The sequence below is a fragment of the Streptomyces sp. NRRL F-525 genome (genome assembly GCF_000716605.1).
GTDB lineage: Bacteria > Actinomycetota > Actinomycetes > Streptomycetales > Streptomycetaceae > Streptomyces.
The window spans coordinates 113847-171517 of record NZ_JNXE01000006.1 but is presented as its reverse complement, the minus strand read 5'-3'; the positions used below and the strand labels follow the sequence as shown (position 1 = coordinate 171517).

Sequence of the window (57671 nt, the reverse complement as noted above, 5' to 3'; positions counted from 1 at the left end):
AGACCCTCGATCTCCAGACGGCACTGCGCGCCAAGGGGATCGACAGCACCCGCTACGTCCTCACCGGCGCCGGCCACGGCGACCTGTCCTTCACCGGCGACACCTCGGCCGGCCTGCCCTGGTCCACGCAGGAGACGATGGGGCACATCGTCGACTTCTTGGGACAGCAGCTCAAGTAGCCCTGGATCAGCGGGCGTTGCCGATGACACCACGGGCCGCGAGCCGGAAGTCCCTGACCGCCTGATACAGGACGCTCTCCCGTTCAGCGGCGCGGGCCACGTCCTCGGCCTTGCGGGTGGTGTCTCCGGCGCGGGCGTCGTCGGCCAGTCGCCGCATGACTTCGGAGAGGCCGCTGGATGCATCCGTGACCCGCTCGACGGCTGTCACGAGGGAAGCCGGCCCTTCAAGGATGACTACCTCCGCGGCACGGTGGACCTCGCGGGCGAGGACGATGAATCGACGTATCTCCTCATCGACTACGGGGAGTTCGGGCTCGTCCGAGCGCAGTGCGTCGAGTACGGCGTCCATGGCGATGTCGCGGTCGTGGAGTGCGCCGAGGTAACCGGCGTACGCGTCACGGCGATGCTGTCGGCGCCACTGATCGTGCTGCGCGCGTGTCTGTGCCCGGCCGCTCACGACCGCGGCGCCGAGAGTCGCGACCGAGCCGACGGCGGCCCCGAGCAGCGCGGCGAGTCCTGCGTCCATCGGCCCAGTCTGCCGTTGCCGGATCCCCGGCCGAAATCCGTCACGGTTCGTCACGCGGTGTGCGGCCGGGTGGACATGTCTGACACAGTGTCCCTTCATCCACACATCAGGGGCGTACCGTGTCCAACTCCGTATTTACGCCACCGAGTCAGCCGTCCCGCACCGCCGGAACACCGCCGAAGAGGAAGCGCGACTGGAGGTTCGTCGGTGGAGTCACCGCGGGCGTTCTCCTCATCGGCGTCCTCGGCTCCGCCTGCCACGCCACCACCACCGCCGGCAGTACCAGTGGCGCGAGCGGCAACGCCAAGACCGGCGGCAAGACGAAGACCGTCCCGCACTTCGTCGGCATGGGCCTCCAGTCCGCCCAGAACGCCGCCCAGAAGCAGGGCTTCTACAGCCTCAAGTCCCATGACTCGCTGGGCCGTAACCGTCACCAGATCCTCGACCGGGACTGGAAGGTCTGCTCCCAGAACGTGAAGGCCGGTACGACGACGTCCACGGACACCCAACTCGACTTCGGTGCGGTGAAGTTGGACGAGACCTGTCCGTCGAAGGACCAGTCCGCACCCACGGCGGCCGGCAAAACGATGCCGGACTTCAAGGGAAAGTCGGTGAACACCGCCCGCGCCGCACTCGACTCCAGCGCGTCGATCACGGTCAAGGACGCCTCCGGCAAAGGCCGTTACGTCCTCGTGGAGTCGAACTGGCAGGTGTGCTCGCAGAAGCCGCCCACCGGTACCAAGCTGAGCGGACAGCCGGTGGAGTTCTCCGCGGTGAAGTTCGGGGAGTCCTGCCCGTAGCGGCGCCACGGTGAGCGGGGCCGCCGATGACGGGCTGCTAGGTACTCGCCAGCTCGGAGGGCGCCGCGGCCTCCGCCCTCGCTTCCTCCTCCTCGGATTTCACCGCGCGCAACAGCACGATCGGCGTGGCGATTTTCCAGATGAAGTAGACCGCAGTGGGAAGCACATTCGCGAGCAGTCCGTTCCAGGCGAACGGGCCGGACTTGGTGAGGAAGACGAAGGCGCCGGGGATGAGCAGAACTCCGAGCACCAGGTTGAGATAGCCGAACCAGCGCGGGAAAACCGGCTTGGCGCGGTTGTCGACGAGCGCCGCATATCCGATCGACCAGACCTGGAGGACGAATATGCAGGCGTTGCCCACCAGCATGAGCCAGTAGATGTCCGACATCGCGTAGAGCACGTCGGGCGAGTGGCTCTCCGGCCGGTAGGCCGCCGCGGCGAGTATCGCGATCGGGAAGAAGAAGCCGATCGGGGCCACGACACCGGTGAGCAGCTGGACCATGGACAGCAGACCCCAGCCGCCTTCGATCCGGCGCATCTGCATGCTGGTCACGACGACGAACGGGTACTCGAACGGCACGACCAGGACCATGATCGCGGCGCAGGCGAGAATGCCCGTCTGATGGTCGGTGAGGAATCGGACGACGCCTTGGGCGTTCTCCGTCGGGTCCATCGGCGTGATCAGATGGCCGACGGAGAAAGCAACGGCGAACCCCAGCAACAGCACGAATCCGCACCAGGCGGAGATGCGTTCCAATCTGAAGTGCAGGTCTTGTCGCATCGACGGATCTCCTTTGATCTCGCGGCTCATTTTGTTTCCCTGCTACCAGCCGACGAGCCTGTCCAGCAGCGCCGTCGCGCTCGACAGATAGTCGCCGTAGCCACCGCGGAAAAAGAGCAGTGGGGTCTTCATCGACTCGACGCGCAGGGTGCGGACGCGTCCGACGACCAGCTGGTGATCTCCGAGTTCGACGACCTTCTCCACCGTGCAGTCCACCCACGCGACGATTCCGTCCAGGACGGGATTGCCGAGCGGGGATTCCTGCCATGCGGCGCCTTCGAAGCGATTCGGGCCGCCGGCCAGCTGCCGGGAGAGGCGTTCCTGGTTGCCCGCGAGCGCGTTGGCGCAGAATCGCCCGGCCGTCCGGATCGTCCGCAGGGTGTTGGAGGAACCGTCCACCAGGAAGGACACCAGGGGCGGTTCCAGGGACACCGACATGAAGGTTCCGACGATCATTCCCCGGGGTTGCCGGTCGGCGTCCGTCGTGGTGATGGCGACCACGCTCGTGGGGAAGTGCCCCAGTACGTCACGGAAGTTGCGCCCCTCGACCGCGTCCGTCACGGCCCCTCCTCGTTCTCGCACAGTCGACTTCGACGAGCCGTCAGATCAGGACGCGCATCGCCTCGGGCAGTTCAAGTCCCATCTGGGCAAGGGCGTTGGCGTGGTACGCCGACCCGGGGACGTGGATCATGTGCTGGAGGCCCACGTGCGCGTCCCGCCAGTACCGCTGGATCGGATTGCCGCGGCGGATCGCGTTGCCGCCCGACCGTACGAAGATCTCGTCCAGCGCGGCGACGGCACGCCACGCGCAACGGACCTGGTTGCGCCGGATGTTGGAGCGGTCCTCGATGGACACGGGCTTTCCGGCCTCGACCTGGTCGTACAACCGGCTGATGCCGTCGATGAGTTGGACCCGGGAGGCGGCGATCTCGGCGGCGGCCTCACCGGCGGCGTACAACACATAGGGGTCGTCGCGTACTTGGACCCCGGTCACGGCGACCCGCTCGCGCTGCTGGGACAGATGGAGGGCGAGCGCGCCCTCGCAGATGCCGATGACGGCGGCCGTGATCCCGAGGGGGAACATGGAGCTGAAGGGCAACTTGTAGAGGGTGTCGGTGAGTCCGACCGCTTCGGCGGCGCTGCCCTCCTGGACGGCCTCCTGCCTGATGGTGCGGTAGGCGGGGATGAACGCCTTGTCGACGACGACGTCCTTGCTGCCGGTGCCCGCCAGGCCGATCACGTCCCAGGTGCCGTCGATGATCTCGTAGTCCGAGCGCGGCAGGACGACATGGAGCACGGAGATCGGGCCGGCCGGTTTGCCCTTGCCGTCGCCGACGAGTGCGCCCAGGAAGTCCCAGTCGCAGTGGTCGCTTCCGGAGGAGAAGGGCCAGCGTCCGCTGAGGACGTACCCGCCGTCCACGGGGTCCGCGATGCCGTTCGGCATGTAGGGCGAGGCGATCCAGGTGTCCGGGTTCTCGTCCCACACCTCGTGGGCGAGCCGGGGGTCCAACTGGGCCAGTTCCCAAGGGTGTACGCCGACGACACCGCACACCCAGCCCGCGGCCCCGTCGTGCGCCGCCACCGCCATCACCGCTTCCGCGAAGTCCCGGGGGTGGGCGCTGTGGCCGCCGAACTCCTTGGGCTGGAGGAGCCGGATCACCCCTGCCGAGCGGAGCAGTTCGACGGTCCGGTCGCTCAACTTGCCGAGTTTCTCGTTCTGTTCGGCGAGCGCGGCCAGTTCGGACCCGAGTTCCCCGACACGGTTGACCACTTCATGCGTCACGCCGCACACCTCCTGCTGAGTGATTCCGGGCAAGTGCCGCACACGCGCGGCGGGATGATCCCCAGTGTCATTTCCGGGGCGGCCGGCCGCTGAGCGCTTTCCGCTGACCGGGACCTTTGGGGATCAGCGGGTGACGCGAGGCCGCAGGGCCGCGGTGGAGCGCCCCTTGAGGGCGGACAGCCACACGCCGGCCCCGTAGGCGAGGTCGTCGAGGCGACGCGCGACGCCGTAGCGGACCGCGTCGAGGCGGGCCCGGTCGCGCCGGTACTCGAGGGCGATGTCGGCCAGCGCGGCCACCGCCGCGGCCCGGCGCACCCGGCGGGACGCCACACAGCCGACGACCGTGAGCGGCCACCAGTGCCGGTTGAGGAGAGCCGAGGTCTGGGCCAGGGCGGCCAGGGCGCCGTTGGCCGTGAGCCGCGCGGCCAGCCGGTGGGGGTACCGGGTGCCGTCGAGCTTGCGGCCGATTCTCACAGTCACGCCCACGAGGACGGCCCCGGCGACGGGCGCCGACCAACGGCGTTGGGCGAGCAGGGCGGTGACGAAGGCCGCGCTCCAGGGGGCGAACACGGCCGGGGCGATGAACCTCGGGTGCCGTTCGGCGAGGGGTTGCGCCCCCGTGCCGTAGACGGCCTTGCGGAGCAGCCAGTCGCCGAGCCGTGCCCGGTGCTCGTGCGCGGCTTCGGCCGCCGGTTCGTAGCGCACCCGTCGGCCCTGTTCCAGCAGCCGCCAGCACAGGTCGACGTCCTCGCCGACCCGCATCAGCTCGTCGAAGCCGTCCGCCAAAGCATCCACGCGCGCTACGACACATGCCGTGGAGGCCCACGAGACAGGGCTCCCGGGGCGCACTCCGGCCGGGTGGGCGCCCAGGTCCAGGGAGGAGCGGGCGTTCTCGTACCGCTCGATCCAGCTCGGGGCCGCCGAGGGCAGCCCGGTGATGCGGGGTACGGCCATCGCGACGGCGGGGTCGGCGAAGTGCCGTAGGAGGGTGGGGACGGTGTCGGGGGCCAGCACGATGTCGGAGTCGACGAAGACCACGAAGGGGGTGGTGACGAGCCTGAGTCCGGCGTTGCGGGCGCCGGCCGGACCGACGTTCGTGGTCAGGGGGACGAGCGAGGCTCCGTGTTCGGCGACTACGGCGGCGACGGCCTCGGGGTGTCGGGACGCGTCGTCGACCACGATCACGCGATGGTCCTCGCCAACACTGCTGAGCAGACGGGAGAGTTGACGCGGACGGTCACGGACCGGCACGACCACGGTGTACCGGGGATCGGCGGGCGAGGGCAGTGAGCCGACGACGGGATTGGCCATGCCGAGGTCGAGCAACCGGTCCGCGAGAAGCGCGCCAGCCGCGTCCCGCACACACAACGTCCGCCCGGCGAACAGCCGTTGGGCGCGCGCGGTCAGCCGGATCAGCCGGGTCGGGAAGCCGCCGACCAGGGCTCGGCCGCCGTCCACGATCCGGGTGTGCCTGTCGAGTTCGACCTGGAAGCCGACGGGCAGCGTCATGGCCGTACGGCCTCGTCGGTCAACTCTTGTATCCCTGGCCGGTGTTCGGGATCGACAAGGCGACACCGCTCGTCCACGGTCCACGCGGTGATCCGGCCGACGACGGCCGACACCATCGCGTTCGTCATCCCGTGCCCCTCCCTCGCCGAGGCGCCGGTCGGGTCACCGAGGACGCCGGAGGGGGAGACCGCGCGGACGCCGTGAGCCATCAACTCCGGGAGCAGGACTGCCAAGGGTCGTGTGTCACCGACGGCCGCCGCCTCCAACCGCACCCGTTCCGGGGCGAGATGGAGCATCACCGAGGTCTCGGTGCGGCCGGCGTGCGCGTCGGCTCCGGGAACGGAGCAGTCGGTCCAGGCCACGTCGTGGCCTTCGGTGCGCAGGAGGCGGACGGCGGTGTCGAGGGTGGCGGTGTTGCCGCCGTGGCCGTTGACGAGAACGATCCGTCCGGCCCACAGCGACAGCGAGCGCACCGCTTCCACGAGGACCGTGCGCAGTGCTTCGTGGCCGATCGAGACGGTTCCGGGGAAGCCCGCGTGCTCGCCGCTGGCGCCATAGGGCAGGACGGGTGCAACGAGCGCCGTGTGCAAGGCGGTTGCGGCTCGCCGTGCGACCGCGTGCGCGATGACGCTGTCCGTGTCGAGCGGCAGATGCGGGCCGTGCTGTTCGGTGGACCCGATGGGCAGCAGGACCAGCGCGTCGGACGGCACGTCCGGCCAGGCGGTGTGGGCGAGTTCGGTCGCCGGGTCCTCCCGCACCGTGGTCAGGCGGCCGGGGCGTCGCGGCCCAGGACGAGGGGGAAGCCCGGCGGAATGACCAGGTCGTCGGGCGTCAACTCGTGGACGGAGGAGTGCCCGAGGCCCAGGACCGCCGAGTCGAGGCCGCCGCGCAGGATGTCCAGGACGTTCTCGACGCCGGCCTGCCCGTTCGCCGCCAGGCCCCACAGATAGGCGCGGCCGATCAGCACGGCGCGAGCGCCCAGGGCGAGTGCCTTGGCCACGTCGCCGCCCCGGCGGACGCCGCCGTCGAGAAGGACCTCGATCTGGGAGCCGACCGCGTCGGCTATGGCGGGGAGTACCCGGACGGTCGCGGGGGTGGTGTCGAGGTTGTTGCCGCCGTGGTTGGAGACGGACAGCGCGGACACCCCGGCGTCGACGGCCCGCTTGGCGTCGTCGACGCGGGTGACTCCCTTGAGCAGGAAGGGCCCGCCCCACTCCTTGCGGAGCCACGACACGTCCTCCCAGGTCGGAGGTGTGGTCTGCATCCACTCGCCGTACGCGCCGAAGAAGGTGGGGGCCTCGCCGCCCGGGGGCCGCAGGTTGGGGACCGAAAGGTCGGGCAGGCTACGGGACTTGGCGAACCGGAGCAGCCAACCGGGGTGCGGCAGCACGTCGGGCGCGAACCGCAGCATCGTCCTCAGGTCCAGCTTGTCGGGGATGGCGGGGCTCCCCCAGTCCCGCCCGTGGGAGAAGGACCAGTCGAGGGTGACGATGAGCGCCTTGGCACCGGCCGCCCTGGCCCGGTCCATCCGCTGCGTCATGGTCGCGCGGGTGCCGCTCCAGTACAGCTGGTAGAAGAAGTCCGGCTGCGCGTCGGCCACTTCCTCAACCGCCTTGCTGGCGAAGGAACTCAGGCCCATGACGACGCCCCGGCTCTTGGCGGCCCGGGCCACGGCAACCTCGCCCTCGGGGTGCACGGCCTGCACACCGGTCGGCGAGATGAGGACCGGGAAGGAGGACGGCACCCCGAGCACCGTCGTCGAGAGATCGCGTTCCGCGTGGTGGCCAACAACCCTGGGCGCGAAGCCCAGTTCAGCGAAGGCCGCCGTATTGGCGTCGATCGTACGGCCGCGCTCCGAGCCCGCGACGAGCGCGCCGTAGACCGTGCTCGGCAGTCGCCTCTTGGCCCGGCACTGGGCTTCGGCGACCGTCTCGAACCAGGGGTTCCTGCCCATGTGTCGCGTCCCTTCGTCGGTGCTGTCGCGTTACGGCCGGCTGAGGCGCAGGCCCGCCAAGGGGTCCTCGGCGCAGTCGCTGACCGGGGGCCGTTCCAGGTCCCGGCGTCGGGTGAGGACGAGGTCCACGGGGCGTCGGCGGGAGTGGTCGGCGGACGGCTTGGGGAGCTCCGCCCCGGCCTTGGGGCGCCGGGCCAACTGCTCCTCGCCGTAGCCCTGTACGCACTCGGGGTCGGGGCCGTCCAGCGGCAGTCCGGTGAAGAACTTGGCGGCCATGCAGCCGCCCTTGCAGGTGTCGTAGAACGCGCAGGAGGCGCAGGCTCCGCCGTGCTGCGGGGTGCGCAGGCGCGTGAACAGCTCCGAGCCGCGCCACACTTCGGTGAAGCCGCCGGGTGCGCGGACGGTGCCGGCGAGGAACTCGTCGTGGATGGCGAACGGGCAGGCGTAGACGTCGCCGACCGGGTCGATCAGGCAGACGACGCGTCCGGCGCCGCACAGGTTGAGGCCGGGCAGCGGTTCGCCGTAGGCGGCGAGGTGGAAGAAGGAGTCGCCGGTCAGGACGTTGTCACCGTGGGCCAACAGCCAGTCGTACAGCTCGCGTTGCTGTGCCGCGGTCGGGTGGAGGTCGTCCCAGACGTCGGCTCCGCGGCCGGATGGGCGCAGCCGGGTCAGGCGAAGTTGGGCGCCGTAGTTGTCGGCGAGGGCCTTGAACGCGTCGAGTTGGGGGATGTTGTGGCGGGTGCAGACCACGGAGAGCTTGAAGTTGCGCATGTCGGCGGCGGCTAGGTTCTCCATCGCCCGCAGCGCCGTCGCGTACGAACCGGCCCCGCGTACCGCGTCGTTGACGTCGGCGGTCGCGCCGTCGAGGGAGATCTGGACGTCCACGTAGTCGTTGGCGGCGAGCCGGCGGGCCGCTTCGGGCGTGATGCGGACGCCGTTGGTGGAGAACTTCACGCCGACGTGGTGGGCGGTGGCGTAGTCGAGGAGTTCCCAGAAGTCGGAGCGGACGGTGGGCTCTCCGCCGCCGATGTTGACGTAGAAGACCTGCATGGCCTCCAACTCGTCGATGACCGCCTTGGCTTCGGCGGTGCTCAGCTCGCGCGGGTCGCGGCGGCCGGAGCTGGAGAGGCAGTGGGTGCAGGCGAGGTTGCAGGCGTAGGTCAGTTCCCAGGTGAGGCAGATCGGCGCGTCGAGTCCGGTCTCGAAGAGGTCGACCAGCCGTGCGGTGCCGGCGGTGGCGGTCATGGGGTCCTTCCGACGAGCATCGACGACTCGGTGAGCGCGGCCAACGCCCGGCTGTAGCGCGGCAGTTCGGCCTCCTCGACACCGGCCGCGAGGCAGGCGGCGCGGGCCGTGGGGGCGTCCGCGAGGGACTCGACGACGGCGAGGAGTCTGCGGTCCTTGAGGAACGTCAGCCTGCGGGTCCCGAAATGGTAGAGGAGCGCCCCGAACGGTTCGGGCCGCACCGAGACCTGAGGGTGCAGGCCGAGGGCGAGGTCGAGGGTCTGCGCGGTCATGCGGGCGGCCTAGTAGACGCCGCACATGCCGTCGATGGAGATCTCCTCGATGAGGTCGTCGGCCTCGATCAACTGCTGTTCCGTGACGGGCTCTTCGGCCGTGTTCTCGTTGGCCGGGACGGTCGGTACGGACCGGAGTTCGTTCATGCGACTCTCCCTGGGCATCCGGCTGGGCATCCGGGCGACTGCGCGGTCGACAGTAATGGCACCCGGTGCCGAAAGTGAAGAGGGGGTCAGCATGATTCTTTCGACCGGTCGGTCTACGCCTGTTCCGGGGTCCGCTTGAGCCGCCCGGACGTCATCGTCGTCGGTGCGGGCGGCAGCGGCGCCCCGCTGGCCGCACGGCTCAGCGAGGACTCCGACCGCCGGGTACTGCTGTTGGAAGCGGGTCCCGTTCCGCGTCAACGGGCGTTTTTCACAAGGGAGTTGCTGGACGCGCGACTCGTCCCGGGCGCGCAGCCAGGCCATCCCGCCGTCCAGCCGTACCCGGTCCATCTCACCCCGCAGCACCCGTACACCGTCATGCGGGGGCGCTACCTCGGCGGGTCGACCACGGTCAACGGCGGCTACTTCGTACGGGCGCGGCGCGCGGACTTCGAGCGCTGGTCGACCGCGGGAGGCGCCGCCTGGTCGTACGACCGGGTGCTTCCGCTGCTGCGTTCACTGGAGACCGATCTCGACCATGGCGAGAACGACGTGCACGGGGGTGGGGGCCCGGTGCGGATCCGGCGGGTGGGTCTACGACACCCTGCCGCCGCGGCATTCCGGTCGGCCGCACGGGAGTTGGGATATCCCGAGGAGTCCGACAAGAACGCCCAGGGCGTGCCGGGGTTCGGGCCCGTGCCGTCCAACTCCGTGGACGGGGTACGCGTCAACACCGGCGTCAGCTATCTGCTGGACGCTCTCGATCGCCCCAACCTCACGGTGGAGGGCGGGAGTTCGGTCCGCAGAGTCCTCGTCGAGCGCGGCCGGGCGACTGGCGTGGTGGTCGAGCGTGAAGGGTGTCGTACGACTCTGGAGTGCGGCGAAGTCGTGCTGTGCGCCGGGGCGTTCGGCTCCGCCCACCTGCTGCATCTCTCCGGCATCGGACCCTGCGACGAGTTGAGGCGCGCGGGCCTTCCGGTGGTCGTGAACTCCCCTGCCGTAGGAGCCCGGTTCGGCGACCACCCGCAACTGGTGCTGGAGTGGCAGCCCCGGCGGCCGATGCCCGAACCCGCGAGTTCCTGGCTGGGCGGTGTTCTCCACCTGTCGTCCTCGGACGGGGACCATGCGGGCAACCTGGAGATCCTGCAGTCGCTCGTCCCCATGGCGGGCCTGGTCGGCGGAACGGTGTCCGTGCCCGGCGCACCGCTCGCGTTCCTGGCGTCGGTCCTGACGCCCCGGCGCGGCGGACGGCTGCGGACGTGTTCCGCCGACGCGGTCACTCCTCCTCGTATCGACTACGGCTATCTGGAGACCGCCGAGGACCGGCGGCGCCTGCGTGAAGTCGCCCGTGCCACGGCGGAGTTGGTCGCCACCGACGCGTTCGAGGAGGTCTCCCGCGGGCTCGTGGAACCGGGACCGGCGGTGCTGGCGGACGACCGGCTGCTCGACCGGTGGATCGGGGCGCGGCTCGGTACCTCGCACCACACCTGCGGCACGGTGCCGATGGGTCCCGCCGACGATCCCGGGGCGGCCGTCGACCACTACGGGCGTGTGCACGGTGTCGTCGGGCTGCGCGTCGCGGACACGTCGATCCTGCCGACTCCGCCGTTGCGCGGTCCCGCGGCCACCGCCGTTCTCATCGGCGAACTCGTCGCGGACGCCATGCGACGTGGCCTGAAGTGAAGCGGCCCGGTTCGCGTCAGGGCAGGGCAGGGCCGTCGAAGCCGGCCGCGACTTGTCGTAGGCCAAGGTCCAACAGGCCGCCCAGGCTTGCCTGTTCGTCCGTCAGCCAGTGTTCGTAGGCGGCGATGCACGCGGCCAGGACGGTGTGGCCGATCAGCCGGGGCAGCAGGTCCGAAGCCGCTCGTCCGGTGCGCCGTGCGGCGAACTCCGTGACGAGGGTCCGCCAGGATGCGTAGCGCACGGTCGAGTCGGCCTGGAGTGTGGGGACCCGCAGGATGAGCGCCATGCGCTGCCGGTGCCAGGGCACCGCCGCCGGGTCGAAGCGGTTGAACTCGACGACCGCGCCGCGCAGCGCGTCCATCATCGGGGCGGCCGGGTCGGTTGCCGCCAGCAGGCGCTCCAGCTTGACCAGTTCGGTCTCGAAGTCGCCCCACACCAGGTCGTTCTTGGAGGCGTAGTAGCGGAAGAAGGTGCGGCGGCCGATGCCGGCCGCGGCGGCGATGTCGTCGACGGTCGTACGGTCGAAGCCCTGTCGTGCGAACAGTTCGAAGCCCACCCGCTCGAGCGCGGCCCGTGAGGTCGCGGGCGGTCGGCCCGTTCTGGTCTGTCGCTGTCCGTTCTCACCGTCCACAGCGCACATCATGCACATGCGTCCATCAGGATGCCCGCCGCCGCTCTCATCCGGCGCTCGCGCAGATCCAGGACGGGGCTCGGGTTCGACAGGCCGTGGGAGGCCAGCAGGTTCATCAGGGTCCAGACCGTGTCGGGGCGGTCCGTCAGGGGGAGTTCACGGCCGTCCGCGGCGATGACCTTGGCAGCGGTGATGCCCGCGAGGAGGCTGGTGCGGGCCCAGTCGACGTCGTAGGAGACGCCGTTCGGGCTGACGACGAGGACGACCTCCTTGGTGCGGTGCAGGACCGTCAGGTAGTCCATCGGTACCGTCAGGCGCCGGGCGGCGTCGAACGGGGGTGTGCCGTCCGCCGGTTGGATGCGCAGGACCGTGTCGAGGACCGGGCCGTGGTCCTGGAAGGTGGTCCTCGCGCGCATCTCCAGGAAGCGGGCGCGCACCAGGACACCACCCCGGCGCGACCATCGTCGGCCGACCGAGCCGAACGCGGCCTTCTCGCCCGGGAGTTGGTTCGCCAGCCAGCGGGTTTCCTCGCCCGGCTCGCTCACCGGCGCCTGCTCCTCGGGGCAGGCGGCCAGGGCGGCGTAGCGCGCCGCCGTGTGCGGGTCCAGGCGCCGGAGGTCGATCGTGTCGCCGTTCATCGCGACGCTTCCGGCCTCCCGGGAGATGCCCATCTGCTGAAGCTGGCGTTCAACTCGCCGTGTCACGTCGGTCGTTCGGCCTTCGAGGTCGGTCACCCGGCAGGTCCTCGTGCCCGCGAGCAGGGCGCTGCGCGGCCAGTCGGGGATGACGGTCCGACGGGCCCCCGGAGCGGCCGGCCCGTCGACGAGGACGACCAGGCGGCCCGCCGTGATCGCCGAAAGACACAGGGACGGCACCCGCCGCTCCCCCGTCGCCTCGAACTCCTCGGCGTCGTACACCCGCAGCCTCAGCCTGATCAATGGTGTGAACTCGTCGGGCGTGTAGTTGCCGTAATGGGTCGTGAAGGTCGACTCACCGTCGGGGTGGTAGCGGACCAGTGATGCCTCCAGTACGTCCGCCCGCACCAACCGCGCCCGCACCGGGCCCTGCTGGGAGCTGGGCGCCCACATCACGAAGGTGTCGTCCCCGTACGGGGTACGGACGCCCTCGACGCCGTGCCTGCGCGTGATCCGGGCGAACTCCTGGCGCGTGGTCGTGATCGCCAGGACCGGGATCATGACCGTGCCGACCAGCCCGAAGGCGACCAACAACGCCGGCCAGTCCCAGCCGGGGTACTCGCTCCAGGCGGAGTACCCGACGAGGAGGAAGAACGGGGCCGCCGAACAGCAGACCGCGATGAACACCAGATTGCCCACGAACACACCTGTATAGCTGCGCATTGCCTCACCTCCACGCGCGCATCCGCTCGCAGCTCGACCGTGTTGCCCCAGAACGCCAGGCGCAGGGGAAGGAAGACCTCCGGCACTTCGACGAACGGTGGTCGTTTCACGGGGTCGCGCCGTCGCCCGCGTAGAGGTAGGCGCCGGGGTGGGCCGGGTCGGCCACCAGGAGCACCTGGTCGCCGGTGCGGGGGATGCGCAGCTTCGAGACGACGGTCCGCAGGGCGATCCGGTCGGTCCTCCCGGTCGGCTGCACGACCAGGTCGACGACCGGGTCGTGGTTGACCAGTTGGCCGGTGTCGCCGATCGACACGACGACGGCGGTGATGGTCGGCACGCCCGCGGCGAGCAACTGCTGTACCGCGAGGCCCGAGTTGTAGGCGCCGATGGACTGCTGGACCCTGGCGTAGTCCTCGTTGCCGAGGAACGCGCGAGTCGTACGGCCGTAGAATCCCTTGCCGCTGGCCACCTGGCCCGCGATCTCGGCGGCCCGCTCCTCGCGGCTCTTGCGACGCCCGAAAATTCCCATGACGACTGCTCCTTCTGGTCGGGGCGGATGCCCGTGGTTCCCGCTGTCCCGGTGGACGCTAGGTCGCTCGGGGCGCCTACCGATCCCAGGTTCGCCCGCCCGATCTCGGACGACGTACCCTCCTGACATGCCGCTTCCCAGCCAGCCGACCGGCGCGCGCCGACCGCGCGCCATGGTCATCGACGGTGCGTGGCGCGCCCTCGGGCCGGGACTGGAATCGCTGAGCGGGCCCGGTGGCGCCCCGCTGACCCGGACGGTCAAGCTGATCGTCCTGCCGTTGATCGTCAGGCCGGCCCTGCACCCCGACCTCGCGGCGGACTTCCTCACACCGGAACCGGCCGCGCGTCTCGACGCGCTGATACGGGAGTCCGGTGGACGCCTTGTCGCTACGGCCCAGTGGTTCACCTTGCTCAAACGGACCCGGCGCGCGCTGGGCGTCGTGGCGGGCAACCCCCAGGATCTGTACTTCCAGCGGTGCTTCGAACTGGCCGCCGAACATGGCGAACCGGGCGCCGACGCGGGGGCGTTGGCCAGGGACGTCGTCGAGGACGTCGCGGACGCGGACGGCGGCCGTACGGTCGACGCGCTGAAGCGGTATCTGGCGGACGCCGCCCAACACGCCCGGCTGGAAAAGGAGTTGGGTGTCGCGTGGGAGGAGCGTCAGCTGACTCCGGCGGCCGATACGGCCGTTGCGGTCGCGTTGGCGGGTGAGGTTCTGGAGGCCTGCGGTGGGGTGGAGGGGCCGAGGAAATCGTCGTCATACATGTCCATGGTCGACGCGCGACTCGGTGAGCTGCTCGGCCGGGCCCTGTGGGTGCACGCGAGTGGGATGTGGGGACGGGACGATCTACCGGCCCATCTCGGCCTGACGGAAAGGGAGTTGCCGCCACGGCCGCGGGTCGGCCGGGGTGCCTCGACGGCCACGCTGCCCGCGCCGCTGGACCGCACGCTCTTCGAGCGGCTCTTCGTCGTGCTCCAGTCGTCCGCACGGCGCGACGAGTTGCCCACGGTGCCGAAACTCGTCGGGCGGGAGGTCGGCCGCAGTTGCGCTCCGCTCGGACTGTACGACGAGACCCTGCGCGTCGCCGCCCTGCTGGGCGGTCAACTCGCCGTCGGTCTGGACCCGTTGGGCATCGACGAATCCGGGCCGGGGCGAACAGCCGCACACCGGGCCGTCAACAGCCGTTGGCGCAGGGAGGCTTCGGTCCTTCGCGCCCGCCGGATGACCGTGTCCCCGCGCCCCGATCCGGACGGCGGGGTGCTGGAAGCCCTCGCCCAGGATCTCCGTACGCCCTGGACCGCCTACATGCGGCGGCTCTGGGTGCGGTTGCACGGGCGGGACGTCCGCGACGCGCCGCTGGCGGATGCCGCGTCCGCCTGGGCGGTCCTCGACGGGGTCGCCCGCTCGGTGATGATGGACCACCGCGCCCGAGTCCGGTCCGCGCTGCGGACGTTGACGGCATCGGCACCACCACCCGCTGCCGTGGCCGAGGCGGCCGAGTCGAGGAGTGCGTGATGGCGCGGGGCTCCGTCGACGTCCATGTCGCGCGCGGCGATGACGGCACGATCCGCATAGTCACCGCCAGCCCTGTCGGCGACCCCGACTTCACCCGTGCGGTTCTCGACGCCGCCGGAGCGGTACTGACCTGGTCCGTCCTCGGGAGCCCGGGACTGCCCATGGCGGAAATCCATGACACGACGCGTGCGCAGCAGTGGCTGTGGGCGGTCTACGGCGAGCGCGTCGCCGGTGCCGTGCACGCCTGCGCGACAGGCGAGTTGGCCGATGCGCGGGTGCCCACGGACCCGACTCCGCTCGCGGGGAGCGCCGCCAGGCTCGGCTTCGGGCACTGGGCGGCGCGGTGGTGGCCGGCGTCACACCTGGACGGGATTCCCGCGCTCCAACCGGACGTGCTCGGGCTGGAGTTGGCCGCGCTCACGCACGAGTGCCAGCAGTTGTTCGACGACGATGACGATCAACCCGACGACTGCGTGGCCGAGTTGATCGGCGATCACCAAGTCGGCCTCGACCCGCTGCTCCAGTGGTGGCACGCCACACCGCCGTCGACGGAGACGGCACGCCAACTGGAGAGCGTTCTGCGATCGGTCGACGACGCGGCGGACGGCGCCGGGTTGGACGGGTCGTCTCTTCGCCGACTTCGGTCGGCCCTGACTCAGCCCCGTCGCCCGGACGGCACTCCAGTGGATCCCGCCACGCTGTTCGTACGACGCGACGACTACGCCCTTGCCGCGGGCGAACCGCTCGTCACGGGCGGCCGGTTGATCGCGCGCGGCTCGGGCACCAACGACTGGCGCCGCTACCCGCCCGGCTTCGTCGACGCCTCCGAGGCCGCGGTGTCCTGGACCGCCCGCGCACTCGGCGCCCGACGGCAGATCGAGGTCGAGGTCGTCGCGCACATCGCGGTGCCCGTCGCCGCCGTACCCCTGGCAGCCGAGGTCCAGGTGAACGACGGTCCCCGGAATCGGGTGCCCCTCTCGAGGCGCGTCGACGCGTGGACCGGCCGGGTGGACCTTGACCTCCCTGCCGGAGACACGGAGCCGCGCATCCAACTGGGCGTCCTGCTAGCCGGGTTCGACCCAGGGCCGGGCCCCGAAGGCGGCGCCGACCGGGACGCGGTCCGCGCTCTGGTCCGGCGACGCCTCGCGGCGGCGGCACAGCCCGACACACACAGCTCGCCCTCACGCGAAGCCACTTACGGGCCGTTCCTCGCCGAGATCGCCGCCGCCACCACCGATGAGGACTACTGACGGATGCCGGACGAGGACGAGAGCGCGGTGGGCGACGGAGTGGACCCCACCACGGACCACGGGGTGACGCGACTCTACGGAGAGCCGTTCGACAGCGGCTTCGCCCAGGCCGAGCGCCTTCACCTGGCCGCCGATCTCGCCGGCGCGGTCGCCGTCTACGAGGAGTTGCTCACCCTGGCCGAGTCCGTCGAGGACTCCCCCGACGTGCGGTTCCTGCGGGCGCATCTGCTGGCCGACATGACGAGTGTCCATCTCGCCGCGACGGATCTGGCCGAGGCGGAGGACACCAACAAGCGGTCCCGTGCCCTGCTCGACGACATCGCCTCGGCGCCGATGGGACCGCGCGGCCGTCAGTTGTGGCTGGAGGTGCTGCTACGGACACTGATCGCCGGAGCCGACCTCCTGCGCAGGACCGGACGCCTGGACGAGGCGCTGGCCTGCCTCGACGAAGCGGCGGTCAGGCTGCCCGAGTTCGACGACCCCGACGGACTGCGCACCTCCGAACTCGGCCTGAACCGCGTGCACTTGCTGATGGACCGAGGCGAGTGGGGAGCGGCCGAGGACCAGGCTTCGGCGCTGCTCGCGACCACACCGGCGACCGCGGTGGAGACCGTCCCGCGGCTCCTGGTCGCCCTCGGACTGATCTGCTCCTCCACCGGGCGCTTCGACCCGGCCGAGGACTACTTCGCCCGCGCGGAGGACCACTTCCGGGCGATCGGCGACACCGGTGGGCAGCGGACGCTCCTCGCGCACCGGGCGTACGCGGCGATGCACCGGGGTGAACTCGACCTCGCGGAGCGGCTGTTCGCGGAGGCGTCCGCGTTCTTCGAGCGGCAGCGGTGGTTCGGTGATCTGGCTGTCTGTGAGCAGGCCCGTGCCTTTCTCGCCGGTCGGCGCGGCGACGCCCTCGGCGCGGAGGAGCTGCTGGCGGCAAGCCTGGCCCGGTTCGAGCGGCTCGGCGCCTCGATCGCCGCCGCCGACACGATGCTGCTGGGCGCCCAACACGCCTACGACCGGGGCGACATCGACGAGATGAAGCGGCTGGCCCAGAGCGCCCGGGACGTGTACCAGGAGCGGGAGATCTACGAGCGGTGCGCCCAGGTCGACCTCATGCTCGCCCGCACCCTTGAGGACAACCTCAACCGGACCGATCACCGCGATCACGAGCGGGAGTCCATCGACACCGCGCTCTCCTTCGCGCTGCCCGCCGCGCTGGCCCTGGAGGCGGCGCGCTACGACTTCGCGACCGCCCACGCCCGCAGTCAGTGGCTCGAACTCGCGGACGAAGCCATGCAGTTGGTGTTCCGGCTCGCGACCCGCCGACAGGACCAGGGCCTGCTCTTCGAACTGGCTGAACACCGTTGCGCGGGCACCTCGTTGGCCCTGGACCGCACTCCGCCCGCCGCCGAGCCGGTCGAGGACCCAGCGTCGGTCTTCCCGAGCGCGGCCATGAAGTCGTACGCGCACCACGAGCACACCGAGGGCGCGATGACGCTCGGCGGTGTCGCGGCGGAGGCCGCAGCCTCGGTCGGTCTGCGGGTCGCGCCGCCGCCGAAGGTGCGGATGTCGGCACAGTCGGGCCCGGGCCGTGTCGCGCTCCAGGAGTACATCGCGGCGGCCGAGTTCCGCTATCACCGGCGGATCGCGCACGAGGAAGCGGTGCCGTTCTGGATCACCGACGACCTGACGAGCCGCCCGGTGGTCCAGGTCCGACTGGCCGACGCCGGCGACCTGTTCATGACCTGGACGTGGGCGGGCGGGGCCCGGGGGTTCGGTACCGGTCAGGGGCCCTGTGCCGAAGTCGACCGGGCGGTGAGGGAGTTGACCGACGCACTGCCGGGAGCGGGCGACGGGGCCGAGGGCATGCGGCGGGCGTTCGACGAGGGCGCGCTGGCCGAGCACGGCCGTGAGCGCCGACTCGCGCGAACGCTGGCCGAGGCACTATGGCCGGAGCAACTGACCGCGCAGATACGCCAGGTGGCGGAACGGGCGGGCCGCCCCCTCGTACGGATCCAGCCCTCACCCCGGGTCGCCCAGGTCCCCTGGGAGCTGCTCGCCGTCGACGACGGGACGGACGTACGACTGCTCGACCTGGCGGACGTCGTGACCACCGCACCGGCGTCGTTGCGGCCGGCCAAACCAACCCTCGCAACAGCACAGAACACCGGACCGGTCGTCCTCGTCCTGGACCCCCGTGTCCCCGGCTTCCGCGCCGACTCCCCGCTCGGCTCGGTGCTGGGACCGCCTGGCTCCGACCCGGAGTTGTCGGCGCTGGTCCAGGCCCGCCTCGACGCGGGCGCCGTCGTACCGTCCGTCGCGACCGCCGCGGAGGCCTTCCGCCGCACCGACCTGGACCGGGACTGGCTGAGCGGTGTGCTCCGCAAGGGCGCCCGCAGGCTGATGTACGTCGGGCATGTCAGCGGTGCGCCGGTCGAGGGCGGGCAGAGCGAGGACGGCACCCTGCACCTGTGCTGCGACGCGGGCGCCCCTGGCCTGGCCGAGCCGCTCCGCACCCACCGGCCGCTCTCCGCCAAGGACTTGCTGCTGGGCTCGCTCCCGTTGCGCGCGGACGGCGAACCGGGCTCGCGGATCTGGCCCGCGCCACCCCGTGTCGCCCTCATCGGCTGCGAGAGTGGGGGCGATCTGCGGTTCGCCGAGTCGTTCGGCCTGGCGACGGCGATGCTGCACAACGGCGCCGAGCTCGTCACCGCGACCCGCTGGGTCCTGCCGACCAGTTTCGCCTTCCACCGGCTGGCTCAACTGCCGCAGTCCGTACGGCCGTTGTCGGAGGCGATCGTCGCCGTGGACACGGCGCACGAGGACGAGGACCCCGTGCGGAGCCTCGGCGGCTGGCAGCGCGAGCAGCTCGACCGCTGGCGCGCGGACGGCCGTATCGAGCACTCGCCCCTGTTGTGGGCGGCCATGACCTGCATCGTGGTGTGACGGGTCAGAGCCGCACGATGATCAGGGCCGTGTCGTCGGTGGCGCCTCCGTGCGGGAGCAGTTCGAGGAGGACTGCGTCCGCGAGGGCTTCGGGGTCGGTGTTCCGGTGGTGGACCAGGGAGTCGGCGAGGCGGGCCAGGCCCTTGTCGATGTCCTCGCGGCGGCGTTCGATCAGGCCGTCGGTGTAGAGGACCAGGGTGGAGCCGCGGGAGAACGTGGTGGTGGCCTGCGGTCGGGGCATCGGGTCGGGACGGGCGTCGAGGGGCGGGTCGGTGGCCCGGTCCAGGAATTCCACGCGGCCGTCGGGGTGGACCAGGGCGGGCGGTGGGTGTCCGGCGCTGCTGTAGGTGATGGTGTGCCGGTCGAAGTCGACGAAGGTCGTGACCACCGTGGCGGACTCGGCGCCGTCGACCACGTTGGCGTAGCGGCCCAGGACGTCGAGGGCCTCGGCGGGGCCGTCCGCGACCCGGGAGGTGGCGCTCAGGGCGCTGCGCAGCTGGCCCATGACACCGGCGGCGGCCAGGCCGTGGCCGACGATGTCCCCGACGGAGACGCCGATGCGGTTGCCGCCGACCAGGTCGACGACGTCGTACCAGTCGCCGCAGACGTTGAGGGAGCCGACGGCGGGGCGGTAGCGCACGGCGATCTGATGGCCGGCGCCCTGGCGGCGGGTGGGCAGCATCGCCTCCTGCAGGGCCAGGGCGACCTCGCGTTCGCGGGCGTGGGCGCCGCGCAGGCGTTCGTTGACCTCCTGGAGTTCGCGGGCGCGGGTGTACAGCTCGGCCTCCAGGACACGGGTGCGGCCGCTGCCCGAGCCGCCGCGGGCCCGGATCAGTTCGGTGACCTCCTCGACCCGGTGGACGAGGAGGACGACCTTGCCGTCCGGGTCGAGCACGGGGGCGTTGACCGGGCTCCAGTAGCGCTGGTCCCACTGGCCGGGGCACTGCGTCGACTCGACGTCGTAGCGCTGGAGGGCCATGGTGTCGCGTTCGCCGGTGGCTATGACGCGGCGCAGTGAGGTCTCCAGGTTGCGCATGCCGGTGGCGGCCGGGTCGTTCGGGTTGTCGGGGAAGACGTCGAAGAGGAAGCGGCCGACGACCTGCTCGCGGGTGCGGCCGGACATGCGCAGGAACTCCTCGTTGGCGTCCGCGTACACCAGGTCGGGTGTCAGCAGGGCCACCATGCCGGGCAGCCCCTGGAACACCGCCGCGTAGTCGATCTTCGCGTCCGTCATGGCCCTGCCACCAATCGCCGCTATCACACCATTTTCCCACGTTATAAGCAGACCGATATAAGCAGACCGGATGTGACTCAGGGGGCACTTTGCGTTCACCCGGTCACTCAGTGCCACTGGGTGGGTAGGGTGCCCCGGTGACAACGCCCTCCTCCCCCACCCGGCTGATCGTGGTGCGCGGCAACAGCGCCTCCGGCAAGAGTTCGGTGGCCACCGGTCTGCGTGAGCGGTACGGCCGCGGTATCGCCCTGGTCCGCCAGGACGTCCTCCGGCGCGAGGTGCTGCGCGAGCGCGACATCCCTGGCGGCGCGAACATCGGCCTGATCGACCTGACCGTCCGGCACGCGCTGGCGCACGGCTTCCACACCGTGCTGGAAGGCATCCTCTACGTCCCCCACTACGGCGAGATGCTGGCCGGTCTGCTCGCCGACCACCCGGGGCGCACGCACTGCTACTACCTCGACGTGCCGTTCGAGGAGACCCTGGCCCGGCACGCCACGAAGCCCATCGCGGACGAGGTCACCGAGGAGCAACTCCGGGAGTGGTACCAGCCGTTGGACCTGCTGCCCGGTGGTGTCGAGACGGTGATCCCGGCCGCGAGCCCGCTGGAGGAGACGGTCGACCGGGTGCTGCACGAGTCCGGGCTCTGCGCCTCGCCGTGCGCGCACGTCCGTCCGGCTCCCGCTCCTACGCTGTCACCGTGATCGAGGACGAGAGCGCGGGCGCCGCTGCGGCGCGGCTCACCGGGTGCGCGGTGGCCGGTGAGCGTCCAATGTCTGATGCGGTCACCGAAGTCAGGCTCGACAACGGTCAGTTGGTGGTGGTCAAGGGTGATGAGGCACCGGGCGCGGTGCGGGCCGAGGAGGCGGGGCTGCGGTGGCTGGCGGACGCCGGGACGGTTCGTGTTCCGGCGGTGCGCGGGTGGGACGAGCGCTGGCTGGTCACCGATCTCGTCCGCACCGGCCCGCCGAGTGCGCGGGCCGCCGTCCGGTTCGGCCGTGACCTGGCCGCCCTGCATGCTGCCGGCGCACCCGCGTTCGGCGCACCGCCGCCCGGCGGCCCGACGGACGCGTACATCGGGCTCGCGCCCATGCGGAACGTGCCCGCCGCCGACTGGCCCAACTGGTATGCCGGGCAACGGGTGTTGCCCTATCTGCGGCGCGCGGTGGACGCGGGTTCCCTGCGACCCGCCGAGGCGACGGTCGTGGAGCAAGTCTGCGAACGACTGCCTGAACTCGCCGGTCCCACCGAGCCGCCCGCGCGGCTGCACGGCGACCTCTGGAAAGGGAACGTGCTCTGGGGCGCCGACGGACACGTCTGGCTCATCGACCCGGCCGCACACGGCGGCCACCGGGAGACCGACCTGGCGATGCTGCGCCTCTTCGGCTGCCCGCACCTGCCCGAAGTCCTCGACGGCTACGAGGAGTTGGCACCACTCGCCCCCGGCTGGACCGATCGCATCGGGCTGCACCAACTGTTTCCGCTGCTGGTACACGTGGTGCTGTTCGGACGCGGCTATGCCGAGCAGGCGCTGTCGGTGGCACGGGCGGCCCTGTCCGGGTGACACCGGGCGAGGGCGCCCGCGCCGGGGGGCCAGGTCAAACGTACGGCCCGCACCTCTCCCGAGCGGACCATCGCAGGCGCGCGGACGGCCCGGGCCGGATGGCACCAGCCAGGGTCGTCCACTGGGACGGACCAGTCAGGCGCTGCCGACGGAGGTCGCGCTGTCCGACCGCAGCTACTCCCAGCGGAATACCGCGCGAGCGGTCCCAGCCGGAAGTCACCAGGCGGGGCCGCCTGCGAAGACGGGCCAGGTCAGACACCGCCCGTACACATCGCACTGCTCGACCGCAGCCACGCCACGCAGACCCTCTCAGCCACGCGGACGACCCCGGCCGGATGACACCAGCCAGGGCCGCTCGTCACGAAGGGCCGGTCAGACGTGTGGGCGGCGGCCGCGCTCCTGGTGGGGGAACTTCTGGTCCGCGCCCGGGAGGGTGGGCTTCGGGAGTGTCGCCACTTCCTCCTTCGCCTTCTCCAACTGCTCCGCAGTGTCGTCGGGCAGGCGGGGCGAGCGCGGGCGGGCGTCGCGGAAGCGGAACGCGGAGGTGAAGTCGCCGAAGGTCTCGCGGCGCCAGTCGGTGACGTTCGGCTCCTCGACGCCGGTGAAGCGCTCCAGGAACTGCAGTGCCGAGGTGTGGTCGAAGGCCTCCGAGGCGACCCAACCACCCACGGTCCAGGGCGAGATGATGATGGCGGGGACGCGGAAGCCGCCGCCGATCGGCAGACCCTGGATGAACTCGTTCGCCGTACCCGCGGGCGGGGTCGGCGGGACGACGTGGTCGAACAGGCCGTCGTTCTCGTCGTAGTTGAGGATGAACGCGGTCTTGCGCCACACCTTCGGGTTGGACGCGATCGCCTCGATCTTCGACGCGACATAGTCCGCGCCGGCGGCCGGGAGGTAGTCCGGGTGCTCCGACTGGTAGCTCGTGGGGCAGATCCACGACACCGTCGGCAGCCGGTCGTTGCGCGCGTCGTCCTCGAACGTCCCGTGCGGCTGCGGACGTACACCCCGCTCGTACAGGTCGGAGCCGGGCTGGGCGTTCTTGAAGGACGCGAACTGCTCCAGCATGTTGGTGCCGTAGTCGTCCTCCTCCTGGTACACCTTCCAGCTGACGCCGGCGTTCTGGAGGCGCTCCGCGTACGTCGTCCAACGGTACGGAGTCGGGGCGACGTTGCTGATGATCGGGCCGCCCTGCGTGCCGCCGGGGTCGATCGAACCGGTCATCCACATCAGCCGGTTGGGCCAGGTGGGCCCGAACACCGAGCAGAAGTAGTTGTCGCAGATGGTGAACGTCTCGGCGAGCGCGAACTGGAACGGGATGTCCTCGCGCGTGTAATAGCCCATCACGTAGGGGCCGTTGACGCCGTCGGCGGCGCGGTGGGCCGGCAGCCACTGGTCCATCTTGCCGTTGTTCCAGGCCTGGTGCTGGACCGACCAGGCGTGACTGGTGGACGGGATGGCCTGCGCGCTGGAGGTGTGGGTGTCGAGGTGGAACGGGAGGAGGTAGCCCTTCGGGTTCACCGCGTCCGGCTGGTAGAAGACGCTGCGCCCGGTGTCGAGTTTGCGTGCGTGCGGATCGGCGAATCCGCGAACGCCGGACAGGGTGCCGAAGTAGTGGTCGAACGACCGGTTCTCCTGCATCAGCATGACGACGTGTTCGATGTCGCGCAGCGAGCCGTTCTTCGGCGGTTCCGCGGCGACGGCTTTCTGGACGCTCGGCGGGAGGAGGGAGAGCGCCGCGGCGCCGCCCACCGCGCCCGCGGCGGAACCCAGGAGTCTGCGGCGTGTCAACTCGGCCATGATTGCCCCTTCTTGAAGAGCTTCGAGGGATCTCGTGGACCAGACCTCGGATCACTCTCCGCCCCTTTCGGTATGGGGTGTCAGGGGCGTGCGGTGAATTTGCGGCCAACGTGCGGAAAGGGGTTGGCCAAGCCGTGACCGGCAACATCGGGGCGTTGCTTGGGTGTTGCCAAACCTTGGGGGACGGGTGGCTCCCGCATGAGTCGGCGGGACCGAGGGCTCCGGTGGCCGATTCGTTTCCCGATTGCGAAGTTCGCCGTGCGGCGCGCCCGGCCCGCGCACGGACAGCCGTACGGAAAGACGGACACGCGTACGGAAAGATCGGGTGGATCGGCGAGAAGCACCCGGAACCAGCCCGCAGTGGCCCGCAGCGGGGCCGACCGGTTAAGCCGGATTTCTCGGACGGAGTCGGGCGGCGATCGCGGCCACGTCGTCCTCGGCCTCCTGGACGTGGAGACGCAGCACGATGTCGTCGAGGAGGCGGGAGACACCCTGGCCGGGGTGCAGCCGGAGCCGGGCCAGACGGGCGAGGGAGACGTCGATGTCCTCGCCGCGGCGCTCGACCAGCCCGTCGGTGAACATGACCAGGGTGTCCTCGGGGGTGAGGGTGAGCGTGGTCATCTCGTAGTCGGCGAGGCCCGTACCGAGGGGTGGGCCGACGGGGACCGGGATCAGTTCGCCGGCGCCGTCGCGGTGGAAGACGGCGGGCGAGAGATGGCCCGCGCTGGAGAAGGCGGCCGTGCCGCGGTCCGGGTCGAGGAGGGCGAGCAGGCAGGTCGCGGGGCGGCGGTTGTGCTCCTCGGACATGGCGGTGTCCATCTGGCGCAGGATGCGGTGGGGCGGGAGGTCGGTCGAGGCGACGTAGCGCAGCATCGACCGGTACGCGTTCATGTCGACGGCGGCGTCCAGGCCGTGCCCCATGACGTCGCCGATGACGAGGAGGGTACGGCCGTAGTGCAGTCGTACGGCCTCGAACCAGTCGCCGCCGACGAGGGTGCCGCTGCCGGCGGGCAGGTAGCGGGTGGCCATCTCGACGTTGGGGTGGGGGCGGCTGGGTTCGGTGAGCAGGACCTGTTGCAGGTTCAGGGCGGTGGTGCGCAGGCGGTGGTGTTCGACGGCGTGGTGCAGATGGGCCGCGGTGAGCCGGGCCGCGTAGTGCACGGCGGCGGCCTCGGCGTCGGTGAACGTCCGCCCGGCACGGACCGCGAGGAGGGCGCCGTAGGCCTTGCCCCAGGCGGTCAACGGCACCGAGAGAGCCGCGAGTACACCGTGGTCGTTCGTGGTGAAGGACGTGGTGATGGGGTGGCCGGCGTCCAGGGCGCGGACCATGACGTCCTCGCGCGGCGCGGTGCGCAGGCTGTCCAGCAGTTCCTTGCGGCCCTCGGCCGCCATCGGGTGCAGCATGCCGTGCGGTGCGGGCCGGGCCTCGTCCTGCGCGAACAGGTCCACGGCGGCGGCGTCGCACAGCCCGCCGACGAGGAACCTCGCGCACTCCGCCGCCGTCCTGCGCTCGTCCAGCGTCGACCCGATCGCGGACACGGCCCGCTCCGCGAGCGCGAACCGATCCGTCGAGCCCGCCTCTGACCCACCAACCGCGTCGCCGTCCACCACGACCCCTTTCTGCCGCCCCCATCCCAACACCCGCGCGGGCGTTCGGGCGGTAGCGACCCGTGGTGCGGTGGGATCGGGTCGGAGTGGGGGCTGGTCGCCGAGAGGCGAAACTCCGTGGCCGCAGCGCCCGTAGCGCCGATACCGTCCGATCCGATCCCTTGGTCCCCTGCACAGAGAGCTTCTCCGATGACGAACCGCCGGCCGACGACCACCCTCTGGCGCCCCACCGGCCCCAAGGAGCTGGGCCTGGTCCGGGAGCTCGACTGGCGTGCCTGGCCGCCCCGGCTGCCGGAGCAGCCGATCTTCTACCCGGTTCTCAACGAGGACTACGCGATCCGGATCGCGAGGGACTGGAACGTCAAGCACGATGGCGCCGGTTTCGTCACGCGCTTCGACGTGGACTCGGAGTTCCTGGCCCGGTATCCCGTCCAGCAGGCGGGCGGCCGGACGATCCTGGAGCTGTGGGTGCCGGCCGAGGAGCTGGATGAGTTCAACGCGCACATCGTCGGCGGGATCCGGGTGGTGCGCGAGTTCCGCTGAGCCCTGGAGGCAATGGCGCACCCGGCACTGCGAAAGTGTTTCGTAACCGAGGAATTTCCCGTGCTTGTCCTGGGTGTGAATTCCGTGTCAGTGTCCCGGCCAGCAGGCAGGCGACCCGCGGTGGGGCATCCGAAAGCCTTTCGGGCCGGTTTCCGTTTTCGATCTGCCTGGCCGACCTACGGCATGCCGAAAGAAGAGAGGCACACCATGCGGGGAATCCCGGTCACCGGACATCTCGGAAGCCCGAGAATTCGACGCGCCGTCGCGGCCGCGGTCACCCTGGCCGCCGCCGCGAGCCTGGCCGCCTGCGGGTCCTCGGGACCGTCCAGCACCTCGTCGGCGAAGGGCCTGACGATGTGGGCGCTGAACGACCAGACGATCCTCAAGCAGTCGGTCGACGCCTACAACAAGGACCACCCCGACGCGAAGATCACCCTGCGGCTGTTCGCCAACGACGACTACAAGCAGAAGCTGCGCGTGGCCTTCGGCGCGAACCAGGCCCCGGACCTCTTCTTCAACTGGGGCGGCGGCGCCCTGAACGACTACGTCAAGGCCGGCAAGGTCGACGTCCTGAACGCGTCGGACGTGAACGCGGACCGGTACACCGACAGCGTGATGCAGAGCGCGACCTTCGACGGCAAGGTCTACGGCGTCCCCGTCAACGGCCTCGCCCCGGTCGTCCTCTACTACAACAAGAAGGTGCTGTCCGACGCGGGCGTCCAGCCCCCGAAGACATACGACGACCTGCTCGCGGCGGTGAAGAAGCTCAAGGGCAAGAGCGTGACCCCGCTGTCCCTCGCGGCCAACTCCAAGTGGCCGACCCTGATGTACCTGGAGTACCTGCTGGACCGCACCGGCGGCTCCCGCGTGTTCTCGAAGATCGCCTCCGGTGACGCCGCCGCCTGGAAGGACGCCTCGGTCACCAAGGCCAACGAGAAGCTCCAGGAGCTGTCGAAGGCCGGCGCCTTCGGCGACAACGCGTCCTCCGTCAGCTACGACCAGGGCGCCTCGACCGCGCTGCTCTACACGGGCAAGGCCGCGATGGAGGTGATGGGCACCTGGGAGTACGCCAACATAGCCAAGGCCGCGCCCGACTTCCTGAAGAAGGGCGACCTGGGCTACACCGCGTTCCCGGCGCTGACCGGCGGCGCGGGCAGCGCGGCGAACATCGTCGGCAACCCGTCGAACTTCCTCTCGCTGAACAAGTCGTCCAAGAACAAGTCGGACGCGCTGACGTACCTGAAGAACTACGTCCTCAACGGCTCGCAGGTCGACGCCTATCTCGCCTCCGGCAGCGTCCCGCCGGTCAAGGGCCTGGACGCGAAGCTCGCCGCGGTGACGTCGTCGTCCGACAAGGAATGGCTCACGTTCGTCTACGACCTGGTGAACAAGGCCCCGAGCTTCCAGCTCTCGTGGGACCAGGCGCTGCCGTCCGACCAGTCCGACCCGCTGCTGACCAACACCGACAAGTCGTTCCTGCGGCAGATCTCGCCCGCGGAGTTCGGAGCGAACATGAGCAAGGCGGGGTCGTGACCATCACCACCACCCCCGTACGCCGGAAAGGAGGGAGCGGCCTCCTCATGGCCGCCCCGGCCCTGCTCCTCTTCGGTCTGTTCGGTCTCGTGCCCCTGGTCGGCGTGGCGGCGCTCAGCGTCGCCCGCTGGGACGGGCTCGGCTCCATCAGCTGGGCGGGCGTCACCAACTGGACGTCCGTCCTGACCGACAGCGCCACCTGGCAGTCGCTGTGGCTCACCGTCAAGGTGATGGTGGTCAGCTGGCTGGTACAGACGCCGATCGCCCTGGCCCTCGGCCTGTTCCAGGCCCCCAAGGGGAGGCTGCGCGCGCTGTTCGCCATCCTCTTCTTCCTGCCGCTGCTGCTGTCCGCCGTGGCGATCGGCCTGACCTGGCAGGCGCTGCTGGACCCGTCCTTCGGCATCGGCGCCACGCCCGGCCTGCACTGGCTGGCGAAGCCGCTGCTCGGCTCGCCCCAACTCGCCCTGTACACCGTCATCTTCGTGATCGCCTGGCAGTTCGTGCCGTTCCACGCCCTGCTCTACCAAGCGGGGATACGGCAGATCCCGACCGCCCTGTACGAGGCCGCCGCGCTCGACGGCGCCGGGCCCGTGACCCGCTTCCTGCACATCACGCTGCCGCAGCTGAAGTACACGCTGGTCACGTCGAGCACGCTGATGCTGGTCGGCTCGCTGACCTACTTCGACCTGATCTTCGTCCTGTCCGGCGGCACCGGCGGCCCCGGCACCGCGACCCGCGTCCTTCCCCTCTCCATGTACATCACCGGTTTCCAGGCCCACGACATGGGCCGGGCCAGCGCGGTGGCCACCCTGCTCGTGGTCTTCGGCCTCGGCCTGTCGCTGCTGACCACCCGCCTGTCCGGCTTCACCCGGATGGACAGCCAGCAGGAGGGCATGTGAGCACCACCGTGACCAAGTCCCGCCCCGTCGCCACCGAACGGCCGGTGCCGCCGACGCCACCAAGGCCCGTCCGGCGCAACCCCCTACCGGGATTCCTCCGCCGCACCCTCACCAGTGGCGCCGCGCTCTTCTGGACGGCGATCGTCGTCGTCCCCATCTACTGGCTCGTCGTCACCAGCCTCCGCAGCCAGTCCGACTTCACCTCCGACAGCCCCCTCGCCCTGCCCAGCCACCCGACCCTGGACAGCTACCGCACCGTCCTGGACGGCGACTTCACCACCTACCTCCTCAACAGCGTGATCGTCACCGCCGGCACGGTCGTCATCGCCGTCGCCGTCGCCCTGATGGCCGCGTTCTCGATCGTCCGCAACGCCGGCACCCGCTTCTCCCGCGTGTCGTTTCGCCTGTTCCTGCTGGGCCTGGCGATCCCGCTCCAAGCGGTGATCATCCCGGTCTACCTGCTGATCATCCGCATGCATCTCTACGACAGCCTGCTCGCGATCGTGCTGCCCTCGGCGGCGTTCGCGCTGCCGATCACCGTGATGATCCTGGTCAGTTTCCTGCGGGACGTGCCCCGTTCGCTGTTCGAGGCGATGATCGTCGACGGCGCAGGCGACTGGCGCATGCTCTGGTCACTGGCCGCACCACTGGCCCGCCCGGCACTGATGACGGTCGCGGTCTACGACGGTCTCCAGGTCTGGAACGGTTTCCTCTTCCCTCTCATCCTCACCCAGAGCGGCGACAAGGCCGTCCTGCCCCTGGCCCTGACCCTGTTCCGCGGCCAGTTCGGCATCGACGTCCCGGCCACCATGGCCGCGGTGGTGCTCTCCACCCTGCCGATGCTGGCCCTGTTCATCCTGGCCCGCCGTCAGCTCGTCGCCGGTCTCACCGCCGGTTTCTCCAAGTAGCCCCCACCACCGGGCAGTTCGCACCGTGACGACGGCCGGGCCATGCGCCCGGCCCCGTCGGCGTGCCCGCGCAACACCGAGGAGTCGTGAATGACGACCACCATGCCCGACCACGGCGGCCTCCCCCAGGAGGAGAGCGACCGCCCCTGGACCGACCCCGCCCTGCCCGTCGCCGACCGCGTCGAAGCACTGCTCGCCCGGCTCACCCTGCCGGAGAAGGTCGCGCAACTGAGCAGCACCTGGGAGGACATCGAGGCCGACGGCCCCGAAGTGGCCCCGGGCAGCAACCACTTCGGCCGCGTCGGCGACCTGGACGAGACCGCCCGGCACGGCCTGGGCCAGCTCACCCGCCCCTACGGCACCCTGCCCCGGCCCGCGCTGGAGCACGCGCGCCTCTTGGCCAAGCACCAGCAACAGGTCGTGGCGCAGAGCCGGTTCGACATCCCGGCGATGGCCCACGACGAGTGCCTGACCGGCTTCACCGCCTACGGCGCCACCATCTACCCCACCTCGCTCGGCATGGCCGCCACCTTCGACCCCGCACTGATCCGCAGGGTCGGCGAGGCCATCGGCTCCGACATGGCCGAGGCGGGAGTCCACCAGGGCCTCTCCCCCGTCGTCGACGTCATCCGTGACTACCGCTGGGGCCGCTGCGAGGAGACCTACGGCGAAGACCCTTACCTGGTCGGCGAGTTGGCCGAGGCGTACGTCAGCGGGCTGCAGAGCGCCGGGGTGTACGCGACCCTCAAGCACTTCGCCGGGTACTCCGCCTCGATGGGCGGCCGCAACCACGCCCCCGTGCACGCGGGCCGTCGCGAGCTCTTCGACGTGATCCTCCCGCCGTTTGAGCGACTCGTCGCGTCGGGTGTGCGGTCCGTCATGAACTCGTACGCCGAGATCGACGGCGAGGCCCCGGCCGCGAGCCGCTGGCTGCTGACCGAAGTCCTGCGCGAGGCATGGGGTTTCGAGGGAACCGTCGTCTCCGACTACTGGTCCCTGCCCTTCCTGGTCAACGCCCACCGCGTCGCCGCCGACCTGCCCGGCGCGGGCGCCCTCGCCCTGCGCGCCGGGATGGACGTCGAGCTGCCCGACCAGCGCGGCTTCGGTACCGCGCTCGTGCAGGCCGTCGAACAGGGCCTGGTAGACAAGGAGTTCGTGGATCGCGCGGTGCGCCGGGTGCTGCGGCAGAAGGCGGACCTCGGACTGCTCGACGCCGACTGGGACCCGCGCCCGCCCGCCCTGATCGCCGGTGAGCTGGACCTCGACAAGCCGACGAGTCGTCAACTCGCCCACGCGGTGGCCCAGTCGAGTGCAGTGCTGCTGTCGAACGACGGTGCCCTACCGCTCCCCTCGACCGGCCGCATCGCGCTGATCGGCCCGTGCGCCGACGACGTACGCACCATGTTCGGCTGCTACAGCTTCCCCAACCACGTCCTCGCCGAGCGCGACGACCTCGGCAACGGTGTCGAGGCGCTCTCGCTGCGTCACGCCCTTACGGCCGAACTGCCGCGCGTGGAGTGGGAGTTCACTCCTGGCTGCCCGATCCGCGAGGCGGACCGCTCGGGCATCGCGGCCGCGGTGGAGGCGTCCGCCGGGGCCGACCTCACCGTGCTGGTCGTCGGCGACAAGGCCGGCATGTTCGGGATCGGTACCTCGGGCGAGGGCTGTGACGTGGAGGATCTGCGGCTGCCGGGGGTTCAGGAGGAGCTGGTCGAGGCGGTGTTGACGACCGGGCGGCCGGTCGTCCTGATCGTGAGCAGTGGCCGGCCCTACGCGGTGGGCCGGTTCGCGTCCACCGCCGCCGCCATGGTGCAGGTGTTCCTGCCGGGCGAGGAGGGCGGCCGCGCGGTGGCCCAACTCCTGGCGGGGAACGCCAACTTCAGCGGCAAACTGCCGGTGCAGATCCCGACCACGCCCGGCGGCCAGCCCTACACCTACCTCCACGCGCCGCTCGGCGACCGGCAGAGCTGGCTGTCCAACCTCGACCCGACACCGGCGTTCCCCTTCGGGCACGGGCTGTCGTACACGAGCTTCGAGATCGACGGGCTCGGTGTGGACCGCGAACTGGTGCCGGTGGACGGTGAGTTCACGGTCGGCGCGCGGGTGCGGAACACGGGGGCGGTCGCGGGGGCCGAGACGGTGCAGTTGTACGCGATCGACCCGGTGGCCCAGGTGACCCGGCCGGTGCGGTCCCTGCTCGGCTTCGCCAAGGTGGCCCTCGAACCGGGTGAGCAGGCGACGGTCCGCTTCCATATCCATACCGACCGGCTGGCCTTCACCGGTCTGGCCGGCACGCGCATCGTGGAGCCCGGCGAGATCCTGCTGGAGGTGGGCTCCTCCAGCCTGGACACGCCGTTGCGGGGAACGGTCCAACTCGTCGGTGAGGAACGGGATGCGACGGTGCTGGCACACCACGCGGTGCCGGTGAGCATCGAGCGGGACTAGGCAGCGGGAACACACAGAAGCGGCGCCACCGTACCCGACGGTGGCGCCGCTTCTGCCGTGTGCCTAGGCGCGGCTCCACTGCTGGGTCGCGTTGCCCAACCCGGTCCAGAGCTCGACCTTCGAGCCGTTGGCCGTGCCCCAGTTGGTCACGTCGATGACGAGGCCGTTGGAGCGGTTGACGATGGTGCCGTCCACGCGGAAGGCCCACTTCTGGCTGTTCTTGCCGTTGCAGGCCCAGAGGATCAGCGTGGTGCCGGCGGTGGTGCCGTCACCGTTCGCGGCCAAGCAGCTGCCGTTGACGCGGAGTTCGCCCGCGGCGGTCTGCGTGATGGTCTGGTAGGCGTTGCCCGAGCAGTCGTAGATCTGGACCTGGACGCCCGTCGCACCGTTCGGGACGTCGAGGCAGCGGCTGGAGTACGTGCCCTTCAGGGTGAAGGTGGAGGCGGTGGGGAGCGGGTCCTGGACCAGTTGCCAGTCCTGGGAGCCGTCGGTGGTCGCCGCCGCGACGGTGACGGAGCCGCCCGCTGTCGAACCGGTCATGTAGAGGCTGGTGTTGAGGACCGAGCGGAGCTTGTAGTAGCCGCTCGTCGACGACGCGACCTGGGTCCACTGTTTGTCGGTGGCGCCGTCGTCGACCCATTGCGCCAGCTTCTGCCCGGCCGTGGCGGTGCCGGTCCAGATGGCGACCGAGCGGCCCCCGGCCTTGTTGAGCAGTGTCACGTTGCTGCCCTTGGCGGTGAGGTGCCAACGCTGGGTGGCGTCGGTGGAGTTGGCGGCGCTGAGGACGAGGTCGGGGGTGTTCCCGGTGAGGTTCGCGTCCTGGGTCTTGCCGGACGCGGTGCTGAGCACCTGGCCGGTGAGCCGGTTGACGAGGCTGTAGTAGGCGCCGTCGGAGCGGCCGAGGTCGACCTCGGCGTACTTCACGGGGCCGACGCTGGTGCCGCTCCACGAGGCCTGGAGCACGAGGACGCGTCCGGTGCCGTCGACGTACTGGAGCATCCGGCTGTACCCGGCCGCGATCGAGGTCTTGTACTCCTTCCAGGTACCGGTGGACAGCCCGGACTCGTTCACCCAGACGTCTCCGCTGCCTGCGGCGTTGTAGACGATCCGGCCGTCCGGCATCGGGAGCAGGACGGGGCTGCCGCCGGTGGCCAGGGTGGCCCCGCCGGAGGGCACGGGCAGTGAGGTGATCGCCGCGTCGGTGGCCGCGAAGAACTTCGTCGGGTCGTCGGCTATCCGGTAGCGGACGTTGGTGCCGCCGCCCCAGTACTCGTACGTGAGAAGCCACTTGCCGTCGGTCGTCGGGGCGATGGTCGTCATGCCGGGGCGGCCGCCGCCGATCTCCGTCTTGCCGTTGCCCATGCTCACCGTGGCGCCGGGGACGTCAACGACCGGGGAACTCCAGGCAGTTGAGCTGGATCCGTCCCAGGTGCGGTGCAGGAGGACCTGGCCGCCGGAGTCCGTGGCCGTGGTGTTGTCCGGGTCGAGGGTCGGGGCGCCGGTGGTGGTGTTGTAGCCGGTGTAGTCGTCCTCGTCGGAGTAGTAGGCGATCAACGTGCCGTTGTGGGCGAGGAGATGGGGTTCCCACACCGGGTCGACCTGCGCGTAGGTGTTGGCCGTGGAGACCCGGCCGACGCTGCCCGCGCTGCCGCCCTGCCAGCCTCCGGCGGCGATGATGTTCTGGATGGTCCAGGTCGCGCCGTCGTCCGTGCTGGAGTACAGGGCGAGTGCCACGTCCTTGCGGTCGCCGTCACTGGTGGGCGTCCAGCTGGAGTTGGCGGCCTTCTGCTCCTGGTAGTAGTAGTCGTCGCCCGAGACGATGCTCGCGAGCAGCAGGGTGCCGGCGTTCAGGCTGCCGACGTTCTGCGGGAGGACGTAGAGATACGGGTTGGTCCAATTGCTCGTGTATTTCGCGTACTTGGAGTCGCTGGAGAGATACGCGGGGGCTTTGACGTCGGACAGTTTCGCCCAGGTCGTGCCGTCGTCGTCGCTCTTGTACACGGGCAGTGTCTGACCGACCGGAGCGGTCTGGTCGTTCTCGAAGGTGGCCACGATCCGGCCGTCCGCCAGCTGGGCCGACTTCGGGTAGAGAACACACGGACTCTTGCTGCACGCGGCGGTGTTGGTCGCCGTATACAGATTGGCGGGACTCGGCTGATAGGCCGAGGCACTTGTCGCGGAGGCGATGGCGAATGCCACGCCCATGCCGAAGGCGGTCGCCGCAGCGAAAGCCTTTCGCGCCCAGGATCTGGTCAATGGCGTTCCTTTCACCGGGGAAGGCGCGCACCACGTTCCAGGGGTGCCGGAATGTCCGGAGGTCCCAGGGGGATGGAATGGGGGTGCGGAGCAGGAAGCCAGTATTCGGATGCGACACCGCGATGTCACCGGCACATGTCGAAAGTGTTTCGCAGGATAGGGAGTTACGCGGTATTGACGTGCTTCACGGAACGGCGCCCGGAGGTCGAGGTCCGCAGCACGAGTTCCGTGGCCAGCTCTATGCGCGGCGACACCGGCGGCCGCCCCTGGGCGAGTTCGAGAAGCACCCGGGTCGCCTCGCGCCCCAACTCCTCGAAGGGCTGCCGTACAGCGCTCAGCGGTGGGCAGGCCATGGCCGCGACGAGGGTGTCGTCGAAGGACATCACCGCCAGGTCGTCCGGTACGGCGAGCCCGTGCTGCCGCGCCGCCTCCAGCACGCCGAGCGCCTGTGCGTCGCTGGCCGCGAAGACGGCCGTGGGCGGGTCGTCGGCGCGCAGGATCTGACCGGCGGTGGCCAGGGCCTCGGCGTAGTCGAAGTCGGTGGAGCGGACGATCGCCGGATCGTAGGCGATCCCGGCCTCCTCCAATGCGGCCCGGTAGCCGTGCACCCGCGCCGCCCCGGCCAGCGAGTGCGAGCGGCCCGCGACCATGCCGATCCGGGTGTGCCCGAGCCCCAGCAGGTGCTGTACGGCGTCGCGGGCGCCGCTCCAGTTCGTGACGCCGATGCTGGGGATGTCCTCCGAGGGCGCGCTGAGCGGGTCGATCAGCACCACCGGGAGGCGTTGTTCGACGATGCGGCGCTGGTCCTCCTCGGACAGCATCGAGATCACGATGACGATCCCGGCCGCGCCGAGCGCCACGCACTGCTCCAGCCACCCGGAGATGGACCGCCGGCTCGTCGTCCCGGTGACCACGTCGATGCCGAGCGCGCCGGCCGCGTCCACGATGCCGCGGACCACCTCCAGCGTGTACGGCCCGGACAGATCCCGGAACACCGCGATGATCTGCCGGGGTGTCGCGGGATCGCGCTCCCACGGGCGTACGAAGCCGTGCCGGGCGAGGAGTTCCTCGACCCGCTCGCGCGTCCTGGCGCCGACGTCCCGGCGCCGGTGCACCACCTTGGACACCGTGCTGAGCGAGACACCCGCCTCGGTGGCGATGCTCGTCAGGAGGCCGTACTGCGCCTCCAGTTGTCCCTTGCCGCGACCTGTCACCCGATGTCCGTTCCGCTCGCCGAACACCGATGCGCCGGACCGCATCGCGTACCTGGCCAGTAACTTTGCCGCAACGTAACGGGACGCGGGCCGCGGAGGCAAGACCGGTGCAGGCGTCTCAGGTGGCGCGCCCCGCCGACGACGCGTGGTCCGCCGCCACGTGTCCGAACACCGCCGACGCGGCGATGCTGGCCCCCGCGCCCAGGTACTTGCGCCCCATCACGGACGCGGTGCAGTTGCCGGTGGCGTAGAGCCCGTCGACCGGGTTCCCCTCGGTGTCGAGGACCCGGGCGAACTCGTCGCAGAGGATTCCCCCGCTGGTGCCGATGTCCCCCGGGTACAGGGCGACCGCGTAGAACGGCGGCTTCGAGACGGGGCCCAGGCAGGGGTTGGGGGCGTGGGTGGGGTCGCCGTAGAACTTCTCGTGGTCGCCCTCCCCACGGTGGAAGTCCTCGTCGACGCCCCGCGCCGCGAGCGTGTTGAACCGCTCGACGCTCTTGAGGAGTCCGCCGGTGTCGATCCCGCACTGCCGGGCGAGGTCCTCCAGGCTGTCGGCGCGCTTCATCGCGCCGCTGGTGATCCACTCCTTCGGGGTGCGGCCGGGGGGAGACATCCCGAACGGGTAGTGGCCGCGGTGCCGGGAGTCGATGACGAGCCAGGACGGGACAGCGCCCCCGAACTCCCGGTCGTGTGCGTACATCTGCTGGCCGGCCTCCTGGTACGCGACCGCCTCGTTGAAGTACCGGCGGCCCTCCGTGTCGACGATGATCGAGCCAGGCCTGGTGCGTTCGGACATGCACATGTTGGGGGTGCCGTCGGGCATGATCCACGACGGCATCCACCACGCCTCGTCCAGCATGTCCGTCGCGGCCCCGTGCGCCATGGCGATGCGGATCGTCTCCCCGGTGTCGCCCGGGTTGGCCGAGGTCCACCGGTCGCTGGTCGTCCTGCCTCCCGAGTGTTCCGCTCGCATCTCCTTGTTGCGGGCGAAGCCTCCGGCGGCGAGCAGCACGCCGTCGCGGGCGCGGATCCGGAGGTCACGACCGCCCCGGTGGACGACCGCGCCGACGACCCGCCCGTCCTCGACGACGAGGTCGGTGAGGGGAGATTCGAGCCAGACGGGAACGTCCTGCCGGAGCAGGATCTGGAGCAGGCGGGCGGACAGCGCCACCCCGTTCGTCACGAGCCGCTGCCGTCGGATCCGGCCGAGGGCTGTACGTGCCCCCGCCCCGGCCAGGACGGTCAGGCCGACCCGTGTCCGCATCAGGGTCAGGCGTGACGCCTCACCGGTGTAGACGGCGAGGCCGCCCGCGAAGCCGGGGCGGATCCGGTCCTGCCAGGGTCCGAGCCGTTTCTTGTCGAAGACCCTCGCCTCGACGGACCTGCCGCGCGCCGAGCCGCCCTCGCAGCCCCGGACGCCGGAGTAGTAGTCGCTGTAGCCCTCGCAGCGCCGGAGTTCGAGGCCTTCGGACTCCAGGAAGTCGACCATCTCGGAGCCCGCGCGGACGTAGGCCTGCCTGCGGGCGGGCGACGACGCCGGGCCCGCGTCGCCGACGACGGTGGCGAAGTACCTGAGTGCGGCGTCGGCCGAGTCGGTCACGCCCTCGCGGCGCATGAGCGGGTTGTCGGGAAGCCACATCACCCCGCCCGACATACAGGTCGACCCGCCGAACCGGTCGGTCTTCTCCACGACGAGAACGTCCTTGCCGAGCGCGCGTGCCCGGATCGCTCCGGTGACGCCCGCACCGCTCCCCACCACCAAGAAGTCGGTCGAGTGATCCCAGTCGGTCATCGGCCTGTCTCCCTCCGCGTTCCGGCGCGGCAGCCCCTGACCGGGTGCCGACAGGTGAGCCACACGGTAGGTACGGAGGCCGGGCGCGGTGTTCGTACTCCCGGTGAGTGGAACGGCGGCTTGCCTCTCTCAATTGCGGCCCACCCGCGGTCACTTCGCCGGCGGCGGCCCCGTCGTCACCGGCGCCTGCCACAGCGCGACGATCGCGTCGACGAGGCCGTCGGCGGTGTCGTGCCAGGTCGACCGGGTGGTGGGGATGCCGTCGGCGAGGGCCCGTTCCCGCTCGACGGACATCTGCACGATCAGGTGCCGGGTCATGACCGCGCGATCGGCGTGCACCCCTGCCGGCAGGACGGGCACACAGCGGGTCAGGCCCTCCTCCAGCTTCCCCAGCGACGGGGAGGCTCCGAAGAACTCCTCCTCCGTGATGGCGTAGAGCGCGGGATCGGCCGAGACCTGGGCGATGAACCGGGCGTACCAACTGGGGCGGCCGAGGGCAGCCAGGTGGCCGGTGACGGGGCGCACCGAACAGTCCACCCAGTCGCGGAGTTCGGTGGAGTCGCCGATGTCGGCCAGCATGCGGACGCGGATGCCCTCGATCTGTTCCGCGTGGCGCCGGACGATGGCCCGCACCAGATCGGCCTTGGTGCCGAAGTGGTAGCTGACGGCGGTGTTGTTGCCCTGGCCCGCGGCCTCGCTGATCTGCCGGTTGGACATCGCGTGCACGCCGTGTTCGGCGAACAGCCGCTCCGCGGCGTCCAGGAGCGCTGTCCGGGTCGCCCGGACCTGCTCGTCCCGCCGTGTTCCGCCCGCCATGGTCCCCACCGCCGTTCCGGGACTTGGCGCCGTCTCGCGACGACTTGTCCCGTTGGTCCGACGCGCCTAGAACGTAAGTCACCTGGTTGATCTCCGTCCAGGGGCAGGTGGGAGCTACCGGCCGCGCACGGTCCCGGTACGGTGGTGGACATGACGGGTAGGAGTGTCCGGGCCGAGCAGGTCAGAGTGACCCGGGAGCTCATCCGGAGGACGGCGGAGCGCCTGTTCGCCGAGCGCGGTGTGTACGCCGTGTCGAACCGGCAGATCAGCGAGGCGGCCGGACAGGGCAACACCGCTGTGGTCGGCTACCACTTCGGCACCAAGACGGACCTGGTGCGGGCGATCGCCCGCCATCACGCCGAGCGGATCCAGCGCCTGAGCGAGCGTCTGCTGGCCGAGACGGGCGATTCCACCGAACTCCGGGACTGGGTCGCGTGCTTGGTGCGGCCGACCCCCGAGTACCTGGCCGAGCTGGGCAGCCCCACGTGGTTCGCGCGGTTCTGCGCCCAGGTGATGGCCGACCCCGCGCTGCACGAGATCCTGGTCGCCGAGACCCTCGACCTGCCGGTGTGGCGGCAGATCCTCGACGGGCTGCACCGGTGCCTGCCCGACCTGCCGGCCGAGGTGCGCGCGGAACGCACCTCGATGACCCGGAACGTGATCCTCTACACGTGCGCCGAGCGTGAGCGCGCCCTGGCCCTCAACACCCCTACACCAAGGGCCAGTTGGCACGATGCCGCGGACGGGCTGGTCGACGCGATCGTCGGGCTGTGGACGGCTCCCGTGACACACACTTCCTGACGGACCGTCACCTTCCTCGCCCCACCCCGCCACCACAGAAGATCCACCCATCCGTCTCAGTAAATTTTGAATCAATCGATTGACTTAGCCGAGGGCCGGGAGTTCACTCGGAGGCGCGGTCGACGGAGCCCACCAAGGGCGCCGTTCTGCCCCGGAGGCCATGAGGGAGCAGCCCGTGAAAATCACCGTCGAGCAGAACAAATGCGTCGCGGCCGGCCAGTGTGCGGCCACCGCGCCGGACGTGTTCGACCAGCGGGACGAGGACGGTGTCGTCGTCCTGCTGACCGACGACCCACCCGCCGAACTGGCCGACGACGTCCGTGACGCGGCCGCCGTCTGCCCCGCGCTGGCGATCCACATCGCGCACTGAACGCCCCGGACGACACCTTGAGGATGGACATGTCCGACGCACTGACAGGCGCCGCGACCAGCGGCACCGCCGAGGTCCCCGAGTGGCCGATGCCGCGGGCGGAGGGCTGCCCGTTCGATCCGCCCCCGGCGCTGCGGGAGTTGACCGCGCAGAGGCCCCTCGCCAAGGTGCGGATCTGGGACGGCAGCACCCCGTGGATCGTCACCGGCCACGCCGAGCAGCGCGCTCTGCTCGGCGACCCCCGGGTCAGTGTCGACGAACGGCTGCCCGGATTCCCGCACTGGCACGAGGGCATGGCGGCCGCGGTGGACTACCGCCCGCGCTCGGTCTTCAACTCGGACGCCCCCGAGCACACCGGGTTCCGCCGGATCATGACGAAGCCGTTCACCTTCAAGCGGGTGGAGGCGCTGCGCCCGACCATCCAGAAGATCACCGACGAGCTGATCGACGCGATGCTGGCCGGACCGAAGCCGGCCGACCTGGTCGAGGCGCTGGCGCTGCCGTTGCCGACCCTGATGATCAGCGAACTGCTGGGCGTGCCCTACGAGGACCACGACTTCTTCCAGGAGAACGCCGCGCGCGGGATCGCCCACGACGTGTCCGCCGAGGAGAGCATGCGGACCTTCGGGGCGCTCAACGAGTACCTGGTGCGGCTCGTCGAGAAGAAGGCCGCCGAACCCGCGGACGACGCGCTCTCCGAGATCGCGGCCCTCGTCACCTCCGGCGACATCAGCGTGTCCGAGGCGGCCATGATGGGCACGGGGCTGCTCATCGCGGGCCACGAGACCAGCGCCAACATGATCGGCCTCGCCGTCGTCGCGCTGCTGGAGCACCCCGAGCAGCTCGCGATCCTCCGTGACACCGACGACCCGAAGGTCGTCGCGGGCGCGGTGGAGGAACTGCTGCGCTACCTGGGCATCATCCACGGCGGCCAGCGGCGGATCGCCAAGGAGGACATCGAGATCGGCGGCGAGGTGATCCGCGCCGGCGAGGGCATCGTCATCGAACTCTTCAGCGCCAACCGGGACGCACACGTCTTCCCCGACCCCGACGCGCTGGACCTGCGCCGGGAGAACGCCCGGCACCACAACGCGTTCGGCTTCGGCATCCACCAGTGCGTGGGCCAGCAACTCGCCCGCGTGGAGCTCCAGGTCGTCTACGGCACGCTCTTCCGCCGGATCCCCGCCCTGCGCCTGGCCGAGCCGCTGGACCGGATCCGGTTCAAGCACGACCGGCTGGCCTACGGCGTCTACTCGCTGCCCGTCACATGGTGACCGCGATGGCCAAGGAACTGTCGGAGAAGGTGGCCGTGGTCACCGGCGGGGCGGCGGGCCTGGGGCGCGCGACCGTCGAGAGGCTTCTCGAGGACGGGGCCCGCGTCGTCATCGCCGATCTCGATCCGGACCTCGGCGAGACCCTGGCGAACGGCTACGGCCCGGACGTCCGTTTCCGGCGGACGGACGTCGCGGACGCCGAACAGGTCCGGGGACTCGTCGACTTCGCGGTGAAGGAGTTCGGCGGCCTGCACCTCATGGTCAACAACGCCGGGGTGTCGGGCGCCATGCACCAGCGTTTCCTCGACGAGGACTTCGCCGACTTCCAGCACGTCCTCTCGGTCAACCTGCTCGGCGTGATGGTCGGCACCCAGGCCGCAGCCCGGCACATGGCGGCGAACGGCGGCGGATCCATCGTCAACGTCAGCTCCGTAGGCGGGATCCAGGCCGGCGCGAGCGTCCCGACCTACCGCGCCTCGAAGGCCGCGGTCATCCACTTCACCAAGGGTGTCGCCGTCGACCTGGCCGAGTACGGCATCCGCGTCAACTGCGTGGCGCCGGGCGGCATCCCGACACAGTTGCTGGCCTCGGCGACGGCGGCCGGGCAGGAGGGCGACGCCGAGGAGATGACCCGCCGCATCCGCGCCCACATGGCGGCCGTCCAGCCGCTGGAGCGAGTGGGCACCCCCAGGGACGTGGCGGAAGCCGTCGCCTACCTGGGCGGCGACCGCTCGCTGCACACCACCGGCACGGTGCTGACGATCGACGGCGGGACGACGGCGGGCCCGAAGCCCCTGCGGGCCTGACCCGCCGCCTCCCCCGCACGACAGGAGCAGACGAACCACGCACGGACGTGAAACCCGCGGCTCCCCATGGAGGACAATGATGTCCAGCCAGTCATCCACCCTGTATCCCCCCGAAGGCTTCGGCCCGCCCAAGGACCGGCACGGCCACGCCGACGGCTCCTCGCCGGGCCTTCCGCCGGGCACCGAGGTGTTCTCCGCCGACAACCACATCTCCCTCGCGGACGACATCTTCTACGACCGCTTCCCCGAGCGGCTCAGGAACCAGGCACCGCGGGTCTGGTACGAGGACGGCGCCTACGAGCTGGGAATGGGCGGAAAGTCGTTCCTGCCGGGCGAGTTCAGCCACGTCCTCATGCAGTACGACCCCCTGACCGGCGCCGGCAGCAACAACCTCGAAGGCCGCATCGAGGAACTGCACTCGGACGGCATCGCGAAGGAACTGGCGTTCCCCAACGCGCTGTTGGCCCTGTTCCACTACCCCGACAAGGAGGTCCGCGAGCTCTGCTTCCGGATCTACAACGAGTACATCGCCGGGTTGCAGGAACGCTCCGGGGGCCGCTTCCACGGCGTCGGGCTCATCAACTGGTGGGACGCGCAAGGGACTCGACGCACCCTGGAGGAGATGAAGGGCCTGGGGCTGAAGACCTTCCTCATGCCGCTGAACCCCGGGGCGGACGACGCGGGCGACCCGATCGACTACTCCGGCGCCGCGATGATCCCGGTCTGGGACGCGATCGAGGAGGCGGGACTCCCGGTGTCCCACCACATCGGCGAGACCGGGCTCAAGGCCCCGTGCGAGGTCAACGCCATCGCCGTCGGCATGGTGGCCAACGTGGCGCCGTACCGGGAGATGTTCGGGAGGTACGTCCTCGGCGGCATCCTCGACCGTCATCCGGGGCTGCGCGTCGGGTGGTTCGAGGGCGGCGTGAACTGGGTGCCCTCCGCGCTCCAGGACGCCGAACACCTCCTCGCCTCCTACCGGCACATGCTGGACCGTCCGGTGGAGCACGACGTCCAGCACTACTGGGACCAGCACATGTACGCGTCCTTCATGGTCGATCCGCTCGGCCTCGAACTGGTCGACCGCATCGGGGTGGACCGGGTCATGTGGTCCGCCGACTATCCGCACAACGAGAGCACGTTCGGCTACTCGGAGAAGTCGATCGCGATGGTCGTGGACGCCGTCGGGCCGGAGAAGGCGGCCCGCGTGGTCAGCGGCAACGTCAAGGAGTACCTCGGCCTGTAGTGCCGGCCCGGACCACGAGAAACGACGGCGAAGCTCCATGACCTCGTGAGGGAGACGGGAATGACCGTCATCGACATCCCGGCCGCACCCGACCCGACCCGCATGAACCGTGAACGCGGCGCACGGCTGCGAACTGCCATGGCGGGACAGGGCGTTGACGCCCTGATCCTGCTCGGCAACAACGCGGTGACCTACGCGACCGGAGCGAGCTGGCCGCTCGGCGACTCCGGCCTCGCCCACGTCGACCGCCCCGTGGCGGTGGTGGTGGCGGACGACCCGTGGCCCCATCTCTTCATGCCGTTCCGCGAAGGCACCTCGGCACAGTCGCCACTGCCCGCCGACCACGTCCACCCGCCGGTCTACCTCGAATTCGACGAAGGGGTACGGAACTTCGCGGCCGTGGTCGCCGACCTCGTGCCCGGCGGAGCGCGGGTCGCCGTCGATGAGGTGACCGGGGCGATGCGCCGAGCGCAGAAGGCGTTGTTCCCGGGTGGGCCACCCATCGACGCCGCGTTGGTCCTGACCGCGGCCAAGGTGATCAAGACGCCCGACGAACTGGCCTGTATCCGGACCGCTTTGAGGATCACCGAGCGGGCCATGGCCGACGTCGAAGGGTCGTTGGCCCCGGGCATGCGGCAGATCGACCTGTCGGCGGCGTTCGTGCGCCGGGCCTACGAGCACGGCGCCCTGGCCAACGTGCTCGACCCCATCTGGCAGGTGATGCCGGGCTCCCGGGCGGCCGGGGTGTGGACCACCCACGGCGACCTCGCCCTCCCCCTGCTGACGACGGAGCGGGAACTGGCCCGGGGCGACGTCCTGTGGACCGACGTGAGTATCAACTACGCCGGATACTGCTCGGACTTCGGCCGGACCTGGATCGTCGGACAGGACCCGGACCCGCGTCAGCGGGCGCAGTTCACCCGGTGGTGGGACATCCACAGCGCGGTCAAGGACGTGCTGCGGGCGGGTGCCACCGCCGCCGACCTGACCCGGGCCGCCATCACCGCGAACGGCGGCTCGAAACCCTGGCTCCCCCACTTCTACCTGGGCCACGGCATGGGCACGGACCCAGCCGAGATGCCCTTCGTCGGCACCGATCTGGGCGAGGAGTTCGACGCCCGACTGGTGCTCCAGGCAGGCATGGTGCTCGTCCTGGAACCCGTGGTCTGGGAGGACGGCACCGGCGGCTACCGCAGCGAGGAGGTCCTGGTGATCGAGGAAGAGGGCTGGACAGCCCTGACCGACTACTCCTACGCCCCTTATGGCGACTGAGGTCCTGCCGGACGACCGCGCTCTCCGCACCGGGCGGCGGGAGCGCGCGCTGGCACACATGGCAGCCCACGACCTCGACGTCCTCGTCCTCGGGCGGAGCGCCAACGTCCGTTACGTCACCGGGGCCCGCGGACTGTGGACCGCGGGCACCCATCCCTTCGCCCCGGCCGCCGTGGTGGTCCGCGCCACGGGCGCCATCCACATGCTCAGCACCTGGGACGAGGGCATCCCCGACGACATCCCGCACGAGCGGTTGTACGGCCTGACGTGGAACCCCATGAACTGGGTGGCGGTGATCCGGGACATCGAGGGGGCGGCCACCGCCCGCCGGGTGGGCACGGACACCATCTCGCCGACCTTCGCCCAACTCCTGCCCCCGGCCTTCCCGTTCGCCGACCTGGTCGACGGCGAACCGGCCATGCGCGCCGCCCGCCGGGTCAAGACGCCGGAGGAGATCGTGGCCCTCCGGCAGGCCATCGATGTGGCCGAGGCGAGCCTGGCGGCGGCGGTGGCCGAACTACGGCCCGGCGTCAGCGAGCAGCACCTGTCGGGCGTACTCCTGGAGGCAGCGGCGGCCGGTGGCGTGACCACCCCGGCGACCCAGGAGGTGGCGTGGGTGACATCCCGGGACCACCCCTGGCGTCGGGTGGACGGAGACGGCCGGGTGGGCCCGGGCGACCTCGTGTCCCTCACGGCCGGCGTGGTCGCGGGCGGATACATCGGCGAGGTCGGACGCACCTGGCCGGTCGAGGGCGGCGACCGGAACGCCGTCCGTGACCTGTTCCGGCGCTCCGATGCCCTGTGGGAGCCGCTGTTCGCGGCCTGCCGACCGGGCGCGCCGACCAGTGACCTGCTCGCCGTGTACGACACGGCTGGCGAGCCCCTGCCTCCCATGCCCGTCGCCCGCGGCCTCGGCCTGGGTTTCGACCCGCCCGTGGTCACCTCCGGCCTGCCCGCCACTGCCGCCGAGGAACGCCTCGAACCCGGCATGGCGCTGGCCGTGACCGGCTACGTCTGGCGGCGGGGCGTGGGTGCCGTACTGCGCCGGGAGGCGGTGCTCATCACCTCTGACGGCGCCGAACCGCTGACCTCAAGTCCCGTCTGGAAACGGTAGTTAGGACCCGCATGCCTGACAGCACGCGTCCTTCGGCGGAGGAGATCATCCGCTACGAGAAGGACCCCAGGACGAAGATCGCCACCCTCACCCTGGACCGGCCCGACGCCCTCAACGCACCGACCGCGGCGGCCCGGCTGCGCTTCGGGGACCTCCTGCACCGCGCCAACGTCGACGACGAGGTGAAGGTCCTGGTGATCCGGGGCATCGGCGACGACCTCGGCTCGGGCGCCGACATCACCGAGACCATGGAGATGCACGCCGCGCCGACCGCGGGGCCACTCCTGTCGGAGCTCGGCCTCGACGAGGAGGACGACGTCCGCTATCCCCCCAAGGGCTCCTACCGCTACGGCGGAACCCCGTCCCAGTGGTACGCGAATCCCGGGGCCGGCTGCCGCAGCCTCCAGGACTTCAAGAAGATCAGCATCCTGGAGGTCAAGGGCTACTGCTACGGCTGGCACTTCTACCAGGCCGCCGACGCCGACCTGGTGATCTCCTCCGACGACGCCCTCTTCGGCCACCCGTCCTTCCGTTACGTCGGCTGGGCACCGCGGATGTGGACCTGGGCGCAGACGATGGGCCTGCGGAAGTTCCAGGAGATGGTGTTCACCGGCAGGCCCTTCACGGCCCTGGAGATGTACGAGTGCAACTTCCTCAACAGCGTCGTCCCCCGGGACGAGTTGGAGAAGGAGGTGGACAAGTACGCGCTGGCCTGCGCACGCACCCGGCCGACCGACACGGTGTTCATGCAGAAGGTCTTCTTCGAGATCTTCAAACAGCACCAGGGCGAGTACATGGGCTCCCTGCTCACCGGTCTTCTCGAATCGGTGGGCGGGATGGCGCGGGCCGACGGCAACGACCTGATGCTCGACCGGGAGACGGTCGACGGCGGCGTACCGAACGCGGTCCGGAGCAACGACGACCGCTTCCCGCCGGACTTCCGGCTGAGCAGGTCGGGCCGCGAACGAAGGGACGACTCTTGAGCCCCGCCCCCGCCGAACCCCCGCTCGGCGACTGCGTGGTGGTGGACCTGTCCACGGGAATCCCCGGCGCCTACTGCACGAAGCTGCTGGCCGACGGGGGCGCCCAGGTCGTCAAGGCCGAGCCTCCGGAGGGCGATCCGCTACGACGGTGGTCGGCGTCCGGCGCCACGGTCCGACCCGGCGACGACGGGGCCCTGTTCAGCTTCCTGGCCTGCTCGAAGCAGAGCGTCGTAGGCGATCCGGAGCTGGTGCGCGGGCTCCTGGAATCGGCGGACGTCGCGGTGTGGTCGCCGGGCTCGCCGCTGTCGCCGCGGGAGATCCACCGTGCCCATCCGCATCTCGTCGTCACGTCGATCACGCCGTTCGGTCTGGAGGGGCCGTGGCGGGACCGGGCGGCCACCGAGTTCACGCTGCAGGCCTGGTCCGGCGGCATCGTCGGGCTGGGGCGCGGCGCACCCGACCGGGCGCCGGTCCACGTGGGAGGCCAGGTCGGTGACTGGGTCTCGGGAGCGTACGCCGCCGCCGCGACCATGGCCGTACGACTGCGCGCTCCCGGCACGGGTGAACTGATCGACCTCTCCATGCTCGAGGCGCATGTCCTGTCCCTCACCTACCACCCGGTGACGTTCCGGGACATGCTGGACCGGCCGTGGCAGCGGACGCGCAGGCTGAACATGCCGGGCGTGGCCACCGCCAAGGACGGGCTCGTGGCGCTCGGGTGCGTCACCGCCCAGCAGTTCTTCGACCTCTGCGCGATGGTCGGCCACCCGGAGTGGATCGACGAGAAGAACCCGGTCTCGATCGGCGAACGGACCACCGCGATGGCCCCGGTGATCCAGGAGTGGATCGCCGGCCGGACGGTCGCGGAGGTCCGCGAGCTGGCCACGGCGTTCCGCATCCCCAACTCCGCGGTCGTCAATGGCGCCAACGCCCCGGCCATGGACCACTTCGAAGCGCGCGGGAGCTTCCTGCCCAACCCGCGCGACGGCTTCCTCCAACCCGCCCCGCCCTTCCGGCTGGAAACCGCGCGGTTACGTCCGCCGGGTCCGGCCCCGCGGCTCGGCGAGCACACCGAGAGCCGCCGTGGCGCGGCGCGTCGGGCGCGCTGGAAGAAGGGCGCCGGACTGTCGTTCAGCGGTCTGCGGGTCCTGGACATGACCGCCTTCTGGGCCGGCCCCTCGTGCACCCACGTGCTCGCCCTGCTCGGGGCCGAGGTGATCCATCTGGAGTCGACCTCGCGGCCCGACGGCACCCGGCTGATCTCGGGTGTCCCGCCGACCGTGGACCAGTGGTGGGAGCGGTCGCCGATCTTCGCGGGCCTCAACACCAACAAGAAGAGCCTGACCCTCGACTTCCGCACCGAGCGGGGACGCGACCTGCTGCGCCGGCTGATCGCGACCTGTGACGTCGTCGTCGAGAACTACACCCCGCGCGTCCTGGACCAACTCGGCCTGGACTACGAGGCGTTACGGGCCCTGCGCCCCGACGTCGTCATGGTCCGCATGCCCGGCTTCGGTCTCGACGGACCGTGGCGCGACAACGCCGCGTTCGCCTTCGTCATCGAGGACGCGTCGGGACTGACCTGGCTCACCGGCCATCCGGAGCGCAATCCGGTCGAGCCGTACTCGATCGGCGACCCGAACGCCGGCGTCCACGCGCTGAACGGCCTGCTGCTGGCCCTGGAGCACCGGCGCCGGACCGGCGAGGGAGCACTGGTGGAGGCGGCCATGGTCGACGCGGCTCTCAACGTGGCCGCCGAGCAGGTCGTCGAGTACTCGGCCTACGGCGCGCTGCTGGAGCGGGCCGGGAACCGCGGTCCTCGCGCGGCCCCGCAGAACCTGTATCTCACCGCGGACCAGGACGAGTTCGGCCGTCAGGACTCCTGGGTGGCGATAGCCGTGGCCACCGACGAACAGTGGGAGGCGCTGCGCGCCGCCCTCGGCCGCCCCGGCTGGGCGTCGAGCCCAGAGCTCTCCACCGCCGAGGGACGGCACAGGCACCATGACGCCCTCGACGAGCAACTCGCCGCCTGGTGCCGTGGGCGCGGTGCCGACGAGATCGTCGACCGCCTCTGGCCGGCCGGTGTCCCGGTGGCCAAGGTGATGCAGCCGCACCGGCAGGCCGAGTTGGAGCAGCTGCGGTGCCGCGGCTTCTTCGAGGAGGTCGACCACCCCGTGGGCGGCCGGGCCCGCTACAGCACCCTGCCGGTCCGGCTCTCCCGGAGCCCTGCCCACCGCCGTCTTCGTCACGCTCCTCTGCTCGGCCGGCACAACCACGAGCTGCTGGCCGAACTCGGCCTGACGGCACGGGAGATCACCGCGCTGGAGGCCGACGGGGTCATCGGCCGGGCGCCGGTCCGGTAGCCGTGCCGTGCACGGACTCGGCGATCCGCACGAACGACCGGATCCGCACAGAAGCGTCGGCATCGCGCCACGCGATGACGAGTGCGCTCGGCGGCATGTCGGTCAGCGGCACCACGGTCAGGCCGTCCGGCAGGTCGTGCCCGAGCGGCATCAGCCCCACGGTGCCGTTCCACAGCACCGACTGCAGGCACTCACGGGCCGTCCGCACGACGGGCCCGTCACGGCGCCGGCCGTCACCCGCCAACCCGGTCCAGTAGGCCTCCCAGACCGGGTCCGTGCCCTCCGGGAAGCGGAACCAGCGGCGCTCGGCGAGGTCGGCCAGACGCAGGCCTTCACGGTGGGCGAGCGGGTCGTCCGTACGGAGGACCACGCCGACGCGTTCCGAGCGCAGGGTCCGGGTGGCGATGCCGGTGTCGTCGAAGGGCGTCCTGGTCAGCGCCACGTCGACGAGCCCGGCCCGCAGTCCCGCGGTCGGGTCGGTCAGGTCCGACTCACGGATGAGGATGCGGGCGGCCGGGTGCTGCTCCCGGTAGGCGGCGGCGAGCCGGGTGCCGAACTGCACCACGCTGTCCGCGAGCGTCCCCACCGTCAGGGTGACCGGTCCGGCCAGGTCGGTCACCCGGGCCCGCACCCGGTCGGCCTGCGCCAGCAGGGCACGCGCCTCCTCGTGGAGCAGGACACCGGCCGGGGTCAGCGCCACTCCCGTCGGCGAGCGGAGCAGCAGGACACAGCCGAGGTCGGTCTCCAGCTGTTTGATCGCCCGGCTCAGCGGCGGCTGGGTCATCCGCAGGCGCGCGGCGGCCCGGCCGAAGTGGAGTTCCTCGGCGACCGCCACGAAGTAGCGCAACGTGCGTAGCTCCATGACCGGCGATGATACCGACGCGGTATCGGCCGTACAGGATCGGTCTTGGACACCCCCGGGGGTCCGGCGGTGGAGTGGTGGGAGGACAGGATCGACGTACCGCTGAGGAGTCTCCATGGCCGACCGTGTGGCGCACGACCCCGTCGTGCACATCACCGATGTGCGGGAACTGGACCGCGACCTGGTGGTCGTGCCCGACGGGCGGGTGCAGTTGGTGCCCAACATCGGTGTCATCGGCGGCCGGGACGCGGTGCTCGTCGTGGAGACGGGCCTGGGCCCGCGGAACGCCGAGAAGGTGCTGGAGTTCGCGACCGAGTACGCCAAGGGACGCAGGCTGTATCTCACGACGACCCACTTCCACCCTGAACACGCCTTCGGGGCGCGGGCGTTCGCGGGCGAGGCGACGTTCCTCGTGAACCGCGCGCAGGCCGAGGACCTGAAGGTGAAGGGCCCCGGCTATCTCGACATGTTCCGGGGTCTCGGCGAACCGGTCGCCCGGCAGCTCGACGGCGCTGTCCTGCCCGAGCCCGACCTCGTCTACGACGACGCCTACGACCTCGAACTGGGCGGCCGTGTCGTGCAGTTGAGGGCCACCGGCCGGGCGCACACCAAGGGCGACCAGGTGGTGCGGGTGCCGGACGCGGGCGTGCTGTTCACCGGGGACCTCGTGGAGACCGGGCAGTTCGCCATCTTCCCGTGGTTCCCGCCGTACGACACCGATGTGTCCGGCACGCGCTGGCTCGGGGTGATGGAGCGGCTCGCGGGCGAGGGGGCGCGGGTCGTCGTACCCGGCCACGGGGCCCTGGGCGGGCCGGAGTTGCTCGCGGACGTCCGTGACTATCTGCGGCTGCTGCGGGACGAGACGTGGGTGCGGCACGACTCGGCGATGAGCGAGGAGACGATCGTCGAGGAGGTCAGGGCACTCATGGTCGAACGGCATCCGGAGTGGACCGAACGGGACTGGATCGACAAGGGCGTCGGCTGCCTGTGCGCCGAACACCCCGCGTGAGCGCGCGAGTTACGACGCGCTCGTGACGAAGCCGTCCCTGGCCGTGTCGAAGACGGGCCGGTAGGTGTCCCACTTCGCGTCCGGGGCCGAGAGATAGATGTCGTACTCGCGGCCGCCCTCCCGGCCGAAGCCGAGGTCGATGGCGCGGAACACCCGGGCCCGGCCCTGGAAGGTGAACTCCCAGATGGCGGCGGGCTGTTGCTGGAAGGTGGTCTGCTGCATGCGGAGCCTGCGGTACGAGGGGTAGTTGACCTTGGTGTTGGCCTCGATGTCCACGAAGTGCGTGCTTGGGTTGGGCCCCGCCGGGTCCACGATCCCGATGGTGAGCCCGGCCAGGCCCGTCTCGTCGGTGTAGGTGACGCCCTCCGCCGTCCGCTTACCGGCCTTCCAGCCGTCCGGAACCGGGAAGGAGACGCCGAGTTGACGGTCCCGGACGAGGTGATAGCCCTCCGGCACGGGCGACGCCGAGGCCGAGGCCGTCGTCGTGGGCCGCGAAGTCGCGTGCCCGGGCGCGGACTTGGACGTCGTGTGCAGCACGAACGCCGTGGCCGCGACAGCGGCGGCCACGGCGGTGGAGATCGCCCCGATCATGAGCCCCTTGCGGCTCCGGCGCCGCCCGCGGCCGGAGTCTCCCGCGGGTTTCGGCTCCGGCGCTGCGGCGGTCAAGTCGGCTTCCGGTGGCTGGAGTTGGGCCGTCGACTCGCCCCACCAGGCGGTCTGCAGGGCCCGTTCCGTCTGTTCCGCCGTCGGCCGTTCACCGGGCTCCTTGATGAGCAGGGCCTCGATGAGCGGCTCCAGCGGTCCGGCCTGCTTCATGGGTTCGAGCGGGTCCACGGCGATGGCGTACGCGGTCTCCATCGCGGTGACCCGGCGGAACGGCGGGCGTCCCTCGACGGCCTGGTAGAGCGTGGCACCCAGGGCCCACAGGTCGGAGGCGGTGCCGGGGGTGAGCCCGCGGATGCGTTCCGGGGCCATGTAGTGGATGGAGCCGACCATCTCGCCGGTCTTGGTGAGGGTCGACGTCCCGTCCGTCATGGCGATGCCGAAGTCGGTGAGGACGAGCCGGTCGCCGGCGCCGAGGAGGACGTTGCCGGGCTTGACGTCGCGGTGCAGCACACCGGCGGCGTGGGCGGCGCGCAGGGCGGCAACCATGTCGAGGCCGATGCGGGCCGCCTCCTGGTACGGGAGGGTCCGGCCGTCCTCGAGGAGTTCGGCGAGCGTGGGGCCGGGGACGTACTCCATGACGATGCAGGGGCGCCCCTCGTCGTCCACGACGTCATGGACGACGATCACGTTCGGGTGCGCGATGCGGGCGGCGCTGCGGGCCTCCCGGCGGGTGCGCTCGAAGAGGGTGGCGAGTTCGTCGGCGGAGAGTTCCGGGCGGGCGTGGAGTCGCTTGACCGCGACCTGGCGGCCGAGCACCTCGTCGTCGGCCCGCCAGACGGTGCCCATGCCGCCCCGGCCGATCTGCTCGGTCAGCCGGTAGCGCCCGGCGATGCGACGCCCTTCGTCCGACACGGTGTCCTCCGCCGGTTCTGTCCCCGTTCGATTCGCCTGGTCACCATAACCGGCTCTTGTCCCGGATCGTGTGGGACGGATCACGGTGCCCACCGGCACCGTGAGGGTCGCCCACCTCGACTGGAGGGTGGAGAGGGCCTAGTACCCCGGTACTAGTCACCCCGGCCGCTTTCACTTCCCCGGTGCTGCGGACGCGAGGAAAGCCGCTCATAGCGTGAAGGCGTGGGTCGCGCAGGCCCTCCTCTTTCTATCGAACCTGGTGGGAGTACCCCATGGCCACCCTCCTCTACCGGCTGGGCCGGTTCTCGTTCAGGCGGCGACGGCTCGTCCTGATGTTGTGGATCGCCGTCCTGGCGGTCGTCGGCATCGGTGCCATGAACGTCTCGACGAGCACGTCCGACAGTTTCAGCCTCCCCGGCACGCAGTCGCAGAAGGCGATCGACCTGCTGGAGAAGGAGTTCCCGCAGGCATCGGCCTCCGGCGCCACCGCCCGCGTGGTGTTCGAGGCGCCCAAGGGGCACACCCTGGCCTCCGGCGCGGACAAGGCCGAGGTCCAGTCGCTGATCGCCGACCTCAAGAAGGCGCCCCAGGTCGCGAGCGTCGCCGACCCGTACCAAAGCGGCCTGATCAGCAAGTCCGGCACCATCACCTACGCCCAGGTCACCTACAAGGTCGGCCAGCCGGACGTCACCGACGCGGCGCGCGCCGCGCTGCACTCCGTGGCCGACCGGGGTGAGAAGGCCGGTCTCGCGGTCAGCATGGGCGGCAACGCCGTACAGGAGAAGGCGGGCAGCAGCAGCACCGAGCTGATCGGTCTGCTGATCGCGGCCGTGGCGCTCGTCATCACCTTCGGGTCGCTCCTCGCGGCCGGGCTGCCACTGCTGACGGCGATCTTCGGGGTCGGCACGGCGGTCGCCGCCATCACGCTCGCCAGCTCGGTCTTCAACCTCAGCTCGGCCGCCTCGACGCTGGCGCTGATGCTGGGCCTCGCCGTGGCCATCGACTACGCCCTGTTCATCGTCTCCCGGTACCGCAGCGAGATCCGCGACGGTCACGAGCCGGAGGAGGCCGCGGGCCGCGCCCTGGGCACCGCCGGTTCCGCGGTGGTGTTCGCCGGTCTCACCGTCGTCATCGCCCTGGCCGGGCTCAGCATCATCGGCATCAGCATGCTGACCACCATGGGCCTGGGCGCCGCCTTCGCGGTCGTCGTCGCCGTACTGATCGCGCTGACCCTGCTGCCCGCGGTGCTGGGCTTCGCCGGGATGCGGATCATGGGCAGCCGGTTCACCAGCCGCCGGATGCGCGCTCTCCAGGAGGACGGCAAGGGCGAGACGACGGGCGTGCGCTGGGCCCGGTTCGTGACCCGCAACCCGCTGAAGATGCTGGTCGTCTCGGTCGTCGGGCTCGGCGTCCTCGCCATCCCCGCCCTGTCGATGCGCCTGTCCCTGCCCGACGACAGCACGTCCGCGCCCGGCACCAGCGAGCGCATCGCCTACGACACGATCACCAAGGGGTTCGGCGACGGCTACAACGGCCCGCTGACCGTGGTCATCGACGGCCAGGGCAGCAGCGACGCCAAGACGGCCGCGCAGGACGCGGTCGCCCAGCTCGGCAAGCTGTCCGACGTCGCAGCCGTACGCCCGGCGGTGTTCAACCAGAGCGGCGAGGTGGCGCTGATCTCCGTCGTGCCGAAGAGCTCGCCCACCAGCGCGGCCACCGTCGACCTGGTCTCCGAGATCCGCGACCGGGGCCCCGCCCTGAAGGACGACACCGGCGCCGAACTGATGGTCACCGGCACCACCGCGCTGAACATCGACGCGTCCAACAAGCTCAGCGGCGCCCTGATCCCCTACCTGGGTGTGGTCGTCGGCCTGGCCCTGGTCCTGCTGCTCCTCGTCTTCCGCTCGATCCTGGTCCCGCTCAAGGCGGCCCTCGGCTTCCTGCTCAGCGTGCTCGCCACGCTCGGTGTGGTGGTCGCGGTGTTCCAGTGGGGCTGGCTGGCGGACCTGTTCGGCGTCGACCAGACCTCGCCGATCGTGAGCCTCCTGCCGATCTTCATGATCGGCGTGGTGTTCGGACTCGCCATGGACTACGAGGTGTTCCTGGTGACCCGGATGCGGGAGGCGTACGTCCACGGGGCCGAGCCCACGGAGGCGGTGATCGCGGGGTTCCGGTACAGCGCCCGGGTGGTCACGGCCGCCGCGGTCATCATGATCTCCGTGTTCGCCGGGTTCCTGCTGGACGACGTGGCGCTGATCAAGTCGATCGGCCTGGGTCTCGCGGCCGCCGTCCTCTTCGACGCCTTCGTCGTCCGGATGACGCTCGTGCCCGCGGTCATGACCCTGCTCGGCCGCCGCGCCTGGACGCTGCCCGGCTGGCTGGACCGGGTGCTGCCCAACGTCGACGTCGAGGGCGAAGGGCTGCGCCACCTGCTGACCGAGACCCCGGACGACGGCTCCACCGGCCCGGGCCGGGCGCCCGTGTCGTCCGGCGCCACCGGCAAGAGCTGAGGCGGCGGCCGTACGATCCACACCAGGACGCCGTTCCCGGCCGTACGGCCCCGCCCCTGTCGACCGCACCGTCCCCGCCCGCCGGTCCCCTTCCCCCCGGGACCGGCGGGCGGCCCGCCTGCACCATGGAGGGTGTCTCCCGTGACCGCACCGCCGACGGACCGGACCGTCAAACCCCAGATCCTGATCGGGCAGACCCGGCTGGGCGACTCCGAGTACCGGTCGGTCGTCCGGCTGCTCACGTGGCTCGCACGCGTGCGGGAGGCCGATGTGGCGCATCCGCGGGTCAGACGGTGGGGGGTGCCCGCCTTCTACGCCCTCGGCGGCATCCCGGCGCTGGTGCTCGCGGCCCGCGACTCCGGCCCCCACTTCGTGCTGGTGCTCGCGATCACAGCGGGGTACACCGTGCCGTTGCTGTGGCGCAGGCAGCGGCCCGTGCTGGTCTTCGCCTTCCTGGTCGCCCTCTCCGAGGTGGCCCTGTTCCTGGGGGTGGACTCGGGTTCGAGCGCGACCCAGCTGGTGGCGCTGCTCAACCTGGGGCGCTTCGGTGCTCCCGGGCAGCTTGCCGTGGGAGTGGTGTACAACCTCCTGCAGACTTTCGTGTCGATCGTCTTCTTCAACGGCCTCAAGGGGTCGAGCCAAGCGGGTACCCCGGTGCTGGCGTTCCTGGCCGTGGTCGCCATCCTGTCGATGGCCGCGCTGGGGCTGGCCGGAAAACTGGTGAACGCCTACATCGAGGCCCTCCAGGAGCACGCCGTACGGCTGGAGATGGAGCGCGACCAGCGCGCCCAGCTGGCCGCGGCGACCGAACGCGCCCGTGTGGCACGGGAGATGCACGACATCCTCGGTCACACCCTCGCCGTGATCGTCGGCCTCGCGGGCGGCGCCGCCGGACTCGCCGAGGCGAAGCCGAAGCGGGGCGCGGACACCCTGCGGATCATCGCCGACAGCGGGCGCGGCGCGCTGGCCGAACTGCGCAGGCTGCTCGCCGTCATCCATGACGACGAGCCCGACGACACCCCGCTCGCGCCCCAGCCCGGACTGGCCGATCTGGGCGCCCTGATGGAACGGGTGCGGGCCGCGGGCCCCGCCGCGACCCTCCGCCTCAAGGGCGAACTCACCGGTCTCGCCCAGGGACTTCAGCTCGCCGTCTACCGCATCGTGCAGGAAGCCCTCACCAACACGCTGAAGCACACGGCACCGGACACGACCGTCGAGGTCACGGTGACGGCCGCCCCGGACGCGGTGATCGTCACCGTCGAGGACACCGGCCCGCACAAGGCGTCCGGCACCGACGAACAGGGCAAGGGCCTCGTGGGCATGCGCGAACGGGCCGCGCTCTACGGCGGACAGGTCGTCGCGGGCCCCAACTCCCGCGGCGGCTGGACCGTCCGCGCCCTCCTGGTCCCCCTCCCCACCGCCCCCGACCTCACGGAGAAGCACCCGGCATGACCACCGTCCTCATCGTCGACGACCAGGCCCTCCAGCGCCTCGGCTTCAGCATGCTCATCGAGCAGTACCCCGACCTGAGCACCGTCGGCGAGGCCACGCACGGCGGCGAGGCGGTCCGGCTGGCGGCCGAACTCCGCCCCGACGTCGTCCTGATGGACGTCCGCATGCCCGGCATGGACGGCATCGAGGCCACCCGCCGGATCGTGCGGTCGGGCGGCCGCTCCCGCGTCCTGGTGCTGACCACCTTCGACCTCGACGAGTACGCGTACGCGGCACTCCGCGCCGGGGCCAGCGGCTTCCTCCTCAAGGACGCGCTGCCCGAGGAACTCGTCGCCGGTATCCGCGCGGTGGCCGCCGGGGACGCCGTCATCTCCCCCGGCCTGACCCGCAAACTCATCGACGCCTTCGCCGACCGCATGCCCGGCCGCACCGCCGAACAGGACCGCCGCCTGGACGCCCTCACCGACCGCGAACGCGAGGTCCTCACGGTCATGGCGGCCGGCTGGAGCAACACCGAGATCGCCGAGCGCCTCTGCCTGGCCGAGTCCACCGTCAAGTCCCACGTCAGCCGCATCCTCGCGAAGATCGGCGCGCGGGACCGGGTGCAGGCGGTGATCTTCGCGTACGACGCGGGGCTGGTACGGCCGGCTTGAGGTGGGCGGCGGCTGGTCTCAGGCCGGCGTCGACACGAAGTCGGCGAGCAGCGCGGTGAGTTGGGCCGGTTTCTCCACGGGCAGTTCGTGCCCGGCGTCCACGATCCGGACGATCGCGTCCGGGTAGGCGTTGGCCATCCGCAGCATCTGCGAGAGGGGCAACTGGATGTCGTGGTACCCGTGCACGATGAGCGTCGGCGCGCTGATCCCGCCGACGCGGTCCAGTACGTCGAAGGCCCGCATCGCGCCGTAGCAGGTCATGACGACCTCGCGGGGCGTCGCGGCGGAGGCGTTGATGTACTCGCGGATCTTCTCCTTGGGGTAGCCGGGGGCGAAGGCGCGCTGGATGTTGACGGCGACGAACAGCTTGAACGGCAGCAGCGTGGACACCGCGAGCAGGAGTCCGCGCGACCGGCTGTAGGTCATGCGGCTGATCGAGTCGACCAGCACCATCCGCTCGACCCGCTCGGGATGGTCCAGGACGAGGGTCTGGGCGATCATCCCGCCCATGGAGTGCCCGACCGGCACGAACCGGCCGACCTCCAGGTGATCGAGCAACGCGACGACGTCCGCGGCGAGTTCGGCGACGGTCCGCGCTCCCGCGCCGGTGCTCTCCCCGTGGCCTCGCAGGTCGAGCCGGATGACCCGCCGCCTTGCCGCGAAGTGTGCGAACTGGTCGTCCCAGCGGTGCCGGTTGGCCGTCCACCCGTGGATGAACACGAGCGGCACGCCGCCGTCTCCGTCACGGGGGCCCTCGTCGTCGTACACGAGTACTGCGCCGTTGACTTCGAGCTTCGGCATGGGTGACTCCTGTGGTGCGGCATCGACCGGCGTGGTGCCGATCTTGCCCTGGGCACAACGGAGTTGGCCTCGCGGTCGGGTATCCGCAACGCGATCGAGATCGTCGGGAGCCGGGCGCGCTCATCCCTGCGGGCTGTCAGGCCGCCGGAGCGCGCGGCGCCGTACAACTCCCGTTCGGGGCATGGCCTGTTGGCCAGGACAGGGCGACGAACCGGTCGGTGCGGGTGACGGGGTCGAGGCGGACGACGGCGACCGCCTTGTCGTAGGGGTTGCCCTGGTTGTCGAGGCAGATCCAGCCGCTGGCACCCTCGACGCGGTGGGCGCCGTGCAGGCGCAGCCAGGCGTTGCGGACCTCGTCGGTGGAGGGGACCGCGTGGCCGTGGACGACCTCGTCGCGGATACCCTCGATCGCCGTCCACGCCGAGTCGTAGGTGATGATGGCGCGGGAGTCGCCCAGGTCCACCGGGCCGACGGAGCCCGTCACTTGACGCCTCGTCAGTTCTTTCAGCGTCCGGAAGGCCTCAGCCGAGCCGCCGGTGCCCGGGGCGTTCGGGCCGGTCCAGGCGTCCGGGTGGGAGGAGGCGGTGAACTCCAGCGTGACGCCGTGCCGGAGGGTGTCCCACTCCAGAGCACGGTCCAGGGGAAGGGCGTTGGCGGCCGGTCCCGTGATGACGGTGTACGGGCGGGTACGGCAGCCCCGGTTGCCCAACTCGTTGAGGAACTGGCGGAGTTGGACCGGACGGCCCGCGAAGTAGATCTCCTTGGCCGGGGATTCGCAGATGTTGGCGACGATCTGCCGGAAGTCGTTCGACGTCGTGCCCTCCGTGCTGATCTTCGGCGGGGAATGGAACTGCTCGGGTGCCAGTGAGGCACCCTCGGTCCGCGCCTCGAAGACCTTCCGGAGGCTGGTGATGTAGTTGTC

Annotated in this window: 50 protein-coding genes (2 of these 50 cut by a window edge); 26 read left to right on the top strand and 24 right to left on the bottom strand. The window is 70.8% G+C overall.

What is annotated here, in order from left to right; all coding sequences use genetic code 11:
- A protein-coding gene (locus OO69_RS11565) for an alpha/beta hydrolase (RefSeq protein WP_234444408.1) crosses the window boundary here: on the top strand, positions 1-179 show its 3' end. The gene continues 1021 nt to the left of window position 1, outside the view; the window shows 179 of its 1200 coding nt (coding positions 1022-1200); its start codon lies off the left edge, out of view; it ends in the stop codon at positions 177-179.
- Positions 180-186: 7 nt separating this feature from the next.
- Here the strand turns inward: OO69_RS11565 and OO69_RS11560 are convergent, their stop codons facing one another.
- A complete protein-coding gene (locus OO69_RS11560; RefSeq protein WP_033280419.1) occupies positions 187-705 on the bottom strand; it encodes a hypothetical protein in 519 nt (172 codons plus the stop codon).
- Positions 706-938: 233 nt separating this feature from the next.
- Here OO69_RS11560 and OO69_RS11555 point away from each other — a divergent pair, with 233 nt between their 5' ends.
- Positions 939-1505, top strand: coding sequence for a PASTA domain-containing protein (locus tag OO69_RS11555; RefSeq protein ID WP_420707868.1), 567 nt, complete (start codon positions 939-941; stop codon positions 1503-1505).
- 37 nt (positions 1506-1542) lie between these two features.
- Here OO69_RS11555 and OO69_RS11550 read toward each other — a convergent pair whose 3' ends face one another.
- The 9 genes from OO69_RS11550 to mftA all read right to left on the bottom strand — a co-directional run bounded on the left by OO69_RS11550 (position 1543) and on the right by mftA (position 9196).
- Entirely contained in the window at positions 1543-2286 is a 744-nt protein-coding gene (locus tag OO69_RS11550) for a hypothetical protein (protein ID WP_033280418.1), read from the bottom strand.
- A 42-nt stretch (positions 2287-2328) separates the two neighbouring features.
- Positions 2329-2847: a flavin reductase family protein gene (locus OO69_RS11545; protein ID WP_033280417.1), complete on the bottom strand. Its 519-nt coding sequence runs from the start codon at positions 2845-2847 to the stop codon at positions 2329-2331.
- Positions 2848-2887: 40 nt separating this feature from the next.
- On the bottom strand, positions 2888-4069 hold the full coding sequence (locus OO69_RS11540) for a hydroxylase (protein WP_033280416.1): 1182 nt from the start codon (positions 4067-4069) through the stop codon (positions 2888-2890).
- 123 nt (positions 4070-4192) lie between these two features.
- Positions 4193-5578, bottom strand: a complete 1386-nt coding sequence (mftF, locus tag OO69_RS11535; RefSeq protein WP_033280415.1) for a mycofactocin biosynthesis glycosyltransferase MftF — start codon at positions 5576-5578, stop codon at positions 4193-4195.
- Positions 5575-6336, bottom strand: coding sequence for a mycofactocin biosynthesis peptidyl-dipeptidase MftE (gene mftE / locus OO69_RS11530; protein WP_051800927.1), 762 nt, complete (start codon positions 6334-6336; stop codon positions 5575-5577). Before mftE ends, mftF begins: the two co-directional genes overlap by 4 nt.
- A gap of 5 nt (positions 6337-6341) precedes the next feature.
- Complete coding sequence (gene mftD / locus OO69_RS11525) at positions 6342-7532, bottom strand: pre-mycofactocin synthase MftD (protein WP_033280414.1); 1191 nt, start codon at positions 7530-7532, stop codon at positions 6342-6344.
- Positions 7533-7562: 30 nt separating this feature from the next.
- Positions 7563-8777, bottom strand: coding sequence for a mycofactocin radical SAM maturase (mftC, locus tag OO69_RS11520; RefSeq protein ID WP_033280413.1), 1215 nt, complete (start codon positions 8775-8777; stop codon positions 7563-7565).
- Positions 8774-9049 (bottom strand): mycofactocin biosynthesis chaperone MftB, encoded by a 276-nt coding sequence (gene mftB, locus OO69_RS11515; RefSeq protein ID WP_033280412.1) that lies wholly within the window; start codon positions 9047-9049, stop codon positions 8774-8776. The genes mftC and mftB overlap by 4 nt, the downstream gene beginning before the upstream one ends.
- A gap of 9 nt (positions 9050-9058) precedes the next feature.
- Positions 9059-9196 (bottom strand): mycofactocin precursor MftA, encoded by a 138-nt coding sequence (gene mftA, locus OO69_RS52455; RefSeq protein WP_033280411.1) that lies wholly within the window; start codon positions 9194-9196, stop codon positions 9059-9061.
- Between the two features lie 135 nt (positions 9197-9331).
- On the opposite strand from mftA, the gene mftG reads away from it, so the two are divergent.
- A complete protein-coding gene (mftG, locus tag OO69_RS11505; protein ID WP_033280410.1) occupies positions 9332-10876 on the top strand; it encodes a mycofactocin system GMC family oxidoreductase MftG in 1545 nt (514 codons plus the stop codon).
- 16 nt (positions 10877-10892) lie between these two features.
- Here mftG and mftR read toward each other — a convergent pair whose 3' ends face one another.
- The 3 genes from mftR to OO69_RS11490 form a co-directional block, all read right to left on the bottom strand.
- Positions 10893-11507: a mycofactocin system transcriptional regulator gene (gene mftR / locus OO69_RS11500; protein ID WP_234444406.1), complete on the bottom strand. Its 615-nt coding sequence runs from the start codon at positions 11505-11507 to the stop codon at positions 10893-10895.
- Positions 11508-11515: 8 nt separating this feature from the next.
- Positions 11516-12865 carry a hypothetical protein gene (locus OO69_RS11495; RefSeq protein WP_033280409.1) on the bottom strand — a complete coding sequence of 450 codons (1350 nt, stop codon included), beginning with the start codon at positions 12863-12865 and terminating at the stop codon, positions 11516-11518.
- Between the two features lie 106 nt (positions 12866-12971).
- Positions 12972-13394, bottom strand: a complete 423-nt coding sequence (locus OO69_RS11490; RefSeq protein ID WP_033280408.1) for a hypothetical protein — start codon at positions 13392-13394, stop codon at positions 12972-12974.
- Positions 13395-13521: 127 nt separating this feature from the next.
- On the opposite strand from OO69_RS11490, the gene OO69_RS11485 reads away from it, so the two are divergent.
- From OO69_RS11485 to OO69_RS11475, 3 genes are read left to right on the top strand one after another with little or no spacing between them, the layout of a single operon-like run.
- A complete protein-coding gene (locus OO69_RS11485; protein ID WP_051800925.1) occupies positions 13522-14910 on the top strand; it encodes a hypothetical protein in 1389 nt (462 codons plus the stop codon).
- Positions 14910-16160, top strand: coding sequence for a hypothetical protein (locus OO69_RS11480; RefSeq protein WP_033280406.1), 1251 nt, complete (start codon positions 14910-14912; stop codon positions 16158-16160). Before OO69_RS11485 ends, OO69_RS11480 begins: the two co-directional genes overlap by 1 nt.
- Positions 16161-16163: 3 nt before the next feature.
- Positions 16164-19103 (top strand): CHAT domain-containing protein, encoded by a 2940-nt coding sequence (locus OO69_RS11475; protein WP_033280405.1) that lies wholly within the window; start codon positions 16164-16166, stop codon positions 19101-19103.
- A gap of 4 nt (positions 19104-19107) precedes the next feature.
- Here OO69_RS11475 and OO69_RS11470 read toward each other — a convergent pair whose 3' ends face one another.
- A complete protein-coding gene (locus tag OO69_RS11470) occupies positions 19108-20337 on the bottom strand; it encodes a PP2C family protein-serine/threonine phosphatase (RefSeq protein ID WP_033280404.1) in 1230 nt (409 codons plus the stop codon).
- Between the two features lie 137 nt (positions 20338-20474).
- Here OO69_RS11470 and OO69_RS11465 point away from each other — a divergent pair, with 137 nt between their 5' ends.
- Both OO69_RS11465 and OO69_RS11460 read left to right on the top strand, forming a co-directional pair.
- Complete coding sequence (locus OO69_RS11465) at positions 20475-21041, top strand: AAA family ATPase (RefSeq protein ID WP_051800924.1); 567 nt, start codon at positions 20475-20477, stop codon at positions 21039-21041.
- On the top strand, positions 21038-21901 hold the full coding sequence (locus OO69_RS11460; protein ID WP_033280576.1) for a fructosamine kinase family protein: 864 nt from the start codon (positions 21038-21040) through the stop codon (positions 21899-21901). Before OO69_RS11465 ends, OO69_RS11460 begins: the two co-directional genes overlap by 4 nt.
- Positions 21902-22273: 372 nt before the next feature.
- On the opposite strand, the gene OO69_RS11455 is transcribed toward OO69_RS11460, so the two are convergent.
- The gene (locus tag OO69_RS11455; RefSeq protein ID WP_033280403.1) at positions 22274-23701 is read right to left on the bottom strand and encodes an alkaline phosphatase family protein; all 1428 of its coding nucleotides are present in this window, start codon (positions 23699-23701) and stop codon (positions 22274-22276) included.
- Between the two features lie 384 nt (positions 23702-24085).
- Positions 24086-25309: a PP2C family protein-serine/threonine phosphatase gene (locus OO69_RS11450; RefSeq protein WP_033280575.1), complete on the bottom strand. Its 1224-nt coding sequence runs from the start codon at positions 25307-25309 to the stop codon at positions 24086-24088.
- A 189-nt stretch (positions 25310-25498) separates the two neighbouring features.
- On the opposite strand from OO69_RS11450, the gene OO69_RS11445 reads away from it, so the two are divergent.
- From OO69_RS11445 to OO69_RS11425, 5 genes are all read left to right on the top strand, one after another.
- The gene (locus tag OO69_RS11445; RefSeq protein WP_033280402.1) at positions 25499-25852 is read left to right on the top strand and encodes a hypothetical protein; all 354 of its coding nucleotides are present in this window, start codon (positions 25499-25501) and stop codon (positions 25850-25852) included.
- Positions 25853-26059: 207 nt separating this feature from the next.
- The gene (locus tag OO69_RS11440) at positions 26060-27385 is read left to right on the top strand and encodes an extracellular solute-binding protein (protein WP_078652382.1); all 1326 of its coding nucleotides are present in this window, start codon (positions 26060-26062) and stop codon (positions 27383-27385) included.
- A 47-nt stretch (positions 27386-27432) separates the two neighbouring features.
- The gene (locus OO69_RS11435; RefSeq protein WP_106971015.1) at positions 27433-28284 is read left to right on the top strand and encodes a carbohydrate ABC transporter permease; all 852 of its coding nucleotides are present in this window, start codon (positions 27433-27435) and stop codon (positions 28282-28284) included.
- Positions 28281-29192, top strand: coding sequence for a carbohydrate ABC transporter permease (locus tag OO69_RS11430; RefSeq protein ID WP_033280400.1), 912 nt, complete (start codon positions 28281-28283; stop codon positions 29190-29192). The genes OO69_RS11435 and OO69_RS11430 overlap by 4 nt, the downstream gene beginning before the upstream one ends.
- 90 nt (positions 29193-29282) lie before the next feature.
- Positions 29283-31637 (top strand): glycoside hydrolase family 3 N-terminal domain-containing protein, encoded by a 2355-nt coding sequence (locus OO69_RS11425; protein WP_051800923.1) that lies wholly within the window; start codon positions 29283-29285, stop codon positions 31635-31637.
- A 63-nt stretch (positions 31638-31700) separates the two neighbouring features.
- On the opposite strand, the gene OO69_RS11420 is transcribed toward OO69_RS11425, so the two are convergent.
- From OO69_RS11420 to OO69_RS11405, 4 genes are all read right to left on the bottom strand, one after another.
- Positions 31701-33842, bottom strand: coding sequence for an RICIN domain-containing protein (locus OO69_RS11420; RefSeq protein ID WP_051800947.1), 2142 nt, complete (start codon positions 33840-33842; stop codon positions 31701-31703).
- A gap of 215 nt (positions 33843-34057) precedes the next feature.
- On the bottom strand, positions 34058-35152 hold the full coding sequence (locus OO69_RS11415; protein WP_234444405.1) for a LacI family DNA-binding transcriptional regulator: 1095 nt from the start codon (positions 35150-35152) through the stop codon (positions 34058-34060).
- 73 nt (positions 35153-35225) lie between these two features.
- A complete protein-coding gene (locus OO69_RS11410) occupies positions 35226-36899 on the bottom strand; it encodes an FAD-binding protein (RefSeq protein WP_033280398.1) in 1674 nt (557 codons plus the stop codon).
- Positions 36900-37049: 150 nt separating this feature from the next.
- Positions 37050-37715: a TetR/AcrR family transcriptional regulator gene (locus OO69_RS11405; protein WP_033280571.1), complete on the bottom strand. Its 666-nt coding sequence runs from the start codon at positions 37713-37715 to the stop codon at positions 37050-37052.
- A 150-nt stretch (positions 37716-37865) separates the two neighbouring features.
- On the opposite strand from OO69_RS11405, the gene OO69_RS11400 reads away from it, so the two are divergent.
- The 9 genes from OO69_RS11400 (at position 37866) to OO69_RS11360 (ending at position 47944) form a co-directional block, all read left to right on the top strand.
- Positions 37866-38516: a TetR/AcrR family transcriptional regulator gene (locus OO69_RS11400; RefSeq protein WP_033280570.1), complete on the top strand. Its 651-nt coding sequence runs from the start codon at positions 37866-37868 to the stop codon at positions 38514-38516.
- Between the two features lie 175 nt (positions 38517-38691).
- Complete coding sequence (locus OO69_RS11395; RefSeq protein ID WP_033280397.1) at positions 38692-38886, top strand: ferredoxin; 195 nt, start codon at positions 38692-38694, stop codon at positions 38884-38886.
- 29 nt (positions 38887-38915) lie between these two features.
- Entirely contained in the window at positions 38916-40160 is a 1245-nt protein-coding gene (locus OO69_RS11390; RefSeq protein ID WP_033280569.1) for a cytochrome P450, read from the top strand.
- A gap of 5 nt (positions 40161-40165) precedes the next feature.
- The gene (locus OO69_RS11385; protein ID WP_033280396.1) at positions 40166-40966 is read left to right on the top strand and encodes an SDR family NAD(P)-dependent oxidoreductase; all 801 of its coding nucleotides are present in this window, start codon (positions 40166-40168) and stop codon (positions 40964-40966) included.
- Between the two features lie 79 nt (positions 40967-41045).
- A complete protein-coding gene (locus tag OO69_RS11380; protein ID WP_033280395.1) occupies positions 41046-42212 on the top strand; it encodes an amidohydrolase family protein in 1167 nt (388 codons plus the stop codon).
- Positions 42213-42272: 60 nt separating this feature from the next.
- Positions 42273-43484, top strand: coding sequence for a M24 family metallopeptidase (locus OO69_RS11375; RefSeq protein ID WP_033280394.1), 1212 nt, complete (start codon positions 42273-42275; stop codon positions 43482-43484).
- Positions 43474-44598, top strand: coding sequence for a M24 family metallopeptidase (locus OO69_RS11370; protein WP_033280393.1), 1125 nt, complete (start codon positions 43474-43476; stop codon positions 44596-44598). Before OO69_RS11375 ends, OO69_RS11370 begins: the two co-directional genes overlap by 11 nt.
- 11 nt (positions 44599-44609) lie before the next feature.
- Positions 44610-45581 carry an enoyl-CoA hydratase/isomerase family protein gene (locus OO69_RS11365; RefSeq protein ID WP_033280392.1) on the top strand — a complete coding sequence of 324 codons (972 nt, stop codon included), beginning with the start codon at positions 44610-44612 and terminating at the stop codon, positions 45579-45581.
- Positions 45578-47944, top strand: coding sequence for a CaiB/BaiF CoA-transferase family protein (locus OO69_RS11360; RefSeq protein WP_033280391.1), 2367 nt, complete (start codon positions 45578-45580; stop codon positions 47942-47944). The genes OO69_RS11365 and OO69_RS11360 overlap by 4 nt, the downstream gene beginning before the upstream one ends.
- Here OO69_RS11360 and OO69_RS11355 read toward each other — a convergent pair.
- Positions 47919-48806 (bottom strand): LysR substrate-binding domain-containing protein, encoded by an 888-nt coding sequence (locus OO69_RS11355; protein ID WP_033280390.1) that lies wholly within the window; start codon positions 48804-48806, stop codon positions 47919-47921. The genes OO69_RS11360 and OO69_RS11355 overlap by 26 nt on opposite strands.
- Positions 48807-48921: 115 nt before the next feature.
- Here OO69_RS11355 and OO69_RS11350 point away from each other — a divergent pair, with 115 nt between their 5' ends.
- A complete protein-coding gene (locus tag OO69_RS11350) occupies positions 48922-49815 on the top strand; it encodes an MBL fold metallo-hydrolase (protein ID WP_033280389.1) in 894 nt (297 codons plus the stop codon).
- A 9-nt stretch (positions 49816-49824) separates the two neighbouring features.
- Here OO69_RS11350 and OO69_RS11345 read toward each other — a convergent pair whose 3' ends face one another.
- Entirely contained in the window at positions 49825-51333 is a 1509-nt protein-coding gene (locus OO69_RS11345; protein WP_033280388.1) for a serine/threonine-protein kinase, read from the bottom strand.
- Between the two features lie 272 nt (positions 51334-51605).
- On the opposite strand from OO69_RS11345, the gene OO69_RS11340 reads away from it, so the two are divergent.
- From OO69_RS11340 to OO69_RS11330, 3 genes are all read left to right on the top strand, one after another.
- Positions 51606-53843 carry an MMPL family transporter gene (locus tag OO69_RS11340; RefSeq protein ID WP_033280387.1) on the top strand — a complete coding sequence of 746 codons (2238 nt, stop codon included), beginning with the start codon at positions 51606-51608 and terminating at the stop codon, positions 53841-53843.
- 132 nt (positions 53844-53975) lie between these two features.
- Positions 53976-55295 (top strand): histidine kinase, encoded by a 1320-nt coding sequence (locus OO69_RS11335; RefSeq protein WP_051800922.1) that lies wholly within the window; start codon positions 53976-53978, stop codon positions 55293-55295.
- Positions 55292-55948 (top strand): response regulator, encoded by a 657-nt coding sequence (locus OO69_RS11330; protein WP_033280385.1) that lies wholly within the window; start codon positions 55292-55294, stop codon positions 55946-55948. Before OO69_RS11335 ends, OO69_RS11330 begins: the two co-directional genes overlap by 4 nt.
- An 18-nt stretch (positions 55949-55966) precedes the next feature.
- On the opposite strand, the gene OO69_RS11325 is transcribed toward OO69_RS11330, so the two are convergent.
- Together OO69_RS11325 and OO69_RS11320 are read right to left on the bottom strand one after the other, a co-directional pair.
- On the bottom strand, positions 55967-56749 hold the full coding sequence (locus OO69_RS11325) for an alpha/beta fold hydrolase (RefSeq protein ID WP_033280384.1): 783 nt from the start codon (positions 56747-56749) through the stop codon (positions 55967-55969).
- Positions 56750-56885: 136 nt separating this feature from the next.
- Positions 56886-57671 carry the 3' portion of an ABC transporter substrate-binding protein gene (locus tag OO69_RS11320; protein WP_033280383.1) on the bottom strand. The gene runs 756 nt beyond the window's last position, so only the last 786 of its 1542 coding nucleotides appear in the window; the start codon falls outside the window, past its right edge; it ends in the stop codon at positions 56886-56888.

Excerpts from the sequence above, each read along its gene's own strand:
- OO69_RS11445 (WP_033280402.1), top strand. The coding sequence starts at position 25,499 with ATGACGAACCGCCGGCCGACGACCACCCTCTGGCGCCCCACCGGCCCC.
- OO69_RS11455 (WP_033280403.1), bottom strand. The coding sequence starts at position 23,701 with ATGGCCGAGTTGACACGCCGCAGACTCCTGGGTTCCGCCGCGGGCGCG.
- OO69_RS11400 (WP_033280570.1), top strand. The coding sequence starts at position 37,866 with ATGACGGGTAGGAGTGTCCGGGCCGAGCAGGTCAGAGTGACCCGGGAG.
- OO69_RS11415 (WP_234444405.1), bottom strand. The coding sequence starts at position 35,152 with ATGCGGTCCGGCGCATCGGTGTTCGGCGAGCGGAACGGACATCGGGTG.
- OO69_RS11475 (WP_033280405.1), top strand. The coding sequence starts at position 16,164 with ATGCCGGACGAGGACGAGAGCGCGGTGGGCGACGGAGTGGACCCCACC.
- OO69_RS11385 (WP_033280396.1), top strand. The coding sequence starts at position 40,166 with ATGGCCAAGGAACTGTCGGAGAAGGTGGCCGTGGTCACCGGCGGGGCG.
- mftD (WP_033280414.1), bottom strand. The coding sequence starts at position 7,532 with ATGGGCAGGAACCCCTGGTTCGAGACGGTCGCCGAAGCCCAGTGCCGG.
- mftB (WP_033280412.1), bottom strand. The coding sequence starts at position 9,049 with ATGACCGCGCAGACCCTCGACCTCGCCCTCGGCCTGCACCCTCAGGTC.
- OO69_RS11550 (WP_033280418.1), bottom strand. The coding sequence starts at position 2,286 with ATGCGACAAGACCTGCACTTCAGATTGGAACGCATCTCCGCCTGGTGC.
- OO69_RS11390 (WP_033280569.1), top strand. The coding sequence starts at position 38,916 with ATGTCCGACGCACTGACAGGCGCCGCGACCAGCGGCACCGCCGAGGTC.
- OO69_RS11410 (WP_033280398.1), bottom strand. The coding sequence starts at position 36,899 with ATGACCGACTGGGATCACTCGACCGACTTCTTGGTGGTGGGGAGCGGT.
- OO69_RS11490 (WP_033280408.1), bottom strand. The coding sequence starts at position 13,394 with ATGGGAATTTTCGGGCGTCGCAAGAGCCGCGAGGAGCGGGCCGCCGAG.
- OO69_RS11325 (WP_033280384.1), bottom strand. The coding sequence starts at position 56,749 with ATGCCGAAGCTCGAAGTCAACGGCGCAGTACTCGTGTACGACGACGAG.
- OO69_RS11420 (WP_051800947.1), bottom strand. The coding sequence starts at position 33,842 with ATGGGCGTGGCATTCGCCATCGCCTCCGCGACAAGTGCCTCGGCCTAT.
- OO69_RS11495 (WP_033280409.1), bottom strand. The coding sequence starts at position 12,865 with ATGCGCAGCTATACAGGTGTGTTCGTGGGCAATCTGGTGTTCATCGCG.
- mftA (WP_033280411.1), bottom strand. The coding sequence starts at position 9,196 with ATGAACGAACTCCGGTCCGTACCGACCGTCCCGGCCAACGAGAACACG.
- OO69_RS11405 (WP_033280571.1), bottom strand. The coding sequence starts at position 37,715 with ATGGCGGGCGGAACACGGCGGGACGAGCAGGTCCGGGCGACCCGGACA.
- mftC (WP_033280413.1), bottom strand. The coding sequence starts at position 8,777 with ATGACCGCCACCGCCGGCACCGCACGGCTGGTCGACCTCTTCGAGACC.
- OO69_RS11480 (WP_033280406.1), top strand. The coding sequence starts at position 14,910 with ATGGCGCGGGGCTCCGTCGACGTCCATGTCGCGCGCGGCGATGACGGC.
- OO69_RS11375 (WP_033280394.1), top strand. The coding sequence starts at position 42,273 with ATGACCGTCATCGACATCCCGGCCGCACCCGACCCGACCCGCATGAAC.
- OO69_RS11485 (WP_051800925.1), top strand. The coding sequence starts at position 13,522 with ATGCCGCTTCCCAGCCAGCCGACCGGCGCGCGCCGACCGCGCGCCATG.
- OO69_RS11470 (WP_033280404.1), bottom strand. The coding sequence starts at position 20,337 with ATGACGGACGCGAAGATCGACTACGCGGCGGTGTTCCAGGGGCTGCCC.
- OO69_RS11425 (WP_051800923.1), top strand. The coding sequence starts at position 29,283 with ATGACGACCACCATGCCCGACCACGGCGGCCTCCCCCAGGAGGAGAGC.
- OO69_RS11330 (WP_033280385.1), top strand. The coding sequence starts at position 55,292 with ATGACCACCGTCCTCATCGTCGACGACCAGGCCCTCCAGCGCCTCGGC.
- OO69_RS11355 (WP_033280390.1), bottom strand. The coding sequence starts at position 48,806 with ATGGAGCTACGCACGTTGCGCTACTTCGTGGCGGTCGCCGAGGAACTC.
- OO69_RS11365 (WP_033280392.1), top strand. The coding sequence starts at position 44,610 with ATGCCTGACAGCACGCGTCCTTCGGCGGAGGAGATCATCCGCTACGAG.
- OO69_RS11370 (WP_033280393.1), top strand. The coding sequence starts at position 43,474 with ATGGCGACTGAGGTCCTGCCGGACGACCGCGCTCTCCGCACCGGGCGG.
- mftF (WP_033280415.1), bottom strand. The coding sequence starts at position 5,578 with ATGACGCTGCCCGTCGGCTTCCAGGTCGAACTCGACAGGCACACCCGG.
- OO69_RS11440 (WP_078652382.1), top strand. The coding sequence starts at position 26,060 with ATGCGGGGAATCCCGGTCACCGGACATCTCGGAAGCCCGAGAATTCGA.
- OO69_RS11340 (WP_033280387.1), top strand. The coding sequence starts at position 51,606 with ATGGCCACCCTCCTCTACCGGCTGGGCCGGTTCTCGTTCAGGCGGCGA.
- OO69_RS11380 (WP_033280395.1), top strand. The coding sequence starts at position 41,046 with ATGTCCAGCCAGTCATCCACCCTGTATCCCCCCGAAGGCTTCGGCCCG.
- OO69_RS11350 (WP_033280389.1), top strand. The coding sequence starts at position 48,922 with ATGGCCGACCGTGTGGCGCACGACCCCGTCGTGCACATCACCGATGTG.
- OO69_RS11435 (WP_106971015.1), top strand. The coding sequence starts at position 27,433 with ATGGCCGCCCCGGCCCTGCTCCTCTTCGGTCTGTTCGGTCTCGTGCCC.
- OO69_RS11560 (WP_033280419.1), bottom strand. The coding sequence starts at position 705 with ATGGACGCAGGACTCGCCGCGCTGCTCGGGGCCGCCGTCGGCTCGGTC.